Source organism: Streptomyces sp. NPDC018947 (genome assembly GCF_044390505.1).
In the GTDB taxonomy this organism is placed as follows: domain Bacteria; phylum Actinomycetota; class Actinomycetes; order Streptomycetales; family Streptomycetaceae; genus Streptomyces.
Map to the genome: position 1 here is coordinate 261,885 of NZ_JBIRZD010000005.1, position 57,150 is coordinate 319,034.

48 protein-coding genes (2 of these 48 running past the window's edge) are annotated in these 57,150 nt (G+C 73.4%); 23 read left to right on the forward strand and 25 right to left on the reverse strand.

The annotated features are described in order from the left end of the window. From ACH499_RS12995 to ACH499_RS13015, 5 genes are all read left to right on the forward strand, one after another. Nucleotides 1-709: the 3' end of a 3' terminal RNA ribose 2'-O-methyltransferase Hen1 gene (locus ACH499_RS12995; protein WP_356203471.1), read on the forward strand. It extends 833 nt beyond the left edge of the window; the window shows 709 of its 1,542 coding nt (coding positions 834-1,542); its start codon lies off the left edge, out of view; the stop codon is at nucleotides 707-709. Then, nucleotides 706-3,300, forward strand: coding sequence for a polynucleotide kinase-phosphatase (locus ACH499_RS13000; protein ID WP_399015423.1), 2,595 nt, complete (start codon nucleotides 706-708; stop codon nucleotides 3,298-3,300). The genes ACH499_RS12995 and ACH499_RS13000 overlap by 4 nt, the downstream gene beginning before the upstream one ends. A 100-nt stretch (nucleotides 3,301-3,400) precedes the next feature. Further along, nucleotides 3,401-4,627: an arginine deiminase gene (locus ACH499_RS13005; protein ID WP_356203469.1), complete on the forward strand. Its 1,227-nt coding sequence runs from the start codon at nucleotides 3,401-3,403 to the stop codon at nucleotides 4,625-4,627. Between the two features lie 130 nt (nucleotides 4,628-4,757). Continuing rightward, entirely contained in the window at nucleotides 4,758-5,765 is a 1,008-nt protein-coding gene (argF, locus tag ACH499_RS13010) for an ornithine carbamoyltransferase (RefSeq protein WP_399015427.1), read from the forward strand. A 102-nt stretch (nucleotides 5,766-5,867) separates the two neighbouring features. Then, a complete protein-coding gene (locus ACH499_RS13015) occupies nucleotides 5,868-7,310 on the forward strand; it encodes an amino acid permease (RefSeq protein ID WP_356203465.1) in 1,443 nt (480 codons plus the stop codon). Here the strand turns inward: ACH499_RS13015 and ACH499_RS13020 are convergent. Next, complete coding sequence (locus ACH499_RS13020; protein WP_356203463.1) at nucleotides 7,267-7,707, reverse strand: ATP-binding protein; 441 nt, start codon at nucleotides 7,705-7,707, stop codon at nucleotides 7,267-7,269. The two genes, ACH499_RS13015 and ACH499_RS13020, sit on opposite strands and share 44 nt — an antisense overlap. Nucleotides 7,708-8,036: 329 nt before the next feature. Between ACH499_RS13020 and ACH499_RS13025 the strand changes: the two genes are divergently transcribed. Both ACH499_RS13025 and ACH499_RS13030 read left to right on the forward strand, forming a co-directional pair. Next, nucleotides 8,037-8,864: an enoyl-CoA hydratase family protein gene (locus ACH499_RS13025; protein WP_356203461.1), complete on the forward strand. Its 828-nt coding sequence runs from the start codon at nucleotides 8,037-8,039 to the stop codon at nucleotides 8,862-8,864. Between the two features lie 4 nt (nucleotides 8,865-8,868). Beyond that, entirely contained in the window at nucleotides 8,869-11,211 is a 2,343-nt protein-coding gene (locus ACH499_RS13030; protein ID WP_399015429.1) for a bifunctional salicylyl-CoA 5-hydroxylase/oxidoreductase, read from the forward strand. A gap of 18 nt (nucleotides 11,212-11,229) precedes the next feature. Here ACH499_RS13030 and ACH499_RS13035 read toward each other — a convergent pair whose 3' ends face one another. Both ACH499_RS13035 and ACH499_RS13040 read right to left on the reverse strand, forming a co-directional pair. Next, the gene (locus ACH499_RS13035) at nucleotides 11,230-12,087 is read right to left on the reverse strand and encodes a PaaX family transcriptional regulator C-terminal domain-containing protein (RefSeq protein ID WP_399015431.1); all 858 of its coding nucleotides are present in this window, start codon (nucleotides 12,085-12,087) and stop codon (nucleotides 11,230-11,232) included. 15 nt (nucleotides 12,088-12,102) lie between these two features. Further along, on the reverse strand, nucleotides 12,103-13,788 hold the full coding sequence (locus ACH499_RS13040) for an AMP-binding protein (protein ID WP_399015433.1): 1,686 nt from the start codon (nucleotides 13,786-13,788) through the stop codon (nucleotides 12,103-12,105). A 148-nt stretch (nucleotides 13,789-13,936) separates the two neighbouring features. Between ACH499_RS13040 and ACH499_RS13045 the strand changes: the two genes are divergently transcribed. Further along, a complete protein-coding gene (locus ACH499_RS13045) occupies nucleotides 13,937-15,082 on the forward strand; it encodes an acyl-CoA dehydrogenase family protein (RefSeq protein WP_356203456.1) in 1,146 nt (381 codons plus the stop codon). Beyond that, entirely contained in the window at nucleotides 15,079-15,477 is a 399-nt protein-coding gene (locus ACH499_RS13050) for a RidA family protein (RefSeq protein WP_356203455.1), read from the forward strand. Before ACH499_RS13045 ends, ACH499_RS13050 begins: the two co-directional genes overlap by 4 nt. 10 nt (nucleotides 15,478-15,487) lie before the next feature. Here ACH499_RS13050 and ACH499_RS13055 read toward each other — a convergent pair whose 3' ends face one another. Then, the gene (locus tag ACH499_RS13055) at nucleotides 15,488-16,111 is read right to left on the reverse strand and encodes a TetR family transcriptional regulator (RefSeq protein WP_399015436.1); all 624 of its coding nucleotides are present in this window, start codon (nucleotides 16,109-16,111) and stop codon (nucleotides 15,488-15,490) included. Between the two features lie 82 nt (nucleotides 16,112-16,193). Here ACH499_RS13055 and ACH499_RS13060 point away from each other — a divergent pair, with 82 nt between their 5' ends. Continuing rightward, nucleotides 16,194-17,132 (forward strand): oxidoreductase, encoded by a 939-nt coding sequence (locus ACH499_RS13060; protein ID WP_399015438.1) that lies wholly within the window; start codon nucleotides 16,194-16,196, stop codon nucleotides 17,130-17,132. A gap of 82 nt (nucleotides 17,133-17,214) precedes the next feature. Here the strand turns inward: ACH499_RS13060 and ACH499_RS13065 are convergent, their stop codons facing one another. Further along, nucleotides 17,215-17,637, reverse strand: a complete 423-nt coding sequence (locus ACH499_RS13065; protein ID WP_356203450.1) for a DUF6223 family protein — start codon at nucleotides 17,635-17,637, stop codon at nucleotides 17,215-17,217. 218 nt (nucleotides 17,638-17,855) lie between these two features. On the opposite strand from ACH499_RS13065, the gene ACH499_RS13070 reads away from it, so the two are divergent. From ACH499_RS13070 to ACH499_RS13080, 3 genes are all read left to right on the forward strand, one after another. Further along, the gene (locus tag ACH499_RS13070; RefSeq protein WP_399015440.1) at nucleotides 17,856-18,983 is read left to right on the forward strand and encodes a sensor histidine kinase; all 1,128 of its coding nucleotides are present in this window, start codon (nucleotides 17,856-17,858) and stop codon (nucleotides 18,981-18,983) included. Then, on the forward strand, nucleotides 18,980-19,642 hold the full coding sequence (locus tag ACH499_RS13075) for a response regulator transcription factor (RefSeq protein WP_356203447.1): 663 nt from the start codon (nucleotides 18,980-18,982) through the stop codon (nucleotides 19,640-19,642). Before ACH499_RS13070 ends, ACH499_RS13075 begins: the two co-directional genes overlap by 4 nt. A gap of 259 nt (nucleotides 19,643-19,901) precedes the next feature. After that, complete coding sequence (locus ACH499_RS13080) at nucleotides 19,902-20,636, forward strand: AfsR/SARP family transcriptional regulator (protein WP_356203445.1); 735 nt, start codon at nucleotides 19,902-19,904, stop codon at nucleotides 20,634-20,636. On the opposite strand, the gene ACH499_RS13085 is transcribed toward ACH499_RS13080, so the two are convergent. Together ACH499_RS13085 and ACH499_RS13090 are read right to left on the reverse strand one after the other, a co-directional pair. After that, the gene (locus tag ACH499_RS13085; RefSeq protein ID WP_356203443.1) at nucleotides 20,570-21,193 is read right to left on the reverse strand and encodes a dTDP-4-dehydrorhamnose 3,5-epimerase; all 624 of its coding nucleotides are present in this window, start codon (nucleotides 21,191-21,193) and stop codon (nucleotides 20,570-20,572) included. The two genes, ACH499_RS13080 and ACH499_RS13085, sit on opposite strands and share 67 nt — an antisense overlap. Before the next feature lie 40 nt (nucleotides 21,194-21,233). Continuing rightward, nucleotides 21,234-22,301 carry a glucose-1-phosphate thymidylyltransferase gene (locus ACH499_RS13090; protein ID WP_399015443.1) on the reverse strand — a complete coding sequence of 356 codons (1,068 nt, stop codon included), beginning with the start codon at nucleotides 22,299-22,301 and terminating at the stop codon, nucleotides 21,234-21,236. A gap of 220 nt (nucleotides 22,302-22,521) precedes the next feature. Here ACH499_RS13090 and ACH499_RS13095 point away from each other — a divergent pair, with 220 nt between their 5' ends. The 4 genes from ACH499_RS13095 (at nucleotide 22,522) to ACH499_RS13110 (ending at nucleotide 26,996) form a co-directional block, all read left to right on the forward strand. Next, on the forward strand, nucleotides 22,522-23,658 hold the full coding sequence (locus ACH499_RS13095; RefSeq protein WP_399015445.1) for a nucleotide disphospho-sugar-binding domain-containing protein: 1,137 nt from the start codon (nucleotides 22,522-22,524) through the stop codon (nucleotides 23,656-23,658). Nucleotides 23,659-23,853: 195 nt separating this feature from the next. Further along, nucleotides 23,854-24,834, forward strand: a complete 981-nt coding sequence (rfbB, locus tag ACH499_RS13100; RefSeq protein WP_356203437.1) for a dTDP-glucose 4,6-dehydratase — start codon at nucleotides 23,854-23,856, stop codon at nucleotides 24,832-24,834. Continuing rightward, the gene (rfbD, locus tag ACH499_RS13105) at nucleotides 24,831-25,715 is read left to right on the forward strand and encodes a dTDP-4-dehydrorhamnose reductase (protein WP_399015447.1); all 885 of its coding nucleotides are present in this window, start codon (nucleotides 24,831-24,833) and stop codon (nucleotides 25,713-25,715) included. Before rfbB ends, rfbD begins: the two co-directional genes overlap by 4 nt. A 75-nt stretch (nucleotides 25,716-25,790) precedes the next feature. Beyond that, nucleotides 25,791-26,996, forward strand: coding sequence for a helix-turn-helix domain-containing protein (locus ACH499_RS13110; protein WP_399015449.1), 1,206 nt, complete (start codon nucleotides 25,791-25,793; stop codon nucleotides 26,994-26,996). 62 nt (nucleotides 26,997-27,058) lie between these two features. Here the strand turns inward: ACH499_RS13110 and ACH499_RS13115 are convergent, their stop codons facing one another. Continuing rightward, nucleotides 27,059-27,712 (reverse strand): hemerythrin domain-containing protein, encoded by a 654-nt coding sequence (locus ACH499_RS13115; protein ID WP_399015451.1) that lies wholly within the window; start codon nucleotides 27,710-27,712, stop codon nucleotides 27,059-27,061. Nucleotides 27,713-27,855: 143 nt separating this feature from the next. Here ACH499_RS13115 and ACH499_RS13120 point away from each other — a divergent pair, with 143 nt between their 5' ends. Then, nucleotides 27,856-29,562, forward strand: coding sequence for an MFS transporter (locus ACH499_RS13120; RefSeq protein ID WP_356203429.1), 1,707 nt, complete (start codon nucleotides 27,856-27,858; stop codon nucleotides 29,560-29,562). 90 nt (nucleotides 29,563-29,652) lie between these two features. On the opposite strand, the gene ACH499_RS13125 is transcribed toward ACH499_RS13120, so the two are convergent. The 9 genes from ACH499_RS13125 to ACH499_RS13165 form a co-directional block, all read right to left on the reverse strand. Then, on the reverse strand, nucleotides 29,653-31,821 hold the full coding sequence (locus ACH499_RS13125) for an MMPL family transporter (RefSeq protein ID WP_356203428.1): 2,169 nt from the start codon (nucleotides 31,819-31,821) through the stop codon (nucleotides 29,653-29,655). After that, nucleotides 31,818-32,600, reverse strand: coding sequence for a cytochrome d ubiquinol oxidase subunit II (locus ACH499_RS13130; protein WP_356203426.1), 783 nt, complete (start codon nucleotides 32,598-32,600; stop codon nucleotides 31,818-31,820). Before ACH499_RS13130 ends, ACH499_RS13125 begins: the two co-directional genes overlap by 4 nt. 537 nt (nucleotides 32,601-33,137) lie before the next feature. Further along, nucleotides 33,138-33,812, reverse strand: a complete 675-nt coding sequence (locus ACH499_RS13135; RefSeq protein ID WP_356203424.1) for a response regulator transcription factor — start codon at nucleotides 33,810-33,812, stop codon at nucleotides 33,138-33,140. A 60-nt stretch (nucleotides 33,813-33,872) separates the two neighbouring features. Further along, nucleotides 33,873-35,171, reverse strand: coding sequence for a sensor histidine kinase (locus tag ACH499_RS13140; protein ID WP_399015454.1), 1,299 nt, complete (start codon nucleotides 35,169-35,171; stop codon nucleotides 33,873-33,875). Then, a complete protein-coding gene (locus ACH499_RS13145; protein WP_399015456.1) occupies nucleotides 35,164-36,684 on the reverse strand; it encodes an enoyl-CoA hydratase-related protein in 1,521 nt (506 codons plus the stop codon). The genes ACH499_RS13140 and ACH499_RS13145 overlap by 8 nt, the downstream gene beginning before the upstream one ends. Before the next feature lie 67 nt (nucleotides 36,685-36,751). Further along, complete coding sequence (locus ACH499_RS13150) at nucleotides 36,752-37,966, reverse strand: acetyl-CoA C-acetyltransferase (RefSeq protein WP_399015458.1); 1,215 nt, start codon at nucleotides 37,964-37,966, stop codon at nucleotides 36,752-36,754. A 45-nt stretch (nucleotides 37,967-38,011) separates the two neighbouring features. Beyond that, nucleotides 38,012-39,037, reverse strand: a complete 1,026-nt coding sequence (locus tag ACH499_RS13155; RefSeq protein WP_399015460.1) for an LLM class F420-dependent oxidoreductase — start codon at nucleotides 39,035-39,037, stop codon at nucleotides 38,012-38,014. Nucleotides 39,038-39,060: 23 nt separating this feature from the next. Beyond that, nucleotides 39,061-39,819 carry an SDR family NAD(P)-dependent oxidoreductase gene (locus ACH499_RS13160; RefSeq protein WP_399015462.1) on the reverse strand — a complete coding sequence of 253 codons (759 nt, stop codon included), beginning with the start codon at nucleotides 39,817-39,819 and terminating at the stop codon, nucleotides 39,061-39,063. A gap of 208 nt (nucleotides 39,820-40,027) precedes the next feature. Beyond that, nucleotides 40,028-40,990: a ketoacyl-ACP synthase III gene (locus ACH499_RS13165; protein ID WP_356203414.1), complete on the reverse strand. Its 963-nt coding sequence runs from the start codon at nucleotides 40,988-40,990 to the stop codon at nucleotides 40,028-40,030. 589 nt (nucleotides 40,991-41,579) lie between these two features. Between ACH499_RS13165 and ACH499_RS13170 the strand changes: the two genes are divergently transcribed. Beyond that, complete coding sequence (locus ACH499_RS13170; RefSeq protein WP_356203413.1) at nucleotides 41,580-41,945, forward strand: hypothetical protein; 366 nt, start codon at nucleotides 41,580-41,582, stop codon at nucleotides 41,943-41,945. After that, entirely contained in the window at nucleotides 41,942-43,615 is a 1,674-nt protein-coding gene (locus ACH499_RS13175; protein WP_356203411.1) for a multicopper oxidase domain-containing protein, read from the forward strand. Before ACH499_RS13170 ends, ACH499_RS13175 begins: the two co-directional genes overlap by 4 nt. Before the next feature lie 77 nt (nucleotides 43,616-43,692). Here the strand turns inward: ACH499_RS13175 and ACH499_RS13180 are convergent, their stop codons facing one another. The 4 genes from ACH499_RS13180 to ACH499_RS13195 form a co-directional block, all read right to left on the reverse strand. Then, nucleotides 43,693-44,826, reverse strand: coding sequence for an FAD-dependent monooxygenase (locus ACH499_RS13180; RefSeq protein ID WP_399015465.1), 1,134 nt, complete (start codon nucleotides 44,824-44,826; stop codon nucleotides 43,693-43,695). A gap of 66 nt (nucleotides 44,827-44,892) precedes the next feature. Continuing rightward, the gene (locus ACH499_RS13185; protein ID WP_399015467.1) at nucleotides 44,893-45,573 is read right to left on the reverse strand and encodes a hemerythrin domain-containing protein; all 681 of its coding nucleotides are present in this window, start codon (nucleotides 45,571-45,573) and stop codon (nucleotides 44,893-44,895) included. A gap of 256 nt (nucleotides 45,574-45,829) precedes the next feature. Next, nucleotides 45,830-47,272 (reverse strand): adenylosuccinate lyase family protein, encoded by a 1,443-nt coding sequence (locus ACH499_RS13190; RefSeq protein ID WP_399015469.1) that lies wholly within the window; start codon nucleotides 47,270-47,272, stop codon nucleotides 45,830-45,832. Beyond that, the gene (locus ACH499_RS13195) at nucleotides 47,269-49,254 is read right to left on the reverse strand and encodes an FAD/NAD(P)-binding protein (protein ID WP_399015471.1); all 1,986 of its coding nucleotides are present in this window, start codon (nucleotides 49,252-49,254) and stop codon (nucleotides 47,269-47,271) included. The genes ACH499_RS13190 and ACH499_RS13195 overlap by 4 nt, the downstream gene beginning before the upstream one ends. Before the next feature lie 198 nt (nucleotides 49,255-49,452). Here ACH499_RS13195 and ACH499_RS13200 point away from each other — a divergent pair, with 198 nt between their 5' ends. The 3 genes from ACH499_RS13200 (at nucleotide 49,453) to ACH499_RS13210 (ending at nucleotide 52,261) form a co-directional block, all read left to right on the forward strand. After that, nucleotides 49,453-50,457: an NADPH:quinone reductase gene (locus tag ACH499_RS13200; protein WP_356203402.1), complete on the forward strand. Its 1,005-nt coding sequence runs from the start codon at nucleotides 49,453-49,455 to the stop codon at nucleotides 50,455-50,457. A gap of 9 nt (nucleotides 50,458-50,466) precedes the next feature. Further along, on the forward strand, nucleotides 50,467-51,651 hold the full coding sequence (locus ACH499_RS13205) for an FAD-dependent monooxygenase (RefSeq protein WP_356203400.1): 1,185 nt from the start codon (nucleotides 50,467-50,469) through the stop codon (nucleotides 51,649-51,651). Between the two features lie 64 nt (nucleotides 51,652-51,715). Beyond that, nucleotides 51,716-52,261, forward strand: coding sequence for an SRPBCC family protein (locus ACH499_RS13210; RefSeq protein WP_356203399.1), 546 nt, complete (start codon nucleotides 51,716-51,718; stop codon nucleotides 52,259-52,261). Nucleotides 52,262-52,508: 247 nt separating this feature from the next. On the opposite strand, the gene ACH499_RS13215 is transcribed toward ACH499_RS13210, so the two are convergent. From ACH499_RS13215 to ACH499_RS13230, 4 genes are all read right to left on the reverse strand, one after another. Then, nucleotides 52,509-53,108, reverse strand: coding sequence for a flavodoxin family protein (locus ACH499_RS13215; RefSeq protein WP_356203398.1), 600 nt, complete (start codon nucleotides 53,106-53,108; stop codon nucleotides 52,509-52,511). Nucleotides 53,109-53,144: 36 nt separating this feature from the next. Next, complete coding sequence (locus ACH499_RS13220; protein ID WP_399015475.1) at nucleotides 53,145-54,716, reverse strand: FAD-dependent monooxygenase; 1,572 nt, start codon at nucleotides 54,714-54,716, stop codon at nucleotides 53,145-53,147. Continuing rightward, entirely contained in the window at nucleotides 54,713-56,293 is a 1,581-nt protein-coding gene (locus ACH499_RS13225) for a class I adenylate-forming enzyme family protein (RefSeq protein WP_356203394.1), read from the reverse strand. Before ACH499_RS13225 ends, ACH499_RS13220 begins: the two co-directional genes overlap by 4 nt. Nucleotides 56,294-56,383: 90 nt before the next feature. After that, nucleotides 56,384-57,150 carry the 3' portion of an arylamine N-acetyltransferase gene (locus ACH499_RS13230; RefSeq protein WP_356203392.1) on the reverse strand. The gene runs 181 nt beyond the window's last position, so 767 of the gene's 948 nt are visible here — the last part of the coding sequence; the start codon falls outside the window, past its right edge — the gene reads right to left on this strand; it ends in the stop codon at nucleotides 56,384-56,386.

Genomic DNA, 57,150 nt, shown 5'->3' on the forward strand with positions numbered 1-57,150 from the left:
GGAGCGGCCGGCCCCGCTCGCCGTCCAGCGGCGCGAGGCGATCCTCACCGTGCTGCGGGACCACGCCGCCGCCCGTGTCCTCGATCTCGGCTGCGGCGAGGGCCACCTGGTGCGCGAGCTGCTCAAGGAGCCGCGGTTCACCGAGATCGCCGGCGTGGACGTGTCGGTGCGCGCCCTCACCGTCGCCTCGCGGCGGCTCGGACTGGACCGCATGGGCGAGCGGCAGGCCGCGCGGGTGCGCCTGTTCCAGGGCTCCCTCGCCTACACCGACAAGCGGCTCGAGGGGTACGACGCCGCCGTCCTCAGCGAGGTGATCGAGCACCTCGACCTGCCCCGGCTGCCCGCCCTGGAGTACGCGGTGTTCGGCGCCGCGCGTCCGCGTACCGTCGTCGTCACCACGCCGAACGTCGAGTACAACGTGCGCTGGGAGTCCCTTCCGGCCGGCCACGTACGCCACCGCGACCACCGCTTCGAGTGGACCCGCGAGGAGTTCCGCGCGTGGGCGGAGCGGGTCGCCGGACGGCACGGGTACGCCGTCGGGTTCCGCCCGGTCGGCCCGGACGACCCCGAGGTGGGGCCGCCCACGCAGATGGCCGTGTTCACCCTCGGGACCGAGACCGAGACCAGGACCGAGACCGAGACCGAGATCAAGACCGGGACCCGCACCAGCAGCGAGTCGGGGACCGAGAAGGAGGCGGAGGCCGCATGACCACCACCGGCACCGGCGGGGCCACCGTGCGGGCCCGCGCCCTCCCCGTCACCGATCTCTCCCTCGTCGTCCTCGTCGGGGCCTCCGGCTCCGGCAAGTCCACCTTCGCCCGGCGCCACTTCAAGCCGACCGAGGTCATCTCCTCCGACTTCTGCCGGGGACTGGTCGCCGACGACGAGAACGACCAGAGCGCGAGCCGGGACGCCTTCGACGTCCTGCACTACATCGCGGGCAAGCGGCTCGCCGCCGGCCGCCGCACCGTCGTGGACGCCACCAACGTGCAGCAGGACGCCCGGCGTCAGCTCGTCGACCTGGCCAGGAAGTACGACGTCCTGCCGATCGCCATCGTCCTCGACGTGCCCGAGCAGGTGTGCGCCGAGCGCAACGCGACCCGCGCCGACCGGGCCGACATGCCCCGCCGGGTCGTGCAGCGCCACATCCGCGAACTCCGGCGCTCCCTGCGCCACCTGGAGCGCGAGGGCTTCCGCAAGGTGCACGTCCTGCGCGGCGTCGAGGAGGTCGAGCACGCCACCGTCGTCACCGAGAAGCGGTTCAACGACCTGACCCACCTCACCGGCCCGTTCGACATCGTCGGCGACATCCACGGCTGCTCCGCCGAACTGGAGGCGCTGCTCGCCAAGCTGGGCTACGCGGACGGCGTCCACCCCGAGGGCCGCACCGCCGTGTTCGTCGGCGACCTCGTCGACCGCGGCCCGGACAGCCCCGGCGTGCTGCGCCGTGTGATGTCCATGGTCACGTCCGGCAACGCGCTGTGCGTCCCCGGCAACCACGAGAACAAGTACGGCCGCCACCTGAAGGGACGCAAGGTCCGGCACACCCACGGACTCGCCGAGACCGTCGCGCAGATGGAGGGCGAGAGCGAGGAGTTCCGGGCCGAGGTACGGGAGTTCATCGACGGCCTGGTCAGCCACTACGTCCTGGACGGCGGCAGGCTCGTGGTCTGCCACGCCGGCCTGCCGGAGAAGTACCACGGCCGCACCTCCGGCCGGGTCCGCAGCCACGCCCTGTACGGCGACACCACCGGCGAGACCGACGAGTTCGGCCTGCCCGTGCGCTACCCGTGGGCCGAGGACTACCGGGGACGGGCGGCCGTCGTCTACGGCCACACCCCGGTCCCCGAGGCCACCTGGCTCAACAACACGATCTGCCTGGACACCGGCGCCGTCTTCGGCGGCAGGCTCACCGCCCTGCGCTGGCCCGAGCGCGAGCTGGTCGACGTACCCGCCGAGCGGGTCTGGTACGAGCCGGCCAGGCCGCTGCGCACCGAGGCGCCCGGCGGGCACGACGGCCGGCCGCTCGACCTCGCGGACGTCCAGGGCCGGCGCGCGGTGGAGACCCGGCACGCGGGCCGGATCACCGTACGGGAGGAGAACGGTGCGGCGGCCCTGGAGGTGATGAGCCGCTTCGCCGTCGACCCGAGGCTGCTGCCGTACCTCCCGCCGACCATGGCGCCGACCGCCACCTCCGGTGAGGACGGCTACTTGGAGCACCCGAAGGAGGCGTTCGCGCAGTACGCGGCCGACGGCGTGGAGCGGGTCGTGTGCGAGGAGAAGCACATGGGCTCGCGGGCGGTGGTCCTGGTGTGCCGCGACGCGGAGACGGCCCGGGCGCGCTTCGGCGTCGGGGGCACCTCCCGCTCGAGCGCGGCCGGGAGCGGGGCAGGCCCCACCGGGTCCCTCTACACCCGCACCGGCCGGCCCTTCCTCGACGACGCGTCCGTCACCGAGGCGGTCCTCGACCGGCTGCGCGCGGCGATCGGCGCGGCCGGCCTGTGGGAGGAACTGGCCACCGACTGGCTTCTGCTGGACGCCGAGCTGATGCCGTGGTCGCTGAAGGCGTCGGGGCTGCTGCGCTCCCAGTACGCCGCCGTGGGTGCCGCCTCCGGCGCGGTGTTCCCGGGCGCGCTGGCCGCACTGGAGGGCGCCGCCGCGCGGGGTGTGGAGGTCACCGGCCTCCTTGCCCGCCAGCGGGCCCGGGCCGCCGACGCCGCCGCGTTCACCGAGGCGTACCGCCGCTACTGCTGGACCACCGACGGCCTGGACGGCGTCCGCCTGGCCCCGTTCCAGATCCTCGCCGTCCAGGGCCGCAGCCTGGCCGCCCTGCCGCACGACGAGCAGCTCGCCCTCGTCGACCGGATGGTCGAGCACGACGGCAGCGGCCTGCTGCGGACCACCCGGCGGCTGTACGTGGACACCGGCGACCCCGAGTCGGTGCGGGCCGGTACCGACTGGTGGCTGGAGATGACCGGCCGCGGCGGCGAGGGCATGGTCGTCAAGCCCGTCGCCGCCCTGGTCCGCGACGGCAGGGGCCGTCTGGTGCAGCCCGGCATCAAGTGCCGGGGCCGCGAGTACCTGCGGATCGTCTACGGGCCCGAGTACACGCGCCCGGAGAACCTGGCCAGGCTGCGGCAGCGGTTCCTGAACCACAAGCGGTCCCTGGCGATACGCGAGTACGCACTGGGTCTGGAGGCCCTGGACCGGCTGGCGGACGGCGAGCCGCTGTGGCGGGTGCACGAGGCGGTCTTCGCCGTCCTCGCGCTGGAGTCGGAGCCGGTCGACCCCCGGCTGTGACCCGGTCCCGGCCGGCCCCGCGAACGGGCCGGCCGGGAGCGGCCACGACATGTCCGCGCAAGCGGGGGTGAACACGCGCCCGAATGGTCAGGATGGAGACATGGGATTCCACGTCGACTCCGAGGCCGGGCGGCTCAGGCGCGTCATCCTGCACCGGCCGGACCTCGAGCTCAAAAGGCTCACCCCCAGCAACAAGGACGCGCTTCTCTTCGACGACGTGCTGTGGGTGCGCCGGGCGCGCGCCGAGCACGACGGGTTCGCCGACGTGCTCCGCGACCGCGGGGTCGAGGTGCACCTCTTCGGCGACCTGCTCACCGAGACGCTGGACGTCCCGGCGGCCCGCCGGCTCGTCCTGGACCGGGTCTTCGACGAGAAGGAGTACGGGGTGCTGGCCACGGACCACCTCCGGGCCGCCTTCGAGACCCTGCCCGCCCGGGAACTGGCCGAGGCCCTGGTCGGCGGGATGACCAAGCGGGAGTTCCTGGACGCGCACGCGGAGCCGACCTCCGTGCGCTTCCACGTGATGGAGCTGGACGACTTCCTGCTCGACCCGCTGCCCAACCACCTCTTCACCCGCGACACCTCGGCCTGGATCTACGACGGGGTCTCCATCAACGCGATGCGCTGGCCCGCGCGGCAGCGCGAGACGGTGCACTTCGAGGCGATCTACCGGCACCACCCCCTGTTCCGCGACGAGGCGTTCCCCCTGTGGTCCGAGGGGCAGGCCGACTACCCCTCCACCATCGAGGGCGGGGACGTGCTGGTCATCGGCAACGGCGCCGTGCTCATCGGCATGAGCGAGCGCACCACCCCGCAGGCCGTCGAGATGCTCGCCCACAAGCTGTTCGCCGCCGGCTCCGCGCGCACGATCGTGGCCCTCGACATGCCCAAGCGGCGTGCCGTCATGCACCTCGACACGGTGATGACGATGGTCGACGGCGACACCTTCACCCAGTACGCGGGGCTGGGGATGCTCCGCTCGTACACCATCGAGCCGGGCGTGGGGGAGAAGGAGCTGAAGGTCACCGACCATCCGCCCGAGCACATGCACCGCGCGATCGCCGCCGCCCTCGGGCTGGGCGAGATCCGTGTGCTGACCGCGACGCAGGACGTCCACGCGGCCGAGCGCGAGCAGTGGGACGACGGCTGCAACGTCCTGGCCGTCGAACCGGGCGTCGTCGTCGCCTACGAACGCAACGCCACCACCAACACCCACCTGCGCAAGCAGGGCATCGAGGTGATCGAGATCCCGGGCAGCGAGCTGGGCCGGGGCCGGGGCGGGCCGCGTTGCATGAGCTGCCCGGTGGAACGGGACGCCGTCCCGTAGGGGGCCGTCCGGTGAGGGGGCCGTCACGGAGACGCGGGCCACGCGTACGCCCCCCATCCGGGCGCATATAAATTCAGGACTTCGTATAGACTTCCAGGAGTCCCTGTCCCTGTACCTCTGGAGCGCCCCCATGGCGACAGTCCCGACCGCCCTCGCAGGCCGCCACTTCCTCAAGGAGACCGACTTCACCGCGGACGAGTTCCGCGGGCTGGTCGGGCTGGCCGCGGAGCTGAAGGCCGCCAAGAAGGCCGGGAGCGAGACACCGTACCTGCGGGGCAGGAACATCGCGCTGATCTTCGAGAAGACCTCCACGCGCACCCGCTGCGCCTTCGAGGTCGCCGCCGCCGACCAGGGCGCCTCGACCACGTACCTCGACCCCTCGGGCTCGCAGATCGGCCACAAGGAGTCGGTGAAGGACACCGCCCGCGTGCTCGGGCGGATGTTCGACGCCATCGAGTACCGCGGCGACAGCCAGCGGAAGGTCGAGGAGCTGGCCGCGTACGCAGGGGTGCCCGTCTACAACGGCCTCACCGACGACTGGCACCCCACCCAGATGCTCGCCGACGTGCTGACCATGACCGAGCACAGCGCCAAGCCCCTGTCGGAGATCGCCTTCGCCTACCTGGGCGACGCCCGCTTCAACATGGGCAACTCCTACCTGGTCACCGGCGCGCTGCTCGGCATGGACGTGCGCATCGTCGCCCCGAAGAGCTACTGGCCCGCCCAGGAGGTCGTCGACCGGGCAGGCGAGCTGGCCGAGGCGAGCGGGGCGCGCCTCACGCTCACCGAGGCACTGGACGAGGGCGTCCGGGGCGCCGACTTCGTCGCCACGGACGTCTGGGTCTCCATGGGCGAGCCCAAGGACGTCTGGGCCGAGCGGATCCGCGCGCTGGCCCCCTACGCGGTGACCATGGACGTCCTGCGCGCCACCGGAAACCCGGACGTGAAGTTCCTGCACTGCCTGCCGGCCTTCCACGACCTGGACACCAAGGTCGGCCAGGAGATCTTCGAGGCCCACGGTCTCGACTCCCTCGAGGTCACGGACGAGGTGTTCGAGTCCGCGCACTCGGTCGTCTTCGACGAGGCGGAGAACCGGCTGCACACCATCAAGGCCGTGCTGGTCGCCACCCTCGCCTGAGTGACCCCGATAAGCTGACCGACGGCCCGGAGCCACCCCTTCCGCGCCGTCGGCCGCGACCACCGTCGCGCCCCGCACCACCAGAAACGAGCACCACCCGCAATGCCCGCTCCCCGCATCAAGTCCCCCCGGCTCCTCGTCGCCGAATCCGGCGCCGACCGCGAAGGCCACGGCCTGAAGCGCACCATGGGGCTGTTCCAGCTCGTGTGCTTCGGCGTCGGCGCCATCGTCGGCACCGGCATCTTCGTCGGCCTGTCCGACTCGGTCGCCGAGGCCGGCCCCGCCGTCGTCGTCTCCTTCGTCCTCGCGGCGATCACCTGCGTCTTCACCGCGTTCGCCTTCGCCGAGCTGGGCGGCGCGATCCCGGTCTCCGGCTCCTCGTACTCCTTCGCCTACGCCGGACTCGGCGAGCGGACCGCGTTCCTGGTGGGCTGGTGCCTGCTCCTGGAGTACGGCGTGTCCGTGTCCGCGGTCGCGGTCGGCTGGAGCCAGTACGTCAACGAGCTGCTGGACAGCGTCATCGGTGTCCAGCTCCCGCACGCGCTCTCCTCCGGCCCCGCCGACGGCGGTCTGATCAACCTCCCCGCGGTGATCGTCATCGCCCTGGCCTGCGTCCTGCTGGTGCGGGGCGTGCGCGAGAGCGCCCGGGCCACCGCCGCGATGGCCGTCCTCAAGCTCGCCGTCCTCGTCGCCTTCTGCGCCATCGGCTTCGTCGCCTTCAAGGAGGGCAACCTCACGCCCTTCTCCCCGGCCGGCCTCGGCGGCATCGGCGCCGGCACCACGGCCGCCTTCTTCTCGTACATCGGCTTCGACGCCATCACCACCGCCGGTGAGGAGGCGAAGAACCCGCGCCGCGACATCCCGATCGCCATCCTGGTCTGCATCGGCCTGGTCACGCTGCTGTACTGCGCGGTCGCCGTCGCCGCCATCGGCGCCGTCGGCGGGGGAGAGGTCGGCGACCGGCCGGCCGCGCTGTCCTACGTCGTCGACCAGGTCACCGGGTCCGCGATCGGCGGAGGGATCGTCGCCTTCGGCGCCGTCGTCGCCATCGCCTCGGTGGTCCTCGCCGTGATGTACGGCCAGACCCGCATCCTGCTGTCCATGTCCCGCGACGGACTCGTTCCGCCCGTCTTCGAGAAGGTCTCGCCGCGCACGGCCACGCCCGTCGCCGGCACCCTGATCGTCGGTGTGGTCTTCGCGCTCCCCGCGGCCTTCGCCCCGCTGGACGCGGTGGTCAACCTGTGCACCATCGGCACGCTCGCCATCATGGCCGCCGTCAACGTCGCGGTGATCGCGCTGCGCCGCCGTGAGCCGGGCCTCGCCCGGACCTTCCGCGTGCCGCTGTACCCGGTGACGCCGCTGCTCGGCATCGGCTTCTGCCTCTACCTGATCTACGAGACGGGCCCCTCGACCTGGCTCCAGTTCGCCGTGTTCCTCGCCGCGGGCCTGCTGATCTACACGGCCTACGGGCGCCGGCACTCCCGGCTCGCCCAGGCCGCGCTCACGCCGGCGGACGCCGCTGAGCGGGTACCGCAGGAAGCCTGAACCAGACCGCCTTGCCGGAGCCGGTGGGGCGGTGGCCGCAGGACGAGCTGAGGGCGCGGATCAGCAGCAGACCGCGCCCGTGTTCCTGCCAGGGGTCGGGCGGCTCCTTGTCCGGGCGGGTGAGGTCGCCCGGCGGCCGCGGGTCGGGGTCGTGCACCTCGACCTGGCAGCTCGTCGGCAGCAGCTCCACCACCAGCTCGATCGGGGCCCCGCCGGAGGTGTGCTCGACGGCGTTGGCGACCAGCTCGGCCGTCAGCAGCTCCGCGGTGTCGCTGTCCGCGGTGTGCTCCCGCTCGGCCAGCGCCGAACGCACCAGGGCACGGGCCACCGGCACGGCCGCGGTCGTGTGCGGCAGCGCGATGCGCCAGGAGGCGGGGGCGTGGGGGCGATCGTGCACGGCGAGTCCGTTCTGGAGCAGGCGGTCCTGTCCTGCTGTTCAACCCTACGAATGGTACGGCGCCCCCCGGCAGAGCCTTTCGACGGGCACCCCACGGGACGTTCGGCCCCGTCACCGGCGGTCTACCCAGGTGAACGCACGGACGCGCACGGGTGGCCCCGCTGTTACCGCGTTATCGACGTCCGGTGACGGATGTGACGGAAGTGACGCGATTCCGGCGCCCGGGTCCGGCCGCTCTATCGCGTAGTCGTGACGACAGTCACACAAGGGTGATAGCTTCGAGGTGCAGCGCTCAGTGATGCCGTGCCCGCCCCGGGAGGCCGCCCGTCATGAGTCCCTTCACCGGCTCCGCCGCCCGCACCCGTGACTGGCGCCATCTGCGCGTCGACGTCGCCGACGGCGTCGCCACCGTCACCCTCGCCCGCCCCGAGAAACTCAACGCGCTCACCTTCGAGGCCTACGCCGACCTGCGCGACCTGCTCGCCGAGCTGTCCCGCGAGCGCTCCGCGCGGGCCCTGGTGCTGACCGGCGAGGGACGCGGCTTCTGCTCCGGCGGCGACGTCGACGAGATCATCGGCGCCACCCTGTCCATGGACACCGCCCAGCTCCTGGACTTCAACCGGATGACCGGCCAGGTGGTCCGTGCGGTACGGGAGTGCCCGTTCCCGGTGATCGCCGCGCTGCACGGTGTGGCGGCCGGGGCCGGCGCCGTCCTCGCCCTGGCGGCGGACTTCCGCGTCGCCGACCCCAGCGCCCGCTTCGCCTTCCTCTTCACCCGCGTCGGCCTGTCCGGCGGCGACATGGGCGCCGCCTACCTGCTGCCCCGGGTCGTCGGCCTCGGCCACGCCACCCGCCTGCTGATGCTCGGCGAACCGGTCCGGGCGCCCGAGGCCGAGCGGATCGGTCTGATCAGCGAGCTGACCGACGAGGGCCACGCCGACGAGGCCGCGCTGGCCCTCGCCCGCCGCCTGGCCGACGGACCGGCCCTGGCCCACGCCCAGACCAAGGCGCTGCTCACGGCCGAACTGGACATGCCCCTGGCGGCGGCGGTCGAACTGGACGCCTCCACCCAGGCCCTCCTGATGAACGGCGAGGACTACGCCGAGTTCCACGCCGCCTTCACCGAGAAGCGCCCCCCGAAGTGGAGAGGACGGTAGCCCCATGCCGACCTCGGGAGCACCGGCCCACGGGGCGCGGGGCCGTGCCGCGGACCGCCCCCTGCGTGCGGCGATCGTCGGCGGGGGTCCCGGCGGGCTCTACACCGCCGCCCTGCTCAAACGCCTCGACCCCGAGCGCGAGGTCACCGTCTGGGAACGCAACGCGCCCGACGACACCTTCGGCTTCGGCGTCGTCCTCTCCGACGAGACCCTCGGTGGCATCGAGCACGCCGACCCGGAGGTCTACGCGGCCCTCCGCAGGGACTTCGTCCGCTGGGACGACATCGACATCGTCCACCGCGGCACGAGGCACACCTCGGGCGGCCACGGATTCGCCGCCCTCGGCCGCAAGCGCCTGCTGGGCATCCTGCACGACCGCTGCCGCGGCCTCGGCGTCGACCTCCGCTTCCGCACCGGGGCGCCGCCCACGGACCGGCTCGCCGAGGCGTACGACCTCGTCGTCGCCGCCGACGGCGTCCGCAGCACCACCCGCGAGAGCCGCGCCGACGCCTTCCGCCCGCACGTCACCACCCACCGGTGCCGGTACATCTGGCTGGCGGCGGACTTCCCGTTCACCGCCTTCCGCTTCGAGATCGCCGAGACCGAGCACGGCGTGATGCAGCTCCACGGCTACCCCTACGCGCCCGACGCCTCCACCGTGATCGTCGAGATGCGCGAGGAGGTCTGGCGGGCGGCAGGCTTCGACGAACTGGGCGAGCGCGAGTCCGCCGACCGCTGCGCCAAGATCTTCGCCGACGCCCTCGGCGGCCACCCGCTCAGCTCCAACAAGTCGGCGTGGACCACCTTCCGCACGGTCGTCAACGAACGCTGGTCGCACGGCAACGTCGTCCTCCTGGGCGACGCCGCCCACACCGCCCACTTCTCCATCGGCTCCGGCACCAAGCTCGCCGTCGAGGACGCCCTCGCGCTCGCCGCCTGCCTGGACGAGCGGCCCTCGATCGATCAGGCCCTGGCCGCCTACGAGGAGGAGCGGCGCCCCGTCGTCGCCTCCACCCAGCGCGCGGCCCGCGCCAGCCTGGAGTGGTTCGAGGACCTCGGCCGCTACCTCGACCAGCCGCCCCGCCGGTTCGCGTTCAACCTGCTCACCCGCAGCCGCCGCGTCACCCACGGCAATCTGCGGCTGCGCGACGCCCGCTTCACCGAGTCCGTGGAGCGCGAGTTCGGCTGCCCGCCCGGCACGCCCCCGATGTTCACCCCGTTCCGGCTGCGCGGCCTCACCCTGCGCAACCGCGTCGTGGTCTCCCCGATGGACATGTACTCCGCCGTCGACGGTGTCCCCGGCGACTTCCACCTGGTCCACCTGGGCGCGAGGGCGCTGGGCGGCGCCGGACTGGTGATGACCGAGATGGTGTGCGTCAGCGCGGAGGGCCGCATCACCCCCGGCTGCGCCGGCCTCTACACCGGGCGGCAGACCGAGGCATGGCGGCGGATCACCGACTTCGCGCACGAGCGGGCGCCCGGCACCGCGATCGGCGTGCAGCTCGGGCACAGCGGCCGCAAGGGCTCGACCCGGCTGATGTGGGAGGGCATGGACGAACCGCTGCCCGACGGCAACTGGCCGCTCGTGGCCGCCTCCCCGCTGCCGTACCGGCCGGACAGCCAGATCCCCCGCGAGCTGACCCGGGCCCAGCTGACGGACATACGTGAGCAGTTCACGTCCGCCGCCGTGCGGGCCGCGCGCGCCGGCTTCGACCTGCTCGAACTGCACTGCGCCCACGGCTATCTGCTGTCCGGCTTCCTCTCCCCGCTCACCAACCACCGCACCGACGCCTACGGCGGCACCCTGGACCGGCGGCTCCGGTTCCCGCTGGAGGTCTTCGACGCCGTACGCGCCGTCTGGCCGCAGGAGAGGCCCATGACCGTGCGCATCTCGGCCACCGACTGGGCCGAGGGCGGCACGAGCGCCGAGGACGCCGTGGCGATCGCCCGCGCCTTCGCCGCGCACGGCGCCGACGCCGTCGACGTCTCCACGGGGCAGGTGGTGGCCGGCGAACGGCCCGAGTTCGGGCGGTCCTACCAGACGCCCTTCGCGGACCGCATCCGGCACGAGGCCGGTGTCCCGGTGATCGCCGTCGGCGCGATCTCCTCCTGGGACGACGTCAACTCCCTGATCCTGGCCGGGCGCGCCGACCTGTGCGCGCTCGCCCGCCCCCACCTGTACGACCCGCACTGGACGCTGCACGCGGCGGCCGAGCAGGGCTACGCGGGTCCGGGCGCCGTCTGGCCGGCGCAGTACCGGGCGGGCAGCCGTCCCCCGCGGACCGGGCGCGCCGACGCCCCCAAGCCCCGGCTCACGCTGCGCGAGGGGCCGGTCCGGGGCGCGTAGTCCCCGGCCGCGCACGGGTCACGGGCACCCGCGCCCGGTCCGCTCCGTTTCCCCCTGCGGGACGGCGAAGGCCGCCCCGGCGTCGCGCAGCCGCTCGTGCAACGCCCGGAAGACGGCCGCCGAGCGGGTTCCGGGCCAGTCGCCGGGCAGCAGCCGGGCCGGCAGACCGGGGTCGGCGTAGGGCAGCCGGCGCCAGGAGTCCAGCGCGAGGAGGTAGTCCCGGTACGCCTCCTCGGGCGGGGTGTCCGGGCGCTGCTCCCAGGAGCGCAGCACGGGCGCGTGCCGGTCGAGGAACGCCTCGTGCTGCTCGGCGATCGCGGCCAGGTCCCACCAGCGGGCCACCGCGTCGGCGGTCGGGGAGAAGCCCAGGTGGTCACCGCGGAAGAAGTCCACGTACGTGTCCAGGCCCAGGCGGACCAGCGCGTGCCGGGTCTCCTCGTACAGCCGGGCCGGGGCGATCCACACACCGGGGGCCGCGGTGCCGAAGCCCAGACGGGCCAGCCGGGAGCGCAGCACGTGCCGCTTCTGCCGCTCCGACTCGGGCACCGAGAAGACGGCGAGCACCCAGCCCTCGTCCGCGTACGGCGCGGTGGCGTAGATGCGCCGGTCCCCGTCCTCCAGCAACTGGCGTGCCTCGTTGGACACTTCGTACCCGGCCGCGCCGCGCGCCGTCCGGGCGGGCAGCAGCAGTCCGCGCCGCTTCAGCCGCGACACCGACGAACGTACGGAGGGCGCGTCCACCCCCACCGCGGCCAGCAGCCGGATCAGCTCGGCGACGGGCACCGGGCCCGCCGCGAAACGGCCGTACGCGCCGTAGAGCGTGACGATCAGGGACCTCGGAGTGTGCTGCGGGTGCGGGTCGGACACGTTGATCATCTTAGGTCGTCGGCATCAGCCCTGGTCGCCCCGGGTGTCGGGCGGCGCCAGGAGCCGGTGGCGCTGGAGTTTGCCGGTCGCCGTGCGCGGCAGCGCGTCGCGGAAGAGGATCTCCCGGGGGCACTTGTACGGCGTCAGCTCGGACATGAGGTACGCGCGCAGCGCCTCGGCGTCCCGCCCGGCGCCCTCCTTCGGCACCACGTACGCCACCACCACCTGCCCGCGCGCCGGGTCGGGCCGGCCCACCACCGCCGCCTCCGCCACGCCGGGGTGGCGCAGCAGCGCGTCCTCCACCTCCGGTCCGGCGATGTTGTACCCGGCGGAGATGATCATGTCGTCGGCGCGGGCCACGTACCGGAAGTAGCCGTCGGGCTCGCGGACATAGGTGTCCCCGGTGACGTTCCAGCCGTCGCGCACGTACTCCCGCTGCCGCGGGTCGGCGAGGTAGCGGCAGCCGACGGGGCCGCGCACCGCCAGCAGTCCCGGCTCGCCGTCCGGCACCACCGCGCCGTCGCCGTCCTGCACGCGCGCCCGCCAGCCCGGCACCGCGACGCCCGTGGTGCCGGGGCGGACCGCGTCGTCGGCCGCGGAGACGAAGATGTGCAGCAGCTCGGTGGCGCCGATGCCGTTGATGATCCGGAGACCGGTGCGCTCGTGCCAGGCCCGCCAGGTGTCCGCCGGAAGGTTCTCGCCCGCCGAGACGCAGCGTCTGAGACACGTCACGTCGTGGGCGTCCAGCCCGTCCAGCATCGCGCGGTACGCCGTCGGCGCGGTGAACAGCACCGACACCCGGTGCTCGGCGATCGCGGGCAGCAACTGCCCGGGGCCCGCCTGTTCGAGCAGCAGCGCGCTCGCCCCGGCCCGCATCGGGAAGATCACCAGCCCGCCGAGCCCGAAGGTGAAGCCGAGCGGCGGGCTGCCCGCGAACAGGTCGTCGGCGCGCGGCTTGAGCACGTGCCGGGAGAAGGTGTCGGCGATGGCGAGCACATCGCGGTGGAAGTGCATGCACCCCTTGGGCCGCCCGGTGGTGCCCGAGGTGAAGGCGATCAGCGCCACGTCGTCGGCCGCCGTGTCCACCGCCGGGTACGGCGTGCCGGGCGCCGCGCCGGCCGCGACGAGGGTCAGCAGGTCGTCGGGGGCGTCGCCGCCGTACGTCGTGATCCGCAGCCCCGGGACGCCGGCCTTCACCAGGTCGTCGACGGCGCGTGCGTCGCACAGGGCGTGCCGCACCCGGGCGATCTCGCAGATCGCGCTCAGCTCGTGCGGACGCTGCTGCGCCAGCACCGTGACGGCCACCGCGCCCGCCTTCAGCACCGCCAGCCAGCAGGCGGCCAGCCACGGGGTGGTGGGGCCGCGCAGCAGCACCCGGTTGCCGGGCACGACACCGAGGTCGCGGGTGAGCAGGTGCGCGAGCCGGTCGACGCGGTCCCGCAACTGCCCGTAGGTCCACTCGTCCCCGGACGCGGTGCGGAAGACGGGGCGGTCGGCGGGCGGGCCGTCGAGCAGTTCGGCCGCGCAGTTCAGACGGGCCGGGTAGCGCAGCTCGAGCAGGTCGAAGCAGAGCTCGGGCCACTGGTCGGCAGGCGGCAGATGCTCACGCGCGAACGTGTCGACGTGGGCCGAGCGGTGGGGGCCGGGGCCGTGCGGCTCCGCGCCGTGCGGTGCCGCGTCCTGCGGGTCCGTGTCCTGCCGGTCTGCCATGGCGGTTCGCCCCCTTTGTCGTGGTGGGCTCGCGCAACGAGCGTATCGTGTTGGTGACGGCAGTCAACGGTCCGCGATAACCTCGGGGCATCCGGACGGACCCGGGCGGCCCCGCGGGCGGCCCGGCCGGCAGGGGAAGGGACCGGCGATGACCGCATTCTCACTCGAACCGGAACAACTCGCCTGGTGCGAAGAGCTGCGCGCCCTGGCCGCCGAACGGCTGCTCCCGCTGGCCGGCACGGGGGAGCCGGGCCGCGTCAACCGCCCCCTCGTCGCCGAACTCGGCGCCCTCGGCCTGCTGCCCCGCCTGTTCACGTCCGGCGCGCTGGACCTGTGCCTGATGCGCGAGTCCCTCGCCCGCGTCTGCACCGAGGCGGAGACCGCCCTCGCCCTCCAGGGGCTCGGCGCCCATCCCGTGCACGCCCACGGCACCGAGGCCCAGCGCGCCCGCTGGCTGCCCCGGGTGAGCGACGGCAGTGCGGTGGCCGCCTTCGCGCTCAGCGAGCCGGGCGCCGGGTCGGACGCGGCGGCGCTGGCCCTGCGGGCGGAGCCGGACGGCCGGTCGGGCTGGCGGCTGACGGGCGAGAAGTGCTGGATCTCCAACGCCCCCGAGGCCGACCTCTACACCGTCTTCGCCCGCACCACTCCCGGCGCCGGCGCCCGCGGCGTCACCGCCTTCCTCGTCCCCGCCGACCGCCCCGGCCTCACCGGCACCCCGCTCGACATGCTCTCCCCGCACCCCGTCGGCGCCCTCGCCTTCGACGCGGTGCCCGTCGGCGCCGACGACGTCCTCGGCGACGTCGACCGCGGCTTCCGGGTCGCCATGGGCACCCTCAACCTGTTCCGCCCCAGCGTCGGCGCCTTCGCCGTCGGCATGGCCCGGGCCGCCCTCGACGCCACTCTCGCCCACACCCGCGCCCGCCACGCCTTCGGCGGCCCGCTCCGCGACCTCCAGACCGTCTCCCACCAGGTCGCCGAGATGGCCCTGCGCACCGAGGCGGCCCGCCTGATGGTGTACGCGGCGGCGACGGCGTACGACGCGGGGGCGCCGGACGTGCCGGGGCGCGCCGCGATGGCGAAGCTGCTCGCCACCGAGACCGCCCAGTACGTCGTCGACCGGGCCGTCCAGTTGCACGGCGCCCGCGCCCTGCGCCGCGGCCACCTGCTCGAACACCTCTACCGGGAGGTCCGGGCCCCGCGCGTCTACGAGGGCGCGAGCGAGGTGCAGCGCGACATCATCGCCAAGGAGCTGTTCCGCACGCGGGACACGACCGGCACGGAGGCCGCCCCATGAGCGCCGAACGAGTGAACCCGCCCGAGCTGTCCCCGCCCACCGGCTTCTCGCACGCCGTCGTCGCCACCGGCAACCGCGTCGTCCTCCTGGCCGGCCAGACCGCCCTGGACACCGACGGGAAGATCACCGGGGACACCCTCCCCGCCCAGTTCGAGAAGGCCCTCGCCAACCTCCTCACCGCGCTCCGCGCCACCGGCGGCACCCCCGCCGACCTGGCCCGCGTCACCGTCTACGCCACCGACGTCGCGGACTACCGCCACCACGCGGCCGACCTGGGCCGCACCTGGCGCCGTCTCGCCGGCCGCGACTACCCGGCGATGGCGGTGGTGCAGGTCGTCCGCCTGTGGGACGAACGGGCCCTGGTGGAACTGGACGGTTTCGCGGTGCTGCCGTGACGCCGGGAGCTCAGGGCGCTTCCGCGCGCACGACGGCGTCCAGGGCCGGTGCGAGGACGGCGAAGGCCCGGTCGGTCAGCACGGCGGGATCCTCCGCGCCGTCGCTGTCGCTCCATCGCTGGAGCACGGTGTGGAAGGCGGCCAGTGCCGTTCCGGCGGCCAGTTGGGGGTACAGCTCCGTCGCCGGGTCGAGGCCGAGACGGTCGGCCAGCTCCGCCGCCAGCGCGTCGCGCCACTGCGTCTGACGTTCCAGGAAGCGGGCGAGCAGGGCGGGCGTCCCGAGAATCAACTGCACCACGGGCAGGGCGCGTTCGGCGTGGCCCGCGCAGGCGTCGATGGACCGCCACACGGTGTGCCGCAGCGCGGCCGACGGCTCCTCCCCCGCGGGGCGGCCCGCCAGTTCGTCCCGCATGCCGGCGCCCATCTCGGCCAGGAACTGGACGACCACGTCCTCCTTGGACGCGAAGTACCGGAAGAACGTCCGCTTGGACACCCCCGCGGCGGCGGCGATCTCGTCCACCGTGACCGCGTCGAAGCCCTCGCGCGCCAGCAGGCCGAGCGCCGCCCGCGTGAGCTCGTCGGCGACGAGCCGGCGCTTGCGCTGGGCCAGGGTCGTGGCGGGGCGGGCGTTCATCCCCCCATCGTATGCTCCGCGCCATCTCTGTCCCCGCATGTCAAGCTTGACACTTGGTGCCATGCAAGGCACGGTGAGGCGCATGACGAGGATGCGGGAGCGCTGGACGGCCGATGTGATGCCGGACCAGGACGGGCGGTTGTTCGTTGTCACCGGGGCCAACAGCGGCCTCGGCCTGGCCACCACGCGGGCCCTCGCCCGCAAGGGAGCGCGGGTGATCCTCGCCGTGCGCGACGAGGAGAAGGGACGGCGGGCGGTCGCCTCCCTGACCGCGGGCGGGCCGGACGACCGGCTGGAGGTGCGCCGGCTGGACCTGGCCGACCTGGACTCGGTCCACGCCTTCGCCGACCGGCTGCGCGCCGACGGCGTACGCCCCGACGTGCTGGTCAACAACGCCGGGGTGATGGCACCGCCCCGGACTCTCACCGCACGCGGCCACGAGCTGCAGTTCGCCGCCAACCACCTCGGTCATTTCGCCCTCACCGGCCTGCTGCTCGACCGGATGGCGGAAGGCACCGACCCCCGCGTGGTCACGGTGACGTCGGCCAACCACCGTATGGGGCGGCTTCACTTCGACGACCTGACCGGTGAGCGCCGGTACTCGCCCATGGGCCACTACAACCAGTCGAAGCTCGCCAACGCGGTCTTCGGCCGTGAGCTGCACCGCCGCCTCACCGCGGCCGGCAGCCCGATCCGCAGCGTGCTGGCCCACCCCGGCTACACCGCCACCAACCTGCAGACGAGCGCGCCCGTCGCCCCGGCGCGGTTCCTCTTCGGCCGCCTGCTGCTGCCGCTCGCCCAGTCGCCCGACCAGGGGGCGCTGCCGCAGCTCTACGCGGCCACCTCCCCGGACGTGCGGGGCGGCGAGCTGTACGCGCCGGGCGGGGTGGCGGAGCTGCGCGGTGCGCCCGTGCGGGCGGAACTGGCCCCGCGGGCGACCGGCCCCGAGACCGGGGAACGCCTGTGGCGGCTCTCGGAGGAGCTGACCGGCGTCCGCTTCCCGCTGCCGGCCGCGGCCTGAGGGGCGTGGCGGGGTGCCCTGCCCGGCGCGCGGCCGGATCGGCGGGGGAGCACCGCCGCCCCCGTACGCGCCCCGCCCGTGCTCAGCCGGCACGGCGGCAGCGCCTCAGCGCCAGCCCCCCGAGGACCGTGGCGGCGACCCCCACCAGCATGGCCACATACGCGCCGCCCAGCCCGTTCCCCGTGCCGAGGCCGCCGTCGGCGGTGGCGGCGACCACCGCGCCGAGGACCGTGGCGACGATGCCCGCCGTCACGGCGGTCGCGGCACCGAGCGTGCCGGTCGCCGTGCCCAGGCGGCCGGCGGGGCGGGACAGGGCGAGCCAGGCGACGACCACGCCGGCCAGCCCGAGCAGCGCGCCCGTGGAGGCCCCGAGCCGGCCGATGCCGAAGGCGTAGGCGTCCGCGGCGACCGGCCGGCCCGAGGAGCGCGCGGCCGCCGGCGAGGCGGACACGAGCCCGGCGGACAGGGTGACCACGGCGGCGGCGAGCAGGCGGCGGACGGACATCGTGACGCTCCTTCACTTGATACGACGGCAGTCGCTGGAGCATGCCCGCCCGGCCCGCCCCCGGTCGTCCGCCGGGCGCGGACACTTCGCGCTGCCGCCGACGCCGCACCGGGCTGCCGCGGACGCCGCAGGCGGCACCCGTGTACCGCGCCCGCGGTAGCGCCCCGCTCCTCCCCGGGGCGGACCCGCCCGGGGCGGCGGACGGCTAGGGTGCGCCCATGAAACCTGGTGTGCCCGTCGTCCGGGCCCGGGTCGCGGACGGGTCCATCGCCGCCGGCGTGGCGGCGGCGCTGCTGGTGACCGGTGCGTCCGGGCAGCGTTCCGCCACGGATCTCGACGTGCTCGGTTACGCGTTGCTGGCGGCCGGCGGACTGGCGCTGGCCGCGCGCAGGCGGGCGCCCGTCGCCGTCCTGGCCGTCACCGGGCTGTGCGCGGTCGGGTACCAGGCGGCGGGTTTCGACGTGCCCGCCGTGGCCTACCTCTTCGCCGTGTACGCGGCCGTCCGCGCGGGACACCGCACGGTCACGGTGACCGCCAGCGTGGCCGTGCTGGCCCTGCTCCCGCTCGCCGCCCTGGCCTCCGGCATGCACGACACGGGCGAGGCGTTCGCCCGGGCCCGCGGCGCGCTGGAGATCGCGTGGCTCGTCGCGGCGGGCGCCGCGGGTGAGGCGCTGCGGCAGGCGGAGCGACGGGCGGACGAGGCCGAGCGCACCCGCGAGGAGACCGCGCGGCGCCGCGCCGACGAGGAACGGCTGCGCATCGCGCGCGAACTGCACGATTCGCTGACCCACCAGATCTCCGTCGTCAAGGTGCAGGCGGAGGTCGCCGTGCACGTGGCCCGCAGGCGCGGCGAGGAGGTGCCGCAGGCCCTGCTGGCGATCCAGGGGGCCGTCCGCGAGGCGGCGCGGGAGCTGCGCGCGACGCTGGAGGCGCTGCGCGACGACGACACGGCCCCGCCGCGCGGCCTCGACGACGTCCCCGAACTGGTCGAACGCGCCCGCGCCATCGGCCTCGACGCGACGCTGACGATCGAGGGGGAGCGGCACGACGTGCCCGACGCCGTGCACCGGACCGTCTACCGGATCGTCCAGGAGTCGCTCACCAACACCGCCCGCCACGCGGACGCCGCCACGGCGTCGGTGCGGATCGACTGCCGCCCCGACACCCTCGTCGTCAGCGTCGACGACGACGGCAGGGCCACGCCGGACACGGTCCCGGCGCCCGGCCTCGGGCTGCTCGGCATGAGGGAACGCGTCACGGCCCTCGGCGGCCGGCTGTGCGCGAAGCCGCGCCGCGAGGGCGGTTTCACCGTCCGGGCCGAACTCCCCGTGGACCGGACCGCGTGATCCGGGTCCTGCTGGTGGACGACCAGCCCCTCATCCGCAGCGGCTTCCGCGCGCTCCTCGACCTCGAGGACGACATCGAGGTGGTCGCCGAGGCGGGCGACGGCGAGCAGGGCGTGGAGCTGGCCAGGCGGCATCTGCCCGACGTCGCCCTCGTGGACATCCGGATGCCGGTGGCCGACGGCATCGAGACCACCCGGCGCATCGCCGCCGACCCGGCCCTGACCCGGGTCCACGTCGTCATCCTGACCAACTACGGCCTGGACGAACACGTCCTGGACGCGCTGCGCGCCGGCGCCGCCGGGTTCCTCGTCAAGGACGTCGTGCCCGAGGACTTCCTCCACGCCGTGCGCGTCGCGGCCCGCGGCGACGCGCTGCTGGCACCGTCCATCACCCGCAGGCTCATCACCCGCTACGTCACCCAGCCGCTGCCGACCGGCACGGCGAGACGGCTTCAGGAACTGACCGACCGCGAGCGCGAGGCGGTCACCCTGGTCGCACGGGGCCTGTCCAACGACGAGATCGCGGCCCGCATGGTCATCAGCCCCATGACGGCCAAGACCCACGTCAACCGGGCCATGACCAAACTCCGCACCCGCGACCGGGCCCAACTGGTCGTCCTGGCCTACGAGTCGGGCCTGGTGACACCGGGATCCCCGTGACCTCGGCGGTCCGGGGGAAGGCGCCGGTCCACCCCCGGTCACCCCAGGTGACGAACTAGAGGCCCGTCCTTTGACCGTGTCGTCGCGGGGCCGATAGCGTCACGATCATTGCCGTTGATCACCACGCGGCTGACTGATGCGGACGAACGGTTCTGCGTTTCGAATGCGGGAGTTGACGGTGCTGAATTTCTTTGTGCTGGGAAGACTGGAAGCTCGCTCTCCCGCCGGCCGGGTGAAACCGTCCGGAGGAGTTCAGCGCGTGCTCTTCCAGGTGCTGCTGGCGAGCGAGGGCCGGATGGTGTCGACGGAGGCACTCGTCGACGAATTGTGGGGGGAATCGCCACCCGACGGAGTGGTCAACGCGCTGCACGCCCAGGTGAGCCGGCTCCGGAAGAAACTCGCCGTGCTGGAGCCCTGGCGCGAGACCTCGCGGCTCGCCAAGAACGCCAACGGATACCAGCTCGTCGTCGCCGAGGAAGAACTCGACGCCGCGGTTTTCGTGCGCTCGGTGCGCGAGGCGCAGGCGGTCGTGGATTCCCACCCGGCCGTGGCGTCGGAAGCCCTGCGCGCGGCTCTGCTGATGTGGCAGGGCCCCGTTTTCGGCGGAGGTTCCGGCGGGGTGCTCTGCCAGGCCGCGGCGCGACGGTACGAGGAATACCGGATCGGCGCGCTGGAGGCGTACTTCGAAAGCCAGCTCGCCCTCGGGAACCACGCGGAGATCCTGGGCGAACTGAGCGAGACCCACGCCGAGAACCCCTTGCGGGAACGCTTCTGCGAACAGCTCATGCTCGCCCTCTACCAGGCCGGGCGTCAGGCGGAGGCGTTGCAGACCTACCGGTGGATGCGCTCCCGGCTCACCCAGGAGCTGGGCATCGAGCCGTCCCCCGTGCTGCGCCGCACCGAGCAGGCGATCCTCCGCCACGACGCTCAGGCGCTCGCGGTGCGCTGCCGCGGCCCCGTCGCGCCGGAGGTCCAGCGCAGGCACGCCTCGTAGTCCGGCAGCAGACCCTCGGCCCGCGCCCGGGCGAGTCCCGGCGCGGCCGCGTCGCGCGCGGACAGCAGCGGGTCGGCGACCGGCCAGGCGATACCGAGCTCCGGGTCCAGGGGGTGCACCGAGTGCTCCCGGTCCGGCGCGTACGTCTCGGAGCACAGGTACGCCACGCACGCGTCGTCCGTCAGCGCGCAGAAGCCGTGCCCGAGCCCCTCGGCGAGGAAGACGGCCCTGCGGTCGACGTCGTCGAGGACCACGCTCTCCCACTGTCCGTACGTGCGGGAGCCGACCCGCAGGTCGACGACCACGTCGAACACCGCGCCGCGCACACAGGTGACGTACTTGGCCTGGCCCGGCGGCACGTCCGCGAAGTGGATGCCGCGGGTCACCCCGCGGGCGGAGACGGACATGTTGGCCTGGGCGACCCTCAGCTCCCGGCCGCCGGCCGGCCCCGCCAGCCGGTCGCCCCGGAACCACTCCAGGAAGGTCCCCCGGGAGTCGCCGTGCTGCTCGGGCGTGATCTCCAGGGCGCCTTCGATGCCCAGCTCGCGTGTCTTCACGAGGTCGTCCTTCCTGTACGCGTGAGGCGGCCCGTCGCCGTCAGATGCGGATCTGCACACTGCTGTGGTCGCCGAGGACCAGCCGGTGGCTCTTGGGCGCCTCCCGCGCCGCGGTGACCTGGGCCCGGCGGCCGATCAGCGAGGCCTGGATGCGGTGCACGCCCTCGATGGAGGCGTCGGCGAGGACGATCGAGAACTCGATCTCGCTGCCGCTGATCCGGCAGCCCTCGGCGACCGAGGTGAAGGGGCCGATGTAGGTGTCGATGATGCGGGCGTCCGCGCCGATCACCGCCGGCCCGACGATGCGCGAATTGCGCACCCGGGCCCCCGGGGCGATGCTGACGCGGCCCACGATCTCGCTGCTGTCGTCCACGTCGCCCTCGTCGCTCCGCTCGACGCCCTCGAGCACCCGGCGGTTCACGTCCAGCATGTCGGCGACGTTGCCGGTGTCCTTCCAGTAGCCGGTGACCAGCGACGAGTTGACCGCCAGGCCCTGGTCGATGAGCCACTGCAACGCGTCGGTGATCTCCAGCTCGCCCCGCGCGGAGGGCCGGATGGCCCGCACCGCGTCGTGCACGGACGGGGTGAACAGGTAGACGCCGACCAGCGCCAGGTCGCTCTTGGGGAACTCCGGCTTCTCCACCAGGTTCACCACCCGGCCGCCCTCGTCGAGTTCGGCGACCCCGAAGGAGGACGGATCGGAGACCCGGGTGAGCAGGATCTGCGCGTCCGGACGCTCCCGGTGGAATTCCCGGACGAGCGGGTCGATACCGTCCACGACGAAGTTGTCGCCGAGATACATGAGGAAGTCGGAATCGCCCAGGAAGTCCCGGGATATCAGCACCGCGTGGCCGAGGCCGAGGGGCTTGTCCTGCTGGATGTACGTGATGTCCAGACCGAACGAGGATCCGTCGCCGACGGCCTGGCGGATCTCGTCGGCGGTGTCGCCGACGACGACGCCCACATCGGTGATGCCGGCCTCCGCCATGGATTCCAGGACATAGAAGAGAACCGGCTTGTTCGCGACGGGCACGAGCTGCTTGGGCGAAGTGTGGGTGAAGGGGCGCATTCTGGTGCCCGAACCGCCCGACAGGACCAAACCCTTCACGGCGCCTCCTGATGTCCGGTACGTGCGGTGTTCGGCACGTGGGAGTCCCACTCTGGAGCATTCCCCTGACGCCTTTCTGACACGGTTCTGACACCGTTCTGACCGCCGGCTGATGCGGGGCTGACGGGCCGTGATTATTACCCGGCAGGTAATGGATCCGGAGGGCGGTCCATTGCTGGAATGGGCGGCGGAGAAGAAGAGATGGAAGGGGAACTGATCCATGCGAGTACTCATTGCCGCCACCCCCGGAATAGGTCACGTCTTCCCGACCGTCCCCCTCGCCTGGGCGCTGCGCCTGGCGGGGCACGAGGTGCTGGTCGCCACCGGTGGCGACGCGCTGGCGGTCAAGGACGCCGGCCTCGCCGTGTACGACGTGTGCCCGGGCACCGACGCGGTCAAGCTGGCGATGGAGACCTTCGGCAAGCACCCGGAACTGGCCGCCGAGTGGGGGCAGACCGACCGCTCCGACTTCGAGGCCAACCAGCGCTTCTACGGGCGGCTGATGAGCCACCAGACCGACCTCGTCGACCGCTACGTCCGCATCGCCGAGGACTGGCGGCCGGACCTCGTCGTCCACTCCGCCCTCAGCGCCCCCGGCCTCATCGCCGCGGCCCGGGTGGGCGTGCCCGCGGTGGAGCACGGGTACGGCGTCTTCCGCAGCCGGCAGTACACCGAGCGGGTCCGTAGCTGGAACGCCGAGCTGTTCGACCGCTACGGCGTCGAGCTGCCCGAGCGGCGGGAGGCCATCGACGTGGCCCCGCTCAGCCTGGTCGACGGGGTCGCCTCGGGCTGGTCCATGCGCTACCTGCCGTACAACGGCGGCTGCGTGCTGCCCGACTGGCTGGGCGAGAGCGCCGGCCGTCCCCGCATCGCCGTCACCCTCGGCACCACGGCGCCCGCCTTCGACGGGCTCGGTCAGCTCGACCGGGTCCTGGAGCTGGCGCCCGACGTCGACGCCGAGTTCGTGCTCGCCCTGGGCGACGTCGACACCAGCAAGCTCGGTCCGCTCTCCGACAACGTCCGGCTCGTCGAGTGGGTCCCGATGAACCTGCTGCTGCAGAGCTCCGCGGGACTGATCCACCACGGCGGCTCCGGCACCACCCTGGCCGCGCTGGACGCCGGTGTGCCGCAGATCCTGATGCCCGACGAGGGCGACCGGCACGTCAACGCCGCCGCCGTCGCCGAACGCGGCGCCGGACTGTCCGTCGACAGCAGCCAGCTGGCCAAGGAGAGCATCGACGCCCTGCTGCACGACGGCGAGCTGCGCGCCGCGGCGGTCGAGGTCCAGGCGGAGATGCGCGCCATGCCCGCCCCATCGACCGTCGTCCCGCGGCTGGAGGAACTGGCCGGCGCGTGAGGAAGCCGCCCCGCCCGCGTGCGGCGGCCGGGGCCCGGGAACTCCGGAGCGGGCACCGCGCCGCGCTCCGGAGCCCCGGGCCGGCGCGGTGCCGCGGCACGGCGTCCGCCCCGTGACGCGGCCGGGGCGCGAGGGCGGGGCGCGCCGACCGCGGCGGCGACACGGCGAACACGGCGACACAAGGAGCGGTACATCATGCGCATACTCGTCACGGGCGGAGCCGGGTTCATCGGTTCGGCGTTCGTCCGGGGGCTGCTGGAGAGGGACGCGGCACGGGTGACGGTGCTCGACGCGCTCACCTACTCGGGCAACCCCGCCAACCTCGAACCGGTCGCCGGACGGCCCGGCCTCACCTTCGTGCACGGCGACATACGCGACGCCGGCACCGTCGACGAGGTGATGCCCGGCCACGACGCGGTGGTCCACTTCGCCGCGGAGTCCCACGTGGACCGGTCGATCGACGACGCGTCCCCCTTCGTCACCACCAACGTGCTCGGCACCCAGGTCCTGCTGGACGCCGCGCGCAGGCACGCGGTGGGCCGCTTCGTCCACGTCTCCACGGACGAGGTGTACGGCTCGATCGAGAAGGGGTCCTGGACCGAGGAGCAGCCCGTCGCCCCCTCGTCGGCCTACTCCGCCACCAAGGCCGCCTCCGACCTGCTGGCCCTGGCGTACCACCGCACCCACGGCATGGACGTGGTGGTGACCCGCTGCTCCAACAACTACGGCCCGTACCAGTTCCCGGAGAAGCTGATCCCGCTCTTCGTCACCCGGCTGCTCGACGGCGGGCGCGTGCCGCTGTACGGCGACGGCGGCAACGTCCGCGAGTGGCTGCACGTGGAGGACCACTGCCGGGGCGTGGAACTCGTCCTGCGGAAGGGACGTCCCGGAGGGATCTACCACATCGGCGGCGGCGCGGAGCTGAGCAACCGCGAGCTGGTCGAGCGCCTGCTCGCCGCCTGCGGGGCGGACTGGAGTTCGGTCGACTTCGTCGCCGACCGCAAGGGCCACGACCGCCGCTACGCCCTGTGCGCCGACCGGATCCGGGAAGAGCTGGGGTTCGCGCCGCGGATCGGCTTCGAGGAGGGGCTCGCCCGGACCGTCGCCTGGTACACCGAGAACCGTGCCTGGTGGGAGCGGACCGGCGGCAACGCCCCCACGGCGGCCCGGACATGACGCGCTGGCTGGTGACGGGCGCGGGCGGGATGCTCGGGCGGGAACTCCTGGACGTCCTGTCCCGCGACCCCGCCGCCCGGATCACCGGGCTCACGCGCCACGCGCTGGACATCACCGACGCGAAGGCGGTGCGGGCCGCGGTGGCCGGCCAGGACGTGGTGGTCAACGCCGCCGCCTGGACCGACGTGGACGGCGCCGAGTCCGCCGAGACCGCGGCCACGGCGGTCAACGGGAGAGCCGTGGCCGCGCTCGCCCGGGCCTGCGCCGCCGAGGGCGCCCGGCTGCTCCAGGTCTCCACGGACTACGTCTTCCCGGGCGACGCGCGCCGGCCCTACGCGGAGGACGCCGCGACCGGGCCGCTCAACGCCTACGGCCGCGGCAAGCTGCTCGGCGAGCGGGCGGTGGCCGAACTGCTGCCGGACCTCGGCTACGTGGTGCGCACGGCCTGGCTGTACGGGCGGCACGGCCGCAACTTCGTCGCCACCGTGCTGGCGCGGGCCGCCGCCGGTGAGCCGCTGCGGGTCGTGGACGACCAGCACGGGCAGCCGACCTGGGCCGGTGCGCTGGCCGAACGCCTGGTGGAACTGGGCGGACGGGCCCTGGAGGGCGGGGCCCCGGCCGGCGTCTACCACGGCACGGCCTGCGGCACAGCGACCTGGTACGACCTCGCCCGCGCCGTCATCGAGGAGACGGGCGGTGACCCGGCGGTGGTGGCGCGGGCGAGCACCGGGGACTTCCCCCGGCCGGCGCCCAGACCCTCGTACAGCGTCCTCGGTCACGACCGCTGGGCGGCGGCAGGGCTGCCGCCGCTGCCGCACTGGCGGGAGTCGCTGCGCACGGCGCTGCCCTCGATGGCGCGTGCCGCGGTCTCCGTCCGCTGAACGCCGTGTGCCGAGGTGACGGACTACCGGGCGGCGTGCGGCGGCGCTTCCCCCCACGCTCCTAGCATCCGACGCGTGACCCTCGAAGGACAGCTTCCGGAGCTGGGGACGGTGGTACGCGACTGGCGGTCCCGGCGCAGGCTCAGCCAGAGCCGGCTCGCCGATCTCGCCCAGGTCTCGGCCCGGCACCTCAGCTTCGTCGAGAACGGGCGGGCCCGGCCCAGCCGGGAGCTGCTGCTCAGGCTGACGGACCATCTGGGGGTGCCCGTCCCGCAGCGGGACGCGCTCCTGGTGCGGGCGGGCTACGCGCCGCTGTCGCGCCCCGCGCCCGGGCCGGCCCCCGCCCACGCGGTCACGAGAGCCGCCGTCGTCCAGGGCATCGGCAGCTGGACTCCGGCCGGCGGGCCGCCCGCGCATCGGCCGGGGCGGTGCGCGATGTGCGACGGCGGAGTCCTGCTCGGCGGACCCGCGTCCGGCACGCGGACCCCCGGCACGGGTGCCGACGCCAAGGCCGCCCCCGGCACGGACACCGGCGGAACGGGCGTCGTCGAGGCCGCCGTCGAGGCGGGCAGGCGTGCGCTGCGCTCGGCCGGTGCGCCCGGCGTCGACGCGCTGCTGCTGGCCACGGCCACGCCGGGCCGCTCCGGTGGCGTCGCCCCGCGCGCCGCGGCCCGGCTGGGCCTCGCCGGGGTCGCCGCCTTCGAGGTGTCGGCGTCCTGCGCCGGCTTCCTGTACGGCCTGGCCAGCGCCGCCGCCCTCGTCACCTCGGGCACGGTCGGCCGGGCACTGCTGATCGGCGCCGACGTCGTCGACGGCGGTGGCGCGCAGGCCGGCGGTGCGGGGGCCGTGGTGCTCGGCGCCGGGGCACCGGGGCAGCCCGGTGCCGTGGGCGGGGTGGTGCTGGGCGGCCACGGCGGCGCGTCGGACGGGACCGGCGCGGGCGCGCACGAGACGCGTCCCGCGCGCCCCGGGCCCGAGGCCCGCGGCGAACTGCTGCGGCGCGCGGGGCTCGCGGCGCTGCGCGGGGCCGGATGGGAGACCGGACAGGTCGACGGCGTCCTCGCCCACCCGGCCGTACCGGGGCTGCCCGAGGGCCCGCCCGTCGTGTGCGCCGGCGGCCACGGCGCGGGGGCGCTGCCGTCGCTGCTCGCCGGGGCCGTGGCGGAGGGCCGGCTGGGCGCCGGTGACCGGGTGCTGCTGGCCGGGCTCGGCGAGGGTGCCGTGTGGGGGGCGGCCGCCCTGTGCGTTCCGGCGCGGGCGGCGGAGCCCGTGACGGCATGAGCGGGGCCACCCGCCCCGGGGCGGGACGGGTGGCCCCGGCGGCACCGCGGGGAGCGGCGCGCTCACGCCGCCGTGGCGCTCCAGTGCCCCGCGGCGGCGTACTGGGGCTCGAACCGGTCGAGGAACATCGTGCGCACCGGCTCGGGCAGCACCCCGAGCGTCTTCTCCCGGGCCGCCCCGGGCGCGCCGTCCAGCAGCCACGCCAGATAGGCGCCGGCCTCCGGAAGACCCTGCGAGGTCAGCATGTACTGGCTGTAGCGGGCCCAGCCCTCCGGTCCGAGGTGGGTCTCCACCAGCGGCAGCGCCCGCTCCTCCTCGTGCTCCATGTGGGCCGCGAGGGCGTCGGCGAACTCCTCGACGGCGGCGGCCAGTTCGCCACCGCCGACGGCGAACGCGGCGTCGATGCGGTCCTGCATCGGATCGATCGCGCCGTGCTCCGCCTCCATCAGGTCCATGACGGCGACGTCCTCGGCACGCTCCAGCCTCTCCCGGAGCTGCGGCCAGATCGCCTCGTCCTCACCGACGTGGTGGACGTGGAGCTGGTGCTTGAAGGTCTCCCATCCGGTGCGCACGGCAAGGTCGCCGGTGCGGCCCTCGCGCGTGGCCGCGCGCAGGCGTTCCAGGTCGCGCAGGAACGCGTCGTGCGTCAGATACATGATCGAGAAGTCCACGCGGCCGGGCGGCAGTTGGCGCCTGCGGGTGGGGTGTGTGGTCATCGCAACTCCTCACCACTGTGGTCGTTCCCGGAAACGTACGGCGAAGTGACTTATCAGTCAAGCATCTCAGTGACAAAGATACTCGTTCCTCTTACCATCTGGTGGCAGTCGACCACCGACCCCTCCGAAAGGCCGGATATCCGATGACCGCTTCCGTCGAAGAAACCCCCGAGAGGACCGAGAACCCGCCCGACCCCAAACGGTGGCTGGCGCTGGCGGTCATCCTCTTCGCGTCCTTCATGGACCTGCTGGACGTGACGATCGTCAACGTCGCGGTGCCCGCCATCCAGCAGGACATCGGGGCCAGTTACTCGGAGGTCGCCTGGACCACCTCCGGCTACGCGCTCGCCTTCGCCGCGCTGCTGATCACCGGGGGGCGCCTGGGCGACCTCTACGGGCGCCGGCGGATGCTGCTGATCGGCATGGCCGGCTTCACCGTGTCGTCCCTGCTGTGCGGCATCTCCGGCGACCCCGGCACACTGATCGCCGCGCGGGCGGTCCAGGGCGCCACCGCCGCCCTGATGGTCCCCCAGGTGCTGTCGATCATCCACGTCACCTTCCCGGCCGAGGAGCGCGGCAAGGTGTTCGGGATGTTCAGCGGCATCGGCGGACTGGCCCTGGTCTTCGGGCCCATCCTCGGCGGCGTCCTCGTGGAGGCCGACCTGCTGGGCTGGGGCTGGCGGCCCATCTTCCTGCTGAACATCCCGGTCGGGATCCTCACCTTCTTCGCCGCCCTGTACCTCGTCCGGGAGTCGCGGGACACCGACGCGCCCCGGCTGGACCTCGTCGGCGTGGTGCTCGCCACCGCCGGTGTGCTGCTGCTGGTGTATCCGCTGACGCAGGGGCGCGAACTGGGCTGGCCCGCCTGGTCCTTCGGGATGCTCGCCGGATCAGTCGCGGTCCTCGCCGTCTTCGTGGTCCACGAGCGCAGGCTCATCGCCCGCGGCGGCTCCCCGCTGATCGCGCTGGAACTGTTCCAGGCACGCAGCTTCGCCGCCGGCTTCGGCGTCAACTTCCTCTACAGCGTGGCGTACGGCACCTTCTTCCTGATGTGGACCCTGTGCCTGCAGACCGGGCTCGGCTGGTCCGCGATGCGCGCCGGACTGACCGGGCTGCCCATGTTCCTCGGCCTCCTGGTCTCGGCGGGTACGACGGTGCAGTTCCTGACGCCCAAGTTCGGGCGCAAGGTGCTCTTCGGGGGCGGTCTGCTGCTGATCGCGGGAGCGCTGGGGCTGGTGTGGGCGCACGACCGGTACGGCGTGGAGATCACCTCCTGGGAGATGAGCGCGCCGCTGTTCGTCTTCGGCCTCGGCATGGGGGCGGTGCTGGCACCGGTGCTCGACTTCGCCCTCACCGGCGTCCCGCACAAGGTCGCCGGCTCCGCCTCCGGGGTCCTGAACACCTCGGGCCAGCTCGGCAGCGCGGTCGGCATCGCCCTCATGGCCGTCCTCTTCCTCTCCGGGCTGCCCGGTCAGTCCGGCAAGGGCGTCGACGCGGTGGAGCCGCAGATCCGGCAGGACCTGGTGGCGGCCGGCATCACCGACACGCGCACCGGTGACGACATCCTCGCCGGCTTCCGCGCCTGCGTGCACGACCGGATGGCCGACGTCAGCCCCGAGGCGATGCCGGAGAGCTGCCGCGAGCAGCCCCCCGGCGTCACGCGGGCACAGCTCACGGCCGTGCAGGACGTGCTGGCCAAGCACACCCCCGAGGTCCAGGCGGAGACCTTCTCGGGAGCCTTCCGGATGGGCCTGTTCTCCGTCATGGGCCTCTTCGCCCTCATGACCGCCCTGATGTTCGCGCTGCCGCGCTTCGCCCGCCCGGAGAAGGACGCGGCGGCCATCGTGTGACCCGCCGCCGACACGAAGAGGCCCTGGACCGGAAGGAGTTCCGGTCCAGGGCCTCGGTCGTGCCGCGGTGCTCTCAGGCCGTACGGCGTGTCAGTTGCTCTTCTCCAGCTCGATCTTCGGGAGCAGGCGCTCCAGGGGCGCCGGGAGCCACCAGGCGCGGCGGCCCAGGAGCTGCATGACGGCCGGGACGATGAGGCAGCGGATGACGACCGCGTCGACGAAGATGGCGACCGCCATGCCGAAGCCCGTCTGCTGGAGCAGACGCTGCGGGCTCAGCATGAAGGCGCCGAAGACGACGACCATGATCGCGCCGGCCGCGGTGATCACACCACCGGTGTGGGCGAGGCCCTCCCGGACGGCCAGGGCGTTGTCCTTGGTGCGGACCCACTCCTCGTGGATACGGGAGACCAGGAAGATCTCGTAGTCCATCGAGAGGCCGAACACCACGGCGAAGATCATCACCGGCAGGTAGGCCTCGATCGGCCCGGGCTCCACGCCGAACCAGCCGTGCTGGAACACCAGGGTGATGGCGCCCAGCGCGGCACCGATGCTCAGCAGGTTCAGCAGCGCCGCCTTGAGCGGGATCAGCACCGAGCGGAAGACCGCCATGAGCAGGAGGATCGACAGGCCCACGACGATCGTCACGAACAGCGGCATCCGGTCGGAGACCTTCTGCGAGTAGTCCTCGGCCGCGGCCGTGGAACCGCCCACCAGGTACCGGGCACCCGTGTCCGACGCCAGCGGGGGCAGCACGTCGTCCCGCAACTCGGCGACCAGGTCGGACGTCTTCTCGTCCTGCGGCGAGGAGGCCGGGAAGGCGAGCACCGTCGCGGCCTTGCCGTCCTGGGTGGGAACGGGCGGAGTGGCGGCCTCGACGCCCGGGACGTCGTTCAGCGCCCGGGAGACCACGGCACCCGCCTGCTCGGCGCCGCCCTCGCCGCCGTCCACGATCACGATCAGCGGACCGTTGAAGCCGGGGCCGAAGCCGTCGGACAGCAGGTCGTAGGCCTGGCGGCTGGTGGTGTCGGGCGCGTCGCTGCCCGCGTCCGCGAAGCCCAGCCGCATCGTCAGCGCGGGCACGCACAGTGCGCCGAGGATCACCGCGGCGGCCAGCAGCGCGGCCAGCGGCCGGCGCTGCACCCCGGAGGCCAGCTTGCGCCACACGGTGCCCTCGACGGGCTTGCCCTGGGCCACGCGCTTGGCGGCCCGCGCGGTGAACTGACGGGCGAAGCGCTCGCCGAAGATGCCCAGCAGGGCGGGCAGCAGGGTCAGCGAGGCGATCATGGTGACCAGCACGGTGAGCGCCACCGACACCGCCATGCCCTGCAGCGAGCCGAGGCCGAGGGCGACCAGACCGAGCAGGGCGAGGATGACCGTGCAGCCGGCGAAGAACACCGAACGTCCGGCCACGTCCAGCGCGTCCTTGGTGGCCCGTTCCGGGGCGATCCCGCGCACCAGCTCCGCCCGGAAGCGGGCGAAGATCAGCAGCGCGTAGTCGATGCCGACGCCGAGGCCGACGAGGATCATGACGTACGTCGTCCAGTCGGCGATCGTGAACAGGTGCGACATCAGGACGATCGCCCCGAGCGTCGAACCCACCGCGAACACCGCGGTCATGATGGGCAGTCCGGCGGCGATGATCGTGCCGAACATGAACACCAGGATGACCAGCGCGGCCAGCAGACCGGCGCCCTCGGCCGCGCTGCCCGAGCTCTCGCCGAGCACACGGGCCGCGTCACCGCCCAGCTCGACCTGGAGCCCGTCGCCCTCGATCGAGGTGGCGGCGTCGTAGATCTTCTGGGTGTCCTCCTTCGGCATCTCCTTCGAGGCGACCTCCAGCACCACGGTCGCGTAACCGATGGTGCCGTCCTCGGAGACGGCGGCGGAGTCGTCGTACAGGCTGCGCACCTGCTCCACGTTGGGCAGGTTGGCGACGTCCGCCAGCATGCCCTCGACGCGCTTCTCGACCTCCGGGGTCTTCAGCCCGTCCTTGTCGCGCAGCACGATGGACACCGTGTCACCGGCGTGGGCGGCGCCGTGCTCGGCGAGCACGTCGGCCGCCGCCTGCGACTCGGTGCCGGGCAGCGCGTAGTCCTCGCGGTAGTCGTCGCCCACCACCGTCGCGGCCGCCCACACGCCCACCAGCACGGCGAACCACAGGATGAGGGCCAGCCACTTCCGACGGTAGGAGAAGCCGGCGACGCGTGCGAACACGCCCTCCCGGCTCTGTGTCTGGGTTGTCTCTTCGGTCAGAGTCATGGTTGCTTCGGTCTCTCTCCACAGGGTTCACAGTGGGTTGGTGCGCCCGACCGGCGCCGCAGCCGCGCCTGGGCGGCGAGCAGCAGGGGAACGGCGCAGATCAGCAGGGGCAGCAGCAGACGTTGTACGGAGCCGTGGGCGACGTTCTCCCACAGCGGCAGCCGGTGCCCGGCCAGCAGGGGCAGGGCCGCCATGACCGCGGAGGTCAGGGCGAACGAGGGAGCGCCCGCCTGCTGACCCGTCAGCACGCGGGCGCGTCGCAGCGGCGCTCCGGTCAGCCGCAGCGCGGCCGAACTCACGCCGTGGGCGAGGAACAGGAGGGCGACCCCCGCCGCGGTCGGAGCGCCGGTCACCGGCGGTGCGGGCCGGACCGACTCCTCGTCGACCACGGAGGCCAGCGTCCAGCCCCAGCCGCAGGCCAGCAGGCAACTGCCCGCCACCACCAGGGCGTCGCACACCGGGCCTCCGCCCGCCGCCCGCCAGCACAGCCCGGTGTTGCGCACCAGCCAGCCGGCCAGCAGCGGGACGAGCACCGCCCACAGTCCGCCGGTCACCTCGCCGACGAGCGCGGGGAAGCAGGCGGCCAGGACCGCGACGGCCAGCAGCAGCCAGCCCTCGTGAACCACGGACGTCGGCCACAGCGCGCCGCCGGCCTGCCGCCGTTCGGCGCGGTCGCGCCCCAGGTACGGCAGCGCCATGCCCAGGCCGATGTCCGCTCCGCCGAGCACGAAGTACGCGGCGAAGCAGCCGGCGAGCAGCACGACGGCGACCAGCTCCATGACCGCTCACCCCCGGCGCGGCCGGGGACGGCGGTCGTGGCCGCACCGGTGGGCGCCCGGGAGGACGGCCGCCGGTACGGGCGCGGACAGAGGGGACCGCCGGCTCCCGGACGCGGCCGGCGAGCTTGCCGGAGCGCACCCGGGAGCCGGGCGGTTACGCCCGACGGCTCCGGGGGATTTAAGCCGACGGGCGGGATCGGGGGTGGTCTGCTGTTCCACGCCTCTACGATCGGCTCACGGCTCGCTCCCGCGCGTCGGCCACCGGATTGCACCCCGCGTACGACGCCGGTTGCAGACAGGGCGGGGACGTACCACCGGGGATGCACACCCCGGCCGCCTCACCCCGCTCACCCTGCCGTCGTCGCAGGTCAGAGCGTTCCCGGAGTCCCGCGCTCGGGCGCGCCCGGCCGCACCGGCACTACTACCGGGGTCGTTGGGGAGTACGCGGCGGGCGGGCGCCCGGGGGAGCGAGGTACCGGCCCGGCAGAGGGGCCGCACCCCCGGATCCCGGGGCCCCCGCCGTACGGCCGGTGGGTGTCAGCTCAGCCAACCCGGCGTGATCATGCCGGACTCGTAGGCGGTGATGACGAGCTGGGTGCGGTCACGGGCGCCGAGCTTGGACATGATGCGGCTCACGTGGGTCTTGGCGGTGGCGGGGCTGAGCACCAGACGGCGGGCGATCTCGTCGTTCGTCAGGCCCGCGCCCACCAGGCTGAGGACCTCGCGTTCGCGGGCGGTCAGGGCGTTGAGCCGCGGGCTCGGGTCCGGGTGGCGGACCCGGTTGGTGAACTCCGCGATGAGCCGGCGGGTCACCTTGGGGGCGATCAGGGCGTCGCCGCGGGAGCAGACGCGGATGCCGTGCAGCAGCTCCATCGGCTCGGTGTCCTTGACGAGGAACCCCGAGGCACCCGCGTACAGGGCGTTGAACACGTAGTCGTCCATGTCGAAGGTGGTCAGTATCAGCACCTTCACCCCGGACAGCCGTTCGTCCTCGGTGATCCGCCGGGTGGCGGCCAGACCGTCCTCCTCGGGCATCCTGATGTCCATCAGGACGATGTCCGGCAGCAGTTCACCGGCGAGCCGCACCGCCTCGACGCCGTCGGCCGCCTCGCCCACGACCTCGATGTCGTCCTCGTCGTCGAGGATCGACCGGAATCCGGCTCTCACGAGTCTCTGGTCGTCGGCGAGCACGACTCTGATGGGGGTCGTCATGCGGCACAGGGTAGTCACACGGCGGTCCGGCCGGCCGCATCGGCCACGGGAAACCGGCCGTCAGCGGTCCGCCGCCGCGCCCGCCACCGCGGGAGCGGCACTGCCGGCCCGCCGGGCGTCCTCGTCCAACGGGCACAGGGGCAGCCGGGCCTCCACCCGGAAGCCCGAACCGGTGTCGCCCGCGGTCAGTTCGCCGCCCAGCGCACGGGCCCGCTCGGCCATGCCCGCGATACCGCTGCCCGCGATGCCGTCCGCCGCGCCCCGCCCGTCGTCCTCGACGCGCACCCGGAACTCGTCCGGCGCGTAGCGCACGTCGATGACGGCGTTGCGTGCCTGCGCGTGGCGGGTGATGTTGGTCAGCGACTCCTGCACGATGCGGTAGGCGGCCAGCGAGATCTGCGGCGGGATCACGGGCGCCTCGCCGTGCGTCTCCAGCGTGACCGCCAGTCCGGTGGCCCTGGCCCGCTCGGCGAGTTCACCGAGGCGCTCCAGACCGGCCGTCGGCGCGGTCGGGGCCTCCTCGTCCACCTGGCGCAGCACGCCCAGCGTGCCGCGCAGCTCGCGCAGCGCCTCCTTGCTGTTGTCCCGGACGAACTCCAGGGCGCTGATCAGCTCGGCGGTCTGGCCCGGGCGTTTGGCGCTGCGGTGCAGGGCCGCCGCCACCTGCACATTGATCAGGGAGATGCTGTGGCCCAGGACATCGTGCAACTCACGGGCGATCCGCAGCCGTTCCTCGGTGGCCGACTGCCGGGCCCGTACGTCGCGCTCCCGTTCGGCGGCCAGGGCCCTCTGCTCGGCCTCGTGCTGGAACGCCTGCCGGACCCGCATCGCGTGGCCGAACGCGATGACGCTCAGGAACCAGCCGCTGAGCAGCATGATCGACATGTTGTCGACCTTGCGCTGGTCGCCCACGGCGACGAACTCGCCGTAGGTGACCACGAGCATGACGACGACCGCGAGGCTCACCACCACGGCGAGCCGGCCGACCCTGGCCAGGGTGTAGAGCGCCACCATGAAGACGACCACCGGCGTCGGCCCGTCGCTCTCGGTGAGCTGGTAGTACGCGACTCCGGCGAGCATGGTCGCCGCGCCCACGGAGACGGGCCACCGGTAGCGGAAGCCGAGCGCGAGCCAGCCGACGAGGGCCAGCGCCCAGCCCAGCACCTCGGCCGGCGACGTGTCGGCGCCCTCGAGCCAGGCGCGCGCTCCGCAGTCGACGAACAGGGCGAGGCCGGTCAACGCGACCACACGGTCCAGTCGGAATGCCCGAGCCCAGGAGGGAAGCATGGTGTTCAGGGTACGGACCTTCGCCCGGCCGGGCCAGGCGAACCAGTGCGGCGCCGGCACCCCCTCAGCCACGGATCGTTGCTTTTTCGCCGCCCTCGGACACGGTCTCCAGCAGCAGCCGGGGCGGGCGGAACCGGTCGCCGTACCGCTCGGTCAGCTTCTCGCACCGGGCGGCGAAACCGGCCGGTCCCCCCGGGTAGCCGTTGATGTACTGGAGCGCGCCGCCGGTCCAGCCGGGGAAGCCCGCGCCGAACAGCGAGCCGAGGTTGGCCTCGGCGACGGAGCCGACGGCGCCGTCCTCCAGGCAGCGCAGTGCCTCCAGTGCCTGGCCGAAAAGCAGTCGCTCCTGAAGGTCGCCCAGCGGCAGTCCGGCCTGCGCGCAGGCCTCGGCCGTCCGTGTGCGGCCGGGTGACGCCCCGGCGCCGATCCCGTGCCACAGCGCCACGGCGCCGGCCGGGTAGCCCGCCCCCTCGGCCGCCCGCCGCGCGGAGACGGGGGAGACGCCCTCCGCGGCCATCGCCGCCCCCTCCTCGGCGAACCGGTCGACGAGCCGGGCGGCGAGCGGGGCGGCGAAGAAGCCGGGGGAGGTGTCCACGCCGACCGGGGGAGTGCCGGCGGGGCCGAAGGTGAGGGCGCCGGGGGCGAGGACCTGCCGCCGGTGCCGGGCGTTCACGGCGCGCACGTCGCGGAAGAACGCCTGGATCATGTTCTTGGCGGTCTGCCCCGTCACCAGCTCCACGAAGTACCGGGACTCGACGACCTGGGCGGTCTCGAAGTCGACCTGGGAGCCTTCGACGGCCGCGGCCAGGATGTTGCGCGGCGCCGGGTAGGGGGCGCCGCCGGTGGCGCCCCGCAGCGTGGCGGTGAGGGAGGGCAGCACGGCGGCGAGGCCGGGGTCGGCCGGGGTGCCGCCGGGGATGCGGTGGCCCGGGGTGTCCCAGGGCTGCCGGGAGACGGGGTGGGCGTCGATGAAGGCGCGGGCCCGTTCGGTCAGCTCCTCGGGCGTCGCCGCCAGTTCGTGGACGAGCCCGACCTCCAGCGCCTCACGGGGGGTGTACCGCCGGCCGGTCAGCAGCAGCCCGGACAGTGCCTCGCGCACGCCGAACAGCCGTACCGCTCGGGTCACCCCGCCGCCCGCCGGGAGCAGCCCGAGGGTGACCTCGGGCAGGCCGGTCAGCGTGGCCGGGGTGTCCAGGGCGACGCGGTGGTGGCAGGCGAGGGCGATCTCGTACCCGCCTCCGAGGGCCGCGCCGCCCAGCGCCGCGACGACCGGCACGCCCAGGGTCTCGATGCGGCGCAGCGCCCGCTTGACGCGCAGGGTGAAGGCGAGGAGCTCCGCGGCGTCCTCGGGCCCGGCCCCGCCCAGGTGGTCCAGGTCGCCGCCCGCGAAGAAGGTCCTCTTGGCGGAGGTGAGGATGATCCCGCGCACCGACTCCCGCTCCGTCTCCAGTTGCCCGGCGACGCGGGTGAGGTCGGCGGCGAAGGCCTCGTGCAGGGTGTTGGCGGACCGGGCCGGGTCGTCGAGCACGAGGGTCACGACCCCGGTGTCGTCGCGCCCGAGGCGGATGGTGGGAACGTGGCTCACTGTTCGGTGCCCCTCACGTGACCTGGATTTCCTCGTGCCGTGGCTGTTGTCCGGTGCGGTGCGCGCTCTACACGCGTTCGACGACCGTGGCGATGCCCATGCCGCCGCCCACGCACAGCGTGACGAGGCCGAAGTGCCCGTCCCGGCGCTCCAGTTCGTCCACGAGGGTGCCGAGCAGCATGGCGCCCGTGGCCCCGAGCGGATGGCCGAGCGCGATGGCGCCGCCGTTGACGTTGACCTTGTCCAGCGACAGGCCCATGTCCCTCACGAAGCGCAGCACGATCGCCGAGAACGCCTCGTTGACCTCGACGAGGTCGATGTCGTCCATGGTCAGCCCGGCCTTGGCGAGGGCCTTGCGGGTGGCCGGTGCGGGGCCGGTCAGCATGATGGTGGGCTCGGTGCCGGAGACGGCGGCGGAGACGATCCGGGCGCGCGGGGTGAGTCCGTAGCGGTCGCCGGCCTCCTTCGAGCCGACGGCGACCAGGGACGCTCCGTCCACGATGCCGGAGGAGTTGCCCGGGTGGTGGACGTGGTCGATCCTCTCCAGCCAGTGGTACTTCTGCAGCGCCACGGCGTCGAAGCCGCCGCTCTCGCCCAACTCGGCGAACGAGGGCCGCAGCCGGGCCAGCGACTCCACGGTGGTGCCGGGCCGGGGGTGCTCGTCGCGGCCCAGCACGGTCAGCCCGTTGCGGTCGCGCACCGGCACCAGCGACCGGTCGAACCGTCCCTCCTTCACCGCCTGGGCGGCCCGCTCCTGGGACAGGGCGGCGTACTCGTCGACGTCCCGGCGGGAGAAGCCCTCGACGGTGGCGATGAGGTCCGCGGAGACGCCCTGGGGGACGTAGCCGGTGGCCAGGCTGGTCATCGGGTCGTGGAACCAGGGACCGCCGTCGGAGCCCATCGCCACCCGGGACATGGACTCCACCCCGCCGGCGAGCACGACGTCCTCCCAGCCCGAACGGACCTTGGCGGCCGCCAGGTTGACCGCTTCGAGGCCGGAGGCGCAGTAGCGGTTCTGCTGCACGCCGGCGACGGTGTCCGGCAGGCCCGCGGCGAGCGCCGCGGTTCGCGCGAGGTCCGCACCCTGGTCGCCGACGGGGGCGACCACGCCGAGCACCAGGTCGTCGATCGCGGCCGGGTCGAGGTCCGGCAGGCGGCGCCGCAGCTCGTGGACCAGACCGGTCACCAGGTCGATGGGCTTGGTGCCGTGCAGGGCGCCGTTCGCCTTGCCCCGGCCGCGCGGGGTGCGGATCGCCTCGTAGACGTACGCCTCGGCTGTCATGCGGGGAACTCCTCGGGTGCGGGGGGACCTGTCACCGGCCGTGGCTCACAGCCACTCCCTCACCCGCTCGGCGAGCCGGACGGGATCGGGGCCGGCCAGACGGACGTTGAGCTGGGTCACGCCGGCCTCGCGGAACGCCTCGATGCGCTCGCGGACGTAGGACTCGGGACCGCACAGGGAGACCAGCTCGGCGAACTCGTCGGGGACGGCGGCCTCCGCCTCCCGCTTCTTGCCGGCCAGGTAGAGGTCCTGGATCCGCTCGGCGGCCTCTTCGTAACCGTAGGCGCGGGCCAGGTCGTTGTAGAAGTTCTTGCCCTTGGCCCCCATGCCGCCGACGTAGAGGGCGATCATCGGACGGACCTGGTCGCGGACGGCCGCGGCGTCCTCGCCGACGGCGAGCAGGGAGCCCGCCGCGATCTGCAGCGGTCCCCGCTCGGGGGACCGGGCGGCCAGTCCCTCGTCCAGGGAGGCACCCCAGATCCCGCGGGCCTTCTCGGGCACGAACAGGTGGGGCAGCCAGCCGTCGGCGATCTCCGCGGCCATCCGGACGTTGGCCGGGCCGAGCGCCGCGAGGTGGACCGGGATCTCCTCGCGGACGGGGTGGTTGAGGAACTTCAGCGGCTTGCCGAGCCTGCCGCCCTTCTCCGCCGGCAGCGGCATGTCGAGGATGCCGTGGTGCTCGATCACCTCGCGCCGCCAGATCCGCCGGCACAGCTCGACGGTCTCCCGGGTGCGGCCGAGCGGCTTGTCGTAGCGCCGACCGTGCCAGCCCTCGATCACCTGGGGGCCGGACGCGCCGAGCCCGAGCACGGCCCGGCCGCCGGAGACGGCGTCGAGACCGGCGGCCGTCTGGGCGATCAGCGCGGGGGTGCGCGAGAAGACGTTGAGGATGTACGAGCCGATCCGCACCCGCTCCGTGCGGGCCGCGAGGTACCCCATCGTGGTGGGCGAGTCGTAGCCGTACGCCTCGGCGACCCAGACGGTGTCCAGTCCGGCCCGCTCCAGTCGCACGATCTCCTCCACGGCCTTACGGGGGTCCTCGGCGTAGGGGAGGGTGGTGGCGAGTTCCATCGGTCGTCTCTCCTCGGAGCGGCTCAGAGCACCGGCATGCGCAGGGCGGCGTCCAGGCGGACGGTCTCGCCGTTGAGCATGGGGTTGTCGATGACATGGGCGACGAACGAGGCGAACTCGTCCGGGTCGCCCATGCGCCGGGGATGCGGGATCTGCCGGCGCAGCTGGTCGCGGACGGGCGGCGGCACCGTCTCGAGGAGGCTGGTCTCGAACAGGCCGGGGGCGACGGTCACCACGCGCACGGCGTGCTCGGCCAGCTCCCGGGCCAGGGGCAGCGTCATGCCCACGATGGCGGCCTTGGAGGCGGCGTAGGCGCTCTGGCCGGCCTGCCCGTCCCAGGCGGCGATGGAGGAGGTGGTGACCACGACGCCGCGCTCCTCGCCCAGCAGGGGCTGCGCCACGATGCGCGGCACGGCCTGGCGCACGGCGTTGAAGGTGCCGATCAGGTTGGTCTCCACGACCGTGGTGAACTCGTCCAGCCGCATCGGACGGCGGCCCATCATGCGCTTGCTGTGGGCGCCGCCCGCGCAGCACACCAGGGTGCGCAGCGGGCCCATCTCCTCGGCGACGTCCATCGCCCGGGCGACGTCGTCCTCCAGCCGGACGTCGGCGGCCACGAACGCGGCGTCGGGCCCGAGTTCCTCGGCCGCGGCCTTGCCGGCCGCCTCCGTACGGCCGACCAGGACGGCCTTCGCCCCCTGCGCGATCAGCCGCCGGGCCGTGGCGAGACCGAGTCCCGTCGTCCCTCCCGTGACCACCGCCACCGTGCCGTCGAGCCGCATGGGCCCACTCCTTTTCTCCGGATGCGCCGGCCGGCTCCCGCCTCGGACGGCGCCGTCGGACCATGACTGGTGAATTGCTGGATGACTGTGCAGCGGGGCAGCGGCCGCCGGTGCCGCACCGGGTCCCGCACGACGACGGCGGTCCTTCCCCCGCTCTCCCGCCCGTTCCGCAGCCGGGCGGGAAAGCGGGGGAACCGTGCCGCAGTGGTCAGACGGACGGCTCGTGCCAGCGCAGGACGACGGCACCCGCCGTCATTCCGGCACCGACCGCGAGCAGGGCGATGACATCGCCGTCCCGGAACGGCCTTTCCTGGTGCGCGAGGCTCAGGGTCACGGGAATGGAAGCGGCGGCTATGTTTCCCGTGATCCTGCCGTAGTCGGGTACGACGTGCTTTTCCAGACCGACGAAGTCGCCGACCTTCCGCACCAGTCGCGGATTCGCCTGGTGAACGACAAGACGATTCAGCTCGCTCAGCCGGACGCCCGCCTTGTCCAGGGCGGAACTGAGAATCTTGGGTCCCATTTCCAGCACCGTGCCGGTCACCCCGCGACCGTCCATCTCGAACCAGCCGCCGGTGTGCGGAATCGTCGCGTAGTGCGCCTTGGAGCCGTCGGCCCACAGTTCGGTGGAGAGGATGCCGTAGCCGTCGGGCACCGGCGCGAGCTGGATGGCGCCGGCGCCGTCGCCGAACAGCGGCGCGGTGCGCCGGTCGGTCGGATCGACACAGCGCGTGAAGACGTCCGCGCCGATCACCAGCGGATGGCGGGCCACGCCCGAGTGCACCATGCCGGCGGCGGTGGTGAGGGCGTACACGAAACCGGAGCAGGCGGCGTTCACGTCGAGGGCGGGCGCCCCCGGCAGGCCCAGCCGGTCCTGGACGTAGCAGGCGGTCGCCGGCACCGAACGGTCGGAGGTGACGGTGGCCAGCACGACCAGGTCGGGTTCGACGGGTGCGTCGCGCAGCGCCTTCCGGGCGGCTTGCTCCGCGAGATCGGACGTCGACTCACCGGGCGCCGCGTGGTGGCGCGCCTCGATGCCGATGCGATCACGAATCCATTCGATTTCCGCGCCCGTGGCTTTTCCCACGGATTCGTTGGACACCGCGGGGCCGGGCAGATAGGCGCCCAGGCCGACAATTCCCAACGAGGTACCGATGCCGCTGGCTGTCACTTCAGCCCGCCTTCCTTGAAATGGGTGCAGGGCTCTTGGTGCCGTATTCGACGGCGCTCTCGATGCACGGCGAGCTTGGCAGCCCGGCACAGGAACCGGTCAATGGACGGAAGATGGATCCGTCAAGTTCCGCGAGCGATTGGGGCGGACCTGACAGAGAACGCCGAACGGCGTGTACGCGGCCCGGCGCAGGCCGTCTAATGGAGGCCCCGCGTACCTGAGCGAAAAACGCCTCCGCCGAGTTGACACATTATTCGGCGGCGCGAAGGGCCGGGAAAAACCCGCGAGGGCGGTCCGCGACCGTCCTCTATCAGCCATGCCGTCCGAAAGTCGATCCGGACCTGACAGAGAATGCCGCGGAAGTTGTCCGCCGAAGACCGCGAACGTTGACTGGCGGCGACAGTGCCGGCCGCCCGCGCCACCGGTCGAGACTGGCATGGCAAGCCGAGAGAAGGAGTTGACAGACCAGGTGAAACGCTCGGTAACGGATGCGGACGCCCGGCCTGCCCCCACCCCACCGCCGGCCGGGGAACCGTCCCGCGACAGACCCCGCGGCCCCGGGCGGCGCCTCGTCGGCTCGATCCGCACGGTGGCGGTCCTCGCCCTGTTCTGCACGCTGCTCCAGGCGGCGTTCGCCGGTCTGTTCGTCACGGGCGACGTCGGCATGCTGGACCTGCACGGCATGAACGCGGGGCTGGTCATCCTCATGACCCTGGCCCAGACCGTCAACGCCGTGCTGCTCTGGCGCGGGAACCGCTCGCTGAGGTGGCCCATGGCGGCCGGTCTGGTGATGATCGTGATGGTCGGCGCCCAGCAGGTGATGGGCGACCAGCGGATCATCGCCTGGCACATCCTGCTCGGCACCGCCCTGGTGGGCGTCAAGACGGCCATGCTCTGCTGGGCGTTCACCCTGCGCCCGGTGCCCGCCGCGCCGGTGGCGGAGGTGGCACGGTGAGCACCGAACGCACGACGGCGAATCCCGGCCCGGAAGGCACCCGCCGCCCCCGCATGTCCCGCCGCCGCCTGCTCACCTACGCCGGGGCCGGCGGGGTGGTCACGGCCCTCGGCGTCACCGCCGCGAGCCGGCTGCGCCTGTCCGGCGAGACCACGGGCGAGCAGCTCACCAGCACCGCCCGGCTGCCCCGGCCCTTCGAGGTGCCGTTGCCCGTACCGCCGGTCGCCACGCCGGTCAGCCGTGCGAACGGGGTGGAGACCTATGAACTGGAGCAGCGGGAAGCCCGGTTGGAGATCCTGCCCGGTCTGAAGACCACCGTGTGGGGCTACGACGGACTCTTCCCCGGCCGCACCCTCGTCGGCCGCCGCGACCGGCGCACGGTGGTGCGGCTGCGCAACCGGCTGCCGGTGCCCACCTCGACCCACCTGCACGGCGGCGTCACACCACCCGACTCCGACGGCTACCCCACCGACCTGCTGCTGCCCGAGGGCCCGGCGGGCCGCCGCGACTGGACGAAGTCGATGTCCCACGGCTCCGGCCACGGACACCACTCGGGCGGCTCCCGGCCGGCCGGGGCCGCCCCCGAGGGCTGGAAGTTCAGCCAGGGGGAGCGAGAGTACGAGTACCCGCTGGACCAGCCTGCCGCCACGCTCTGGTACCACGACCACCGCATGGACTTCAGCGCGCCCCAGGTCTGGCGCGGCCTCGCCGGCTTCTTCCTGGTTCGCGACGACGAGGAGGAGGCCCTGGGGCTGCCCGAGGGCGAGCGGGACGTCCCCCTGATGCTCTGCGACCGCTCCTTCGAGGAGGACGGCTCCTTCGCGTACCCCTCCCTGGACCCGACGCTCACCGAGAAGGCGGGAGTCGAGGACGCCTACCACTCCGGCGTCCTCGGCGACGTGCAGCTCGTGAACGGCGCGCCCTGGCCCGAGTTCGAGGTGACCGGCGCCCGCTACCGGCTGCGGCTGCTCAACGCCGCCAACGCGCGCCGCTACCGGCTCGCGCTGGAGGACGAGAGGGGCGGCAAGCGGGTCCCGCTCGTCCAGGTCGGCAGCGACTGCGGGCTGCTGGACCGGCCGGTGACCCACGAGACGCTCACCATGGCGCCGGCCGAGCGCTTCGACGTGGTCGTCGACTTCTCGCGGTATCCCGACGGCAGTGTGCTGACGCTGGTCAACACGCTGGGCGACGGTGACATGGGCAAGGTCATGCGGTTCCGGGTGAAGGGGCGGCGGCGGGACGACAGCCGCGTCCCCGACCGTCTGGTGACCCTCGACCGGGTGAGCCGCCGGCAGTCGGTGCGGGAGCGGTCCTTCGACTTCCGCATGACCACCGAGGGCGGCCACTCCATGTGGACGGTCAACGGGCGCCCGTTCAGCACCGACGGCGTCTGGGCCTCACCCCGCCTGGACACCGTGGAGGTGTGGCGGTTCACCAGCGACTTCCACCACCCGGTGCATCTGCACCTGGCGCACTTCAAGGTGCTCTCCCGCAGCGGCAAGGCGCCCTCGGCCTCGGACGCGGGGTGGAAGGACACGGTGGACGTGCGGCCGTACGAGGTCGTGGAGGTGCTGGCCCGCTTCCGCGGCTACAAGGGGCGGTACATGATGCACTGCCACAACCTGGAGCACGAGGACATGGCCATGATGGCCAACTTCGACATCGTCTGAGCGCGCCCGTGCGCGGTGGGGCCGTCTCCTGCCCAGGGAGCGGGAGACGGCCGGGCCGGCTGTGGGCGCCGGGGACGTCACCCCCGCATTCCGTAGAGGTCGGGCAGCCCGCGGCCCCGGCCGTCCGCGAACACGGCGTACGCGGCCCAGCTCCGGGCCCGGGCGGCCGCCCGGCGCCGGTGCTCGGCGTAGGTCCGGAAGGTGCCGGGGAAGTCCGCCGCGTCGCAGTCCATGAGGTCGCCGAGGTGCACCGCGTCCTCCAGGGCCTGATGGGCGGCGTGCTGCGCGGCGAAGGGCAGGGTGGGACGGTCGGTGTCGGCGGTGAGGACCACCCGGTGGTCCGCCCAGCGGTCGACGGGAGCGCTCCCGCACGGTATCCACATCCGCCAGTCGTCACCGAGCCGCAGCAACTCCCGTACCGGCTCTGCCGCGTTGGGGAAGTCGCGCATCACCCGGCCGCTGTCGACGGGGACACCCTCGACGATCCGCTCCGACGCGCTCAGACAGTGCGCGGCGATCTCGAAACGGCCGTGGCCGGTGGGGCACTGCATGAGCTGCCAACTGGGTCTCGCCCACACCGTCAGCACGGGCGAGCGCAGCGCCGCAGGCAGCCGCTCGCCCGGCACCACCGAGTGGTAGAAGGTGTTGCGCGAGGGGCGCAGCACGGCGCCGGTCACCTGGCGGTGCACGGGCGAACAGGAGCCGCCGGCCCCCACCAGGGCGTTGCCGCTGTGCCGTTCGCCGTTCTCCAGCACGGCGGTCACCCGGTCGGCGGTCTGCTCGTAGCCGACGACCGCCGATCCGGCGCGCAGTTCGATGTCCGGGTTGCCGCGACAGGCCGCCAGCAGGACGCCGAACAGCTCCGTGCGGCGCACGACGGTCGAGGGGCAGCTCGGGCTGGGGCTGCCGCGCCCGTCGCCGGGCACCACGGCCAGCGGCATGCCGGTGGTGCCGCACAGGAGACGCAACGTCCTGATGTCGACGGCGTGTTCGCGCACCGCGTCGCCCACGTCCAGCCGGTCGAGCGCGCGCAGGGTCTGCGCGGAGAGGCGGATTCCCGTCTCCAGCTCCCCGAAGGAGTCCTCCTGCTCCAGTACGAGGACCCGGTGCCGCTGCTGGGCGATGGCGAGGGCGGCGGTGAGTCCGTTGATTCCCCCGTCCGCGACGATGACGTCGGCCTTCGGGACGGTGGTGTTCCATTGCTGCGCCACATCTCATCCTGGCTAGTGAAGGAAGACTGCCGAAACGTCCGCCCGCGGCGGAGGGGCCCCGGGTCCTCAGGCGGCGACGCCGCTCCAGCGGGGGGTCTTGGCGTAGCGCGGCTCGAAGACCAGCCTGGACAGCAGCCGCACCGGCGCGGGCAGCTTGCCGAGCACCTCGGCGCGGGTGGCCGGGGAGGCGCCGTCCAGTGCCCAGGGCAGGAACTCGGCGGCGCCGCTGAGGCCCTGCGTCTTCTGGAGGTACTTCACGTACTTGTTCCAGCCCGCGCTGCCGAGATGGGTCTGCGCGAGGGGGAGCGCCAGATCCTCCTCGTGCTCCATGTGCGCGATCAGGGCGTCGGCGGCCTCCTGGGCGGCCGCGGCCAGCCCGTCGGCCGAGCCGGCGGTGAGGCAGGCGTCGACCTGGGCGAGCAGCGGGTCGATGCGGCCGTGCTCGGCCTCCATCATGTCCAGGACGGCCACGTCCCGAGGGTCGGTGACCTTCTCCCTGAGCTGGGGCCAGATCGACTCGTCCTCCGCCACGTGGTGGATGTGGAGCTGCCGCTTGAAGGTCTCCCAGCCGTTGCGGACGGTGGGGTCGGTGCCGCGTCCGGCCGCGGCGGCCGCCGCCATCCGCCGGAGGTCGCGGGCGAAGGCGTCGTGGGCGAAGTACATCAGGGAGAAGTCGATCTCGCCGGGGATGAGTTCGCGCTCCCGCATGGCTGCACCGCGGGTGTGGTCGGGGCTCTGGGACGTCATGAGGGCTCCTTCGACGGGTGGTCCGGTCGCGCGGCGGTCGACGCGCAGGGCCGGTCCTGCTCAGTGTCCAAGTATCTTACTAACGAAGCTTCTCGGTAATAAAGGTTCTATTCCCGCCACTCCACTCCGCCTCCGGGGAAAAACCGGCGGACCCGGGGGAATCGGACGCAGCACCCCGGCACGCTGGGGCGTGCCGGGGTGCGGGGGGAGTGCACGGGGCGGACAGAGGGGGGAGGAGAGGGGAAGGAGGGCGAGGTCAGGGATCCACCGCGCGGTCCACCAACGCGCCCGCCGCGCCCGTGTAGTCGGCGGGGTCGCACAGCCCGGCCAGCTCCTTCTCGTCGACCGCGCCCGCCAGCCGCGGATCTGCGGCCAGCACCGCGTGCAGCGGCAGTCCGGACTCGGCGGCGCGCGCCGTGGCCTCACTCGTCATCCGCCGGGCCACCGCCTTGCCCACCACCGGGGCGAGCGCGGCCGAGAGGCGCTCGGAGACCAGCAGACCGCCCAGCAGCCCGAGGTTCTCCCGCATCCGCTCCGGCCGCACGACGAGCCCCGTCGTCAGCTCCACCGCGGTGTGCGCGGCACCTCCGGTGAGCCGCAGGCACTCCCGCAGGAGCTGCCACTCGGCGTGCCACGCCCCGCCCGACCGCTCGTCCTCGGCGATCAGGCACTGCGTCAGGCCGGCGGCCATGACCGGCACCTGGAGCGCCGCGCTGCGGATCAGCGTGGCGAGCACCGGGTTGCGCTTGTGCGGCATCGCCGAGGAACTGCCGCGCCCCTCGGCGGCGGGCTCGGTGACCTCGCCGACCTCCGTACGGGTCAGGGACTGCACGTCCACGGCGATCTTGCCGAGGGCCCCCGCGGTGAACGCCAGCGCACCCGCAAGGTCGGCGAGGGGAGTGCGCAGCGCGTGCCAGGGGAGCGCGGAGGGGACGAGCCCCGTCTCGTCGGCGAACGCCCGGACGAGGGCGTCGGCGTACCGCCCGGCGTCGGCTCCGGCGCCGGCGGGTTCCGCGCCGCCGCCCTGGGCGCCGAGGAAGCCGTCGATCCGCGCGTACTCCAGGTATCCCGACAGGGTTCCGGCCGCTCCGCCCAGGGAGACCGGCAGGCCCTCGGTGAGCACCCGCTCCAGCCGCCGGTCGGCGTCCAGGAGCAGCTTGCGCCAGCCGGCCGCCTTCAGCCCGAAGGTGGTCGGCACGGCCTGCAGCGCCAGCGTCCGGCCGGCCATCGGCGTGTCCCGGTGCTCGCGGGCCAGCGCGGCCAGTGCCGTGGCGGACCGGCCCAGATCGGCCCGCACCAGGCGCAGCGCACGGGCGGCCACCAGCATCGCGCCGGTGTCGAGGATGTCCTGGCTCGTGGAACCGCGGTGGACGTACTCGGCGGCGGCCGGGTCGTCGCGGGCCACGGCCTCGGTGAGCGCCCGCACCAGCCCGACCACCGGATTGGCGGTCTCCCGCGAGGCGACGGCCAGCCCCCGCAGGTCCAGCCGCTCGGCCCGCGCGGCCGCGGTGACGGCCCGCGCCGCCTCCTTCGGCACCACGCCCAGCCGCGCCTGCGCCCGTGCCAGCGCCGCCTCGGCGTCCAGCATGGCCTGCAGCCACGCCGTGTCGCAGACCGCCGCCTCCACGGGGGTCCCGGCCCGGACGGGGGAGAGCAGCCCGGCGTCGACCAGGGCCGCGCCGCCGGAACCGGCGGTCACACGATCACCCCGGTCAGATCCGTGTCGGCGGCGGCCCGGCGGACCTGCGAGGGCACCCGCGTCACCGGGGGCAGACCGAGCAGCGCCCGCGCGATGGCGTCCGCGTCGCCGAGGATCACCGAGTCCACGCCGGGGCGGATGCCGGCGGCGGTGACCCAGTGCACCGACTCGGTCGGGACACCGAAGGCGAAGCGGCGCGGGTGGGCCCGGCCACGGGCGTCGAGCAGGTGGTACGGCCGCTCGCCGACGGCGAGTCCGCCGGTCTCGTACAGCGTTCCGCAGTCACCCGGCACCCGGTACGGGCCCGCCTGCTCGGTGGCCAGCAGATGGCGCAGCAGCGGATCGTCGGTGCGGCGCAGGTCGGGTTCCGGGAGGCGGGCCTCGATCAGGACCCGGGAGCGGACGGCCGGTCCCGGTACCTCGCGCGACTCGGCGACGAAGGAGGGCGCGGCGGTGTCGAAGCGGATCTCCGTGCCGGGGCCGGTCAGCTCCAGCACGCCCGCCTCGACGAGCGCGATCATCTCCTCGATGCGGGAGACCGGCGGGCCGATCGAGAGGAACCCGTTGAGCGGTGTGTACCAGCCCTCGAGTTCGTCCCGGTGCGAATTGCCCTCCAGGCCGCCGTGGTCGACGACGAGACGTATTTCGTTCCGCAGATCCCGCAGCACGTCGAGGGCGGCTTTGAGCGGTCCGTCGACATTTCCCGCCCGTCCCGCGGCGACGTCCTCGGCGAGATAGCCGAGCAGCCATGCGCGGAATTCCGACCGGTCCCTGAATTCCTGGTTCCGGCACGGGTTCGCCAGACGTTCCCAGTCCCACCGGTCGGCCGCGTCGACACCGAATTCGTCGAGCAGCGCCGTCGGGTCCTCACCCGGCGGCAGCGCGATGTAGGCGTCGGCGAGGGCCTGCCCGTCGCGTTCGCGGCCGCGCGCCTGGAGCAGCGTGCCGTAGTAGACGCTCTCCACCTCCCGGCAGATCACCGGCCACAGGTCCGTGGAGAAGCGCACGCGCTCGCCGCCGGCGGCACGGGCCCGCAGCTCCTCGATGTAGTCCGTGGTGAGCAGACGCGGCAGGTGGCGGCCGAAGGCGCCCTTCTGGTTCTCGCCGCGGGCGTGGTACGGCACACCGCGCCGGGAGCTGGCGTACAGCTTGGGCTCGCGTCCCGAGGGGCGGTAGACGAGGCGCTCGCCCTCGCGGACGAACCTGCCGCCGCGGCCGGCCGTGAACAGCGCCATGTAGTCGAAGAAGTTCAGGCCCAGACCGCGCAGCAGCACCGGCTCCCCGGGCGCGACCGCGTCCAGGTCCACGTCGGCGGGGTTGGACGGGGTGATGTACGTCAGATAGTGGATGCGGGCCAGCGCCGCCGTCCGCTCCTGCCTCGGGGTGAGCCGGGCGGGCAGGTGGCCCATGGCCAGCGCGACGCCGTCGAGTTCGTTCAGCCGGGTGCCGTCCTCCAGGCGGAGGCCCTGCGGCCCGCCCGGGACGCCGTGCGTGTCCGACATGGCGACGGCGCGCGAACGGTGCACCCGGATGCTCACGTGCTCCGGGGCGCGGGCGGCGATCCGGCGGAAGCAGGCGCCCAGGTACTCGCCGTACAGGGCCCGGCTCGGATAGTCGTCGGGGCCCAGCCGGGCGGCCTCGGCCAGCGTCCCCTCGTCGTACTCGCCCGCGTTCAGCCCACCGAGGACGGCCAGTTCCCGCGCCCAGTCGTACAGGCTCGGCCCGGTCTCCACCGGACCGTCGATCGACACGCTGCTGTCGGTGAACACGGTCACCTGCGAGGCGACGGTGTTCATCAGCAGGTGGCGGGACTGGTCCGGGCGCCACACCCGCCCCGAGCCCGGGGGGAACGGGTCGACGACGTGCACGACCACCGGGGAACCCGGCTCCGAATTCCGTTCGTTCGCGCACAGCCGCTCGAGAACCGACAATCCCCGAGGGCCGGCTCCGACAATGCAGAACTCCCTTTGAATACCGCTCATCTGGATACTCCCCAGCGGGATCGCCGATACCGTCTGCGGGATCTTCGCAGGACGCGGCTGAATCCGGTCAACGTCCGGCTTCCGGGTCCGTCAAGTCCGACCCGGTATCCGTCAGGTCGGCACCGCCTTTCCGGGGGACCTGACATATACGGCGCGGAATTTCCGACGCGGCGCGCACCCGGTGCCAGGCTGTCGGTCATGCGCGCCGCCTACATCGAGCAGCTAGGTTCGCCCGACGAGATCCGCTACGGCGAACTGGCCCCTCCGCGACCCGGCCCGACCGACGTTCTCGTCGAAGTGACGGCGACCACGGTGAACCCGGTGGACACGTTCGTACGGTCAGGGGTCTTCCGGACCCCGGTCTCGTTCCCTCTGGTGATCGGCCGTGACCTGGTCGGCACCGTGACCGAGGCCGGGCCGGGCGCGGTCGGCTTCGAGGTGGGCGACCGCGTGTGGTGCAACAGCCTGGGCCACGGCGGACGGCAGGGCGCCGCCGCCGAACTGGCCGTCGTACCCGCCGACCGCCTCTACCACCTGCCCGGCGGGGTGGACCCGGAGACCGCGGTCGGCGTGCTCCACCCCGGGGGCACCGCGCACCTCGCGCTGCACACCCATGCGAAGGTGCGCCCCGGCGAGACGGTCTTCGTGGCCGGCGCGGCCGGGAACGTCGGCAGCGCGGCCGTGGTGACGGCCGTGGAGGCCGGCGCCCGCGTGGTGGCCACGGCCTCCGCCCGGGACGCCGAGTACTGCCGTTCGCTGGGGGCGCACGAGGTCTTCCCCTACACCGACCCCGACGTGGCGGAGCGGCTGCGGCAGGCCTGCCCGCGGGGCATCGACGTGTGGATCGACACCTACGGCACCAACGACCTGACCGCGGCGGTCGATCTGATCGCCCCGCGCGCCAGGATCGTGCTGCTGGCCGGCGTGGGCGCCCGCCCGGTGCTGCCGGTCGGGCCCTTCTACATGAAGGACGCCGCGATCCTCGGCTTCGTCATCTCCCACGCCACCACCGCGGAGCTGGCCGACGCGGCGGTGGGCATCAACCGCCTCCTCGGCAGCGGCCGGCTCCGTCCCCGCACCGTCGAACGCATCCCTCTCAGCTCGGCGGCGGACGCCCACCGCCGCATGGAGAAGGGCGAGCTGCGCGGCAAGCGCCTCGTCCTGCGCCCCGACCTGGACCGGACGGACCGGAAGGACCGGTGAGTTTGCGCCATGGCACACATCCTCGTAGCGGGCGGCGGCATCGGAGGCCTGGCGGCCGCCATCGCCCTCGCCGACCGGGCACACCGGGTCACCGTGCTGGAACGGCGGTCCGACTTCACCGAACTGGGCGCCGGCATCCAGCTCGCCCCGAACGCCTTCGCCGCACTGGACCGGCTGGGAGTCGGTGACGGCGTCCGCGAACGGGCCGTGTTCATCGACCAGTTGCGGCTGATGGACGGCACCACCGACGAGCTCGTCAACGCGATGCCGCTGACCGGCGGCTACCGCGAGCGGTTCGGCAACCCGTACGTCGTGGTCCACCGGACCGACCTGTACCAGCCGCTGCTGGACGCCTGCCGGGAGCGCGCCGACCGCGTCGAGCTGCGGACCCGGAGCACGCTGGTGTCGTACGGGCACGAGGGCGAGCGGGCCGTCGCCGTGCTGGACACGGGGGAGCGCCTGACCGCCGACGCCCTGATCGGCGCGGACGGCATCCGTTCCGTCGTCCGCGCCCAGATGCTCGGGGACGGCGAGCCGAGGGTGTCCGGCCACACGATCTACCGGTCCGTCATCCCCATGGAGAAGGTCCCCGAGGCGCTGCGGTCCAATACCGTGACCCTGTGGGCCGGACCGAAGTGGCACTTCGTGCACTACCCGATCAGCGGCGGCCGGTTCCTGAACCTGGCCGCCACCCGCGACGACGGGGCGACCGTACCGGTGGCCGGCCTCCCGGTCCCGCGCGCGCACGTGCTCGGCGAGTTCACCGGCCTCGGCCACACCGCCGGCCGGCTGCTGGCGCTCGGCGAGGACTGGAAGTCCTGGGTGCTGTGCGACCGCGATCCGGCCGACCGCTGGGTGGACGGCCGGGTGGCCCTGCTGGGCGACGCCGCCCACCCGATGCTCCAGTACGCCGCGCAGGGCGCCTGCATGGCCCTGGAGGACGCGGTGGTCCTCGGCGACCTGCTGGACTGCCCGCCGGAGCGCCTCCCCGACCGGCTCGCGATCTACAACGCCGCCCGGCGCGGGCGCACCGCCAAGGCGCAGCTCGTCGCCCGGGAGATGGGCAGCCAGGTCTACCACCCGGCCGACGTCGCCGCGAAGGAGCGCAACGAGCGGCTGTCCGCCCTGTCCGCCGAGGACCTTCACCGGATCGCCGACTGGCTGCACGGCGCGCGGGACTTCACCCGCGTGTGACGTCGGCGCCCCCGCACACCACGCCTTTCCTCAACGACCTCGCAGATCGGAAGTGATGCCGGCCATGAACAACTTCATCGGGACCAGCGGCAAGACGACGTTCAAGGCACGTGCCGAGATCGAGATCGCCGCCTCCCCGGAGCAGGTCTACAACCTCGTCAGCGCCCTGGAGCGCAGCGGCGAGTGGAGCCCGGAGTGCACCGGCGGCCGGTGGGTGGAAGGCCGCCCGGGCACGGTGGGCGCGATCTTCCGCGGTGAGAACAACCGGCCCGTCGACGTCGTGGCCTGGGCCCCCGTGATCCGCGGGGACTGGGCCACCGAGTCGGAGGTGGTGGAGGCCGAGCCGGGCCGCGTGTTCCGCTGGACGGTGCTCGACAGCGAGCGCCGCCGCCAGGAGAGCGTGTGGTCCTTCGAGATGCAGCCGGACGGCGAGGGCAGCCGCCTGGTGCACCACTACTGGCTCGGCGAACTCACCGAGGGGCTGGCGAAGATCTTCGCCAACCTGGACGAGGCCGGACGTGAGCGCTTCGTCCGCGACTGGAACGCCAAGCTCGCCGAGGACGTGCGCAACACGGTGGAGCGCATCAAGGTCGTGGCGGAGAAGGGCTGACGCCCTCGCCGCCCGACGACGGGCACCATCCCGGCCCGCCCCTCGCACGAGGGGCGGGCCGGCCCGTGTCCGGGGCGACGCGCCCCACCGCCCGTCCTCGGTCCCCCTCGCCACCCCCGCGGGCCGCCCCCGGAGGGGCGCACGGCACGGGGACCGCCGGGCGCGGCCCCGCAGGGAACCGGACGCACGACGGAGCGGGAGGCGGTCCGCCGGACCGCCTCCCGCTCCGTCTCGCCGCGCCGGCCGGTCAGCCGGCCGGTGTCCCCGCGAACCTCCGTGTCGCCCGTGCCACCCGCGCTCCCAGGTGCCGCGCCGTCTCCACGTCGGCCTTGGTGACGGCCTCCGGCCCCAGGTCCACGTCGGCCTGGCCGGCCGCGCCCAGCGAGAAGCCGAGGCGGTTGAGGTCGTGCTCCGAGCCCGCGGAGGAGTTCCAGCCCGGCAGCAGGCCGAGGTTGACCCAGTGCATGCCGTGCTGGGCCGCGAGCACCCCGAAGTACTGGAGGGTGTGCAGCTTGTCCCCGCTCTTGGCGCCGGAGACGGTGAACCCGGCGGCGACCTTGTCCGCCCAGGCCTGCTCGGCCCAGCGGCCGGAGGTGGCCTGCGCGAAGGTGTGGAAGGCGGCGGAGGCGGTGCCCATGTAGGTGGGCGCGCCGAAGACGATGGCGTCCGCGCCGTCCAGTGTCCGCCACTGCTCCTCGTCGATCGTGTCCACCCGGATCTCCGCGACGACGGCTCCCGCGTCGAAGGCGCCCTCGCGTACGGCCCGGGCGAGTACGGCCGTGTGACCGTTGCCCGAGTGATAGGCGATCGCCACGGTGGGCGACGGCCCTGCTGACGGTCCTGCCATGGTCTGCTCCCTCGATTCGTGCACGGGCCGGTTCGTCTACTGGGTGCCGGCCGGGTGGAGGAACCGCGCCAGCTCCGCGGTGAGGTGGGGCAGGTCCTCGGCGTGGCCGTGCGCGGCGATGTGCCCGTCCGGCCGCACGAGGTGGAAGCCCGGCGCGGCGCACCCGGTGGCCGCCTCGGCGTCCCCGGGGTGCAGCCGGACGTGGCGCAGCCGCGGCCAGCGGGCGGTGACCCGTGCGATCCGCTCCGGCAGATCGCCGTGCGTCCCGCCCGCCCGGACCACCACGGTCCAGGCCGCCGGGTCGGCCTTCGGCCCGGCGAAGCCGTACGCCACCGCCACCTCGCGCGGGAAGACCATGCCGACCCGCAGCCGCGCGGGCCGCCGGCGGGCCATCCGGCAGGGGCCGGGCCGGGCCGGCGTCTGCGTGGGCCGCGTGGGCGTGTACGTCACCCGGCGCCCGGCCATCACCGGGAACACGTACCGGGGCACCACCCCGGAGAACGCGGCCAGCCGGAAGGCCGCGTCCCGCAGGGTGATCCGGGCCCTGCTGTCCGCCATCCACGCCCGGGTCTGCCGGTCGGTGTCGGCCACGATGCGGGTGGTGGCCTCCGCCCGCTCGGGCGTGTAGCTCTCCAGCACCGACACCGGGGACTCGCCGTGCACCACCGCGGCCAGCTTCCAGGCCAGGTTGAGGGCGTCCTGGAGGCCGTTGTTCATGCCCTGTCCGCCGGCCGGGCTGTGCACGTGCGCGGCGTCACCGGCGAGGAAGACCCGTCCCCGCTGGTACTCGGTGGCCTGCCGGGCGTGCACCCGGTAGAGGGTCTGCCACACCGGCTCGGTGATCCGTACGCCGCCCGGACCCCGCTCGTCGAGCAGCCGCTGCATCATCGCGACGTCCACCCGCTGGTCGCCCGGCGGCATGACCGCGAGGATGCGGAACACGCCGTCGGGCAGCGGGGCGATCATCAGGGTGCCCGTGGGCGCCTGGTAGTACAGCAGTTGGTCGGGCGGCAGGGTGCCCTCGACACGGGCGTCGATCAGGGCGAACCGCAGCTCGTACGTGCTGCCCTGGAAGCCGATGCCGAGCGCGCCGCGCGTACTGCCCGACGCCCCGTCGGCGCCGATCACGAAGGAGGCCCGGACCCGCTCCACCCCGGCGTCGCCGTGCTCCAGGACCGCCGTCACGCCGTCCGAGGAGTCGATCCGGCCGCCGAAGTCGACGTCGTCGAAGGTCAGCAGCCGCACGCCCCGCTCGATCTTCCCGCCGAGCTCGTGCAGCCGCTCGGTGAGCAGCCGCTCGGTCTCGTACTGCGGCAGGTGCAGCGGGCGCAGCCGGTCCGGCACGGTGAACGTGGCCAGCGGCCTGCCGTCGGAGAAATAGCTGAAGCCGGCCACCGGCACCGCCGCGTCCCGCAGCTCGTCCCGTACGCCCAGGTCCTCCAGGAGGTCGAGGGCGCGCGGCCACAGCGCCAGCGCCTTGGGCACCGTGGAGGGGCCATCGGCTCGGTCCACCAGCCGGACACGGACCCCGCGCCGGATCAGCTCGCAGGCGGCGAACAGCCCGGTGGGACCCGCACCGACGATCAGCACATCGGTGTCGGTGCTCATGCCGAGTGCTCCAGGCGCTCGGCGAGCTGCTGGGCGAGCTTGATGCGCTGCACCTTCATGGTGGCGGTGCGCGGCAGCTCGGACAGCGGCATCTGGACGGGGTCCGCGAGCTGCGGGAAGTCGGCGACCGCGCGGCGCCAGCGCTGCATGTCCAGCGGCTCGTTGCCCTTGGTGCACACCACGGGCAGGGCCTCCTGCCGCGGGCCGGGCACGACGACCAGTTCCGACAGCTCGGTGAGGCGGCCGAGGACGGTGTCCTCGACCTCCAGGGTGGAGTCGATGTCCGGGATGACGTCGACGGCCCGGTCCAGCAGGTGCACGCAGCCCAGCCGGGTGCGGTAGCCGACGTCGCCGGTCCGCCACCACTTGCCGTTGAGCTCCTTGCTGTAGCGCTCCTCCTCGGCGTAGTAGTCGACCGCGCGGCCGTCGGTCTGGACCTCGATGAAGCCGGGCGTCTTCTTCGACGGCCGGTGCCCGTCGCGCGGCACGATCCGCACGTGCGTCATGCCGGGGATGGGGTAGCCGAGGCAGCGGCCGTTGGCCTTGTGGGCGTTCTTGCGGCTGTACCAGCGGCACACCAGGGGGCCGCACTCGCTCTGCCCGTAGAACTGGAAGAACAGCGCGTTGCGGCGCTTGGAGGCCGACAGCAGCCGGTGCATGGTGGGCGGGTGGATGGCGTCGAACGTCCCGCTGAAGTACTTGACGTTGGACAGCGGCCGCAGCGGGTGGTCGACCAGTTCCTCCCACTCCATGAAGGAGTTGGGGTGGGTCTCCACGAAGCCCGGCCGGACCTTCGCGAACAGCTCGGCGACCCGCTCGGGGCGTCCGTCGTCGACGATGACGGCGGGCATCCCCTTGGGCAGGACGACGGCGAGCGCCATGAACATCCGGGAGTGGACGAAGGAGATGTGGACCGCGTAGGTCTCCCGCTCCCGGATCAGGCCGGCCAGCTTCTCCTGCGGGCGCAGCCTGCCGCGCAGCGAACGCGCGGTGTGCACCACCAGCTTGGGGACGCCGGTCGTACCGGAGGTGTGGGTCATCAGGGCCGGGGTGTCCGGGGACGGCTTCACCGGCCTGCGGCGCGGGCTGCCGGCCAGCTTGCCCAGGCTCACCGCGTCGGACCCGCCGGAACCGTCGGCGCAGACGACGGTGCTGGTCGTCTCCGCCAGCGGGATCTCGGCCAGCTCGCCGGCGAGCTTGCCCTCGTCGGTGATCAGGTGCGGTCGGTCCAGGCGGGCGAGCAGCGCGGCGACCGTAGCGCCGTCCAGCGCCGGGGACAGCAGCGCGGGGGTGGCCCCGATCCGCGCCGCGGCGCAGGCCAGCACGTAGATGTCGAAGTTGTGCGCCTTGTACAGGGCCACGTGGTCGCGGGGCCGGATGCCGGCCGCCCACAGCCGGCCGGCCATGTCGTCGACCAGGTCGGCCAGTTCGGCCACCGTCAGATGGCGGCCGATCTCCGGCGCGACGTCCAGGTCGTGATCGAGTGTGATGGGCGAGTAGGGGTGCCGGGCGGCGGCCTCCTCGGGCACCAGGCCCAGGTAGAGAGCGTTCCTACTGGCCGGAATGTGGAGCGGCACGTGGCCTCCTCGGGCGGGCGGGAAAGCAATTCCAGGTCTTCTGTGTTCTGCTGAGTTCTGTGCGGTTCCTCAGCCGTGTTCCACGCGGATTCAGCGGTTTCCTGCGGGCGGCATGGCGGTTTCGTGACGCAGAAGCAACGATTCCTCTTCAGCGGTCAAACGGATTCTGAACAGGTCGCGCAGGGCGCTCATCGCCTCTTCGCCGGTGAGTTCCGCGCGCTCCGAGCGGCCGGACGGGAAAGAGGTGGTCAATTCCCGGCCGCGCAGCAGATGCCGCGCGTCCTCCGTGCCCCGCATGGCGATCAGCGGGCCGGTGAATGTGGAACGCTCGCTGTGCGCCGTGTAGTAGTTGGACACCTCGAAATCCGCGGGGAAGTGCCGCTCCTCCCGGAACGAGTACAGGTCGAACCACCCGTCCTCGTGCAGGGACTGGAGCACCCACTGGTCGTCCTCGGCCGCCACCCGCCAGCGCCACGCACCGGCCTCGACCCCGGACCCCGCCGCCAGCGGAACGGGCGCGAGGAGCCCTTCGTCGCCGAAGCCCGCGTCGGCCAGCCAGCGCCGGCCGTCCGCCTCCACGACGAGCACGGCGTGGGCCCGGTAGCGGATCCGCCCGCTGCCGCGCCGCACCCGTGCCAGGAACCGGGTCACCGGGAAGCCGAGGCGTTCCAGCGCGGCGGCGAAGAGCAGGTTGTGCTCGAAGCAGTAGCCGCCCCGTCCGGCGTCGACGAGCTTGCGCTGGAGGTCCGCCGTCTCCAGCGACACACCGCGCCGGAGCACGACGTCCACGTTCTCGAACGCGATGGCGTCCACGTGCGCGCGCTGAAGGGCGCGCAGAGTGCCGGACGTGCTGTCGA

Bases quoted from the DNA above. Each gene is read 5' to 3' on its own strand.
- ACH499_RS13000 (WP_399015423.1), top strand. From the start codon at position 706: ATGACCACCACCGGCACCGGCGGGGCCACCGTGCGGGCCCGCGCCCTC.
- ACH499_RS13005 (WP_356203469.1), top strand. From the start codon at position 3,401: ATGGGATTCCACGTCGACTCCGAGGCCGGGCGGCTCAGGCGCGTCATC.
- argF (WP_399015427.1), top strand. From the start codon at position 4,758: ATGGCGACAGTCCCGACCGCCCTCGCAGGCCGCCACTTCCTCAAGGAG.
- ACH499_RS13015 (WP_356203465.1), top strand. From the start codon at position 5,868: ATGCCCGCTCCCCGCATCAAGTCCCCCCGGCTCCTCGTCGCCGAATCC.
- ACH499_RS13025 (WP_356203461.1), top strand. From the start codon at position 8,037: ATGAGTCCCTTCACCGGCTCCGCCGCCCGCACCCGTGACTGGCGCCAT.
- ACH499_RS13030 (WP_399015429.1), top strand. From the start codon at position 8,869: ATGCCGACCTCGGGAGCACCGGCCCACGGGGCGCGGGGCCGTGCCGCG.
- ACH499_RS13035 (WP_399015431.1), bottom strand. From the start codon at position 12,087: ATGATCAACGTGTCCGACCCGCACCCGCAGCACACTCCGAGGTCCCTG.
- ACH499_RS13040 (WP_399015433.1), bottom strand. From the start codon at position 13,788: ATGGCAGACCGGCAGGACACGGACCCGCAGGACGCGGCACCGCACGGC.
- ACH499_RS13045 (WP_356203456.1), top strand. From the start codon at position 13,937: ATGACCGCATTCTCACTCGAACCGGAACAACTCGCCTGGTGCGAAGAG.
- ACH499_RS13050 (WP_356203455.1), top strand. From the start codon at position 15,079: ATGAGCGCCGAACGAGTGAACCCGCCCGAGCTGTCCCCGCCCACCGGC.
- ACH499_RS13055 (WP_399015436.1), bottom strand. From the start codon at position 16,111: ATGAACGCCCGCCCCGCCACGACCCTGGCCCAGCGCAAGCGCCGGCTC.
- ACH499_RS13060 (WP_399015438.1), top strand. From the start codon at position 16,194: ATGACGAGGATGCGGGAGCGCTGGACGGCCGATGTGATGCCGGACCAG.
- ACH499_RS13065 (WP_356203450.1), bottom strand. From the start codon at position 17,637: ATGTCCGTCCGCCGCCTGCTCGCCGCCGCCGTGGTCACCCTGTCCGCC.
- ACH499_RS13070 (WP_399015440.1), top strand. From the start codon at position 17,856: ATGAAACCTGGTGTGCCCGTCGTCCGGGCCCGGGTCGCGGACGGGTCC.
- ACH499_RS13095 (WP_399015445.1), top strand. From the start codon at position 22,522: ATGCGAGTACTCATTGCCGCCACCCCCGGAATAGGTCACGTCTTCCCG.
- rfbB (WP_356203437.1), top strand. From the start codon at position 23,854: ATGCGCATACTCGTCACGGGCGGAGCCGGGTTCATCGGTTCGGCGTTC.
- rfbD (WP_399015447.1), top strand. From the start codon at position 24,831: ATGACGCGCTGGCTGGTGACGGGCGCGGGCGGGATGCTCGGGCGGGAA.
- ACH499_RS13115 (WP_399015451.1), bottom strand. From the start codon at position 27,712: ATGACCACACACCCCACCCGCAGGCGCCAACTGCCGCCCGGCCGCGTG.
- ACH499_RS13120 (WP_356203429.1), top strand. From the start codon at position 27,856: ATGACCGCTTCCGTCGAAGAAACCCCCGAGAGGACCGAGAACCCGCCC.
- ACH499_RS13125 (WP_356203428.1), bottom strand. From the start codon at position 31,821: ATGACTCTGACCGAAGAGACAACCCAGACACAGAGCCGGGAGGGCGTG.
- ACH499_RS13130 (WP_356203426.1), bottom strand. From the start codon at position 32,600: ATGGAGCTGGTCGCCGTCGTGCTGCTCGCCGGCTGCTTCGCCGCGTAC.
- ACH499_RS13135 (WP_356203424.1), bottom strand. From the start codon at position 33,812: ATGACGACCCCCATCAGAGTCGTGCTCGCCGACGACCAGAGACTCGTG.
- ACH499_RS13150 (WP_399015458.1), bottom strand. From the start codon at position 37,966: ATGACAGCCGAGGCGTACGTCTACGAGGCGATCCGCACCCCGCGCGGC.
- ACH499_RS13155 (WP_399015460.1), bottom strand. From the start codon at position 39,037: ATGGAACTCGCCACCACCCTCCCCTACGCCGAGGACCCCCGTAAGGCC.
- ACH499_RS13160 (WP_399015462.1), bottom strand. From the start codon at position 39,819: ATGCGGCTCGACGGCACGGTGGCGGTGGTCACGGGAGGGACGACGGGA.
- ACH499_RS13185 (WP_399015467.1), bottom strand. From the start codon at position 45,573: ATGACGTCCCAGAGCCCCGACCACACCCGCGGTGCAGCCATGCGGGAG.
- ACH499_RS13195 (WP_399015471.1), bottom strand. From the start codon at position 49,254: ATGAGCGGTATTCAAAGGGAGTTCTGCATTGTCGGAGCCGGCCCTCGG.
- ACH499_RS13200 (WP_356203402.1), top strand. From the start codon at position 49,453: ATGCGCGCCGCCTACATCGAGCAGCTAGGTTCGCCCGACGAGATCCGC.
- ACH499_RS13205 (WP_356203400.1), top strand. From the start codon at position 50,467: ATGGCACACATCCTCGTAGCGGGCGGCGGCATCGGAGGCCTGGCGGCC.
- ACH499_RS13210 (WP_356203399.1), top strand. From the start codon at position 51,716: ATGAACAACTTCATCGGGACCAGCGGCAAGACGACGTTCAAGGCACGT.
- ACH499_RS13215 (WP_356203398.1), bottom strand. From the start codon at position 53,108: ATGGCAGGACCGTCAGCAGGGCCGTCGCCCACCGTGGCGATCGCCTAT.
- ACH499_RS13220 (WP_399015475.1), bottom strand. From the start codon at position 54,716: ATGAGCACCGACACCGATGTGCTGATCGTCGGTGCGGGTCCCACCGGG.